Here is a 56,710-nt window from a genome sequence, read left to right on the forward strand (position 1 = left end):
ACCGGTAGATCGCACCGGCGCCCTTTTCGGCGTTTTTGCCCATCGTCCCGATCCAGAACCCGCCATAGGGGTCAGCGCGCCCATCATTGGAGCGGGTCACCGGATTGTCGGCTTCCAGCGGGCAAAGCAGTTGGGCTGCGCCGGTTTCGATATCAAAGAGAAACAGTTTGCTCTCGCTGGCAATCAGCAAAGCATGGGCGCTGATCCAGCCAGCAGCAGACACGTGCTCTTCAAACAGCCACGTTTTTTCGTCATTATTTATCCGGCTAAGTAATTTCTTGTTGAGGATATCGAACCAAAAAAGTTGCTGGCGCTCAGGATGCCACAGCGGGCCTTCACCCAAGAGACACTGCCGGTTGTCGAAAGTGCGTGTCATACGATTATCCGTTGGCTGCGACAGCAGCATCATAGGCCGCGACGATGGTATCGGCCCGTATTTTGACCTCTTCGACCGAGAAACCGGGTTGGTACAATGCCGTTCCGATGCCAAAGCCGGTCGCGCCGACACTCAGCCAATCGCCAAAGTTATTTGGACCCGCGCCACCGACAGCATAGGTTTTTGTTCCTTTGGGCAGGACGGCGCGCACAGCTTTTAGGCCATCCGGGCCGATGAGCGACGCCGGGAAAAACTTCAGGCCGTCTGCTCCACTGCGCAAAGCGCTGAAGCACTCAGTTGGTGTCATGACACCGGGAAACGACAACATGCCTTCAGCTTTTGTGATCCGGATTACGTCAGGATTGCAGTCCGGAGACACGATCAGAGAACCACCCGCGGCTTTGACCTGATGGACCTGTTCTGTTTCAAGAACCGTTCCAGCACCGATCTCCGCCTTGCCTTCATATGCCTTGGCCATTGCCGCAATGCTTGTCAGCGGATCCGGAGAGTTCAGCGGAACTTCGATTTTGTCGATCCCGGCATCCACAAGAACGTCCGTAATAGGCAGGGCTTCGTCTGGTGTCAGTCCGCGCAGGATCGCGATGATGTTGCGGCTCATGGTTGTTCTTTCAGGTGAGTTTTATAGGCCAAGGTTAGTCCCGTCAGCGTGAGTGTGTCCGCATCCAACGGGTCGCTCTTGTGTTCTAGGGTTCTGAGCGCCGTTGCATAGGCCTTGGCGATGGTATCGCTGCCAAGAATTGCTGTTTGTTTGAGATCGAATATGGGAGCCATGGCTGCCAGTTCCGCGCCGATCAGAAGGCCGGACAACCGACCGCTTGCGGCTTGCGGCGACAAATCATCTACCAGGCCGGACGCCCGAATTCCGAACAGTTCTCCGGTCAGCCGCTCAGGATGTTGCGCCATTTCAAGGACAGCTTCGGTAAAGGCGGTTTCGTCGAGAGCCTCGGCGGAAAGCCCATGTTGCAGAACCGACTGCTTGCGCAGCAAAGCATAAACCTCGCCGGTCATCGACGTACGGAAACGTGTAATAACACCACTTTCCAGAGCGGCCCATTTGGTATGAGTGCCCGGCAAGCACAAAAGCCCCTCAAAGTTCGGGCGGCTAGCTAAAAAACCGGCAATTTGGGTTTCTTCGCCTCGCATGACATCGGCCGGAGACATTTGTTTGATGCCGGGGAGGATCCGGACGTCAAGGCGCGGATCATCGGTTGCAACCGCTGTCGCATCGTGGATGCCTGGAGGGGGGCACGGCGCGGTTTTATAAGGCGCTTCGCTCCAGCCTTGCCGGGATCCGGCCATGCCGCAGACAATGACCGGTGTTGTTCGGCCAGCCGTCAGGCAGTCTTCGACTAACTCCAGCAATGCCGCTTCGAACTGATCCGGTGCAAGTGCGCCCATTCCTTTTTCAGACGACCGGTGCACGATCGGGCAATCGTCAGCGTCGAGCGCCCAAATGCGGAGATTGGTCGTTCCCCAATCCGCGGCTATCCAGGCGATGTCTGCGTTGGAGGTCATCCCGTTACCACCACTCCACCGTCAACAACGAGCGATTGGCCGGTCATGGCCTTGCTAGCCTTGGAGGCAAGGAACAACACCGGGTCGATCATGTCTTCCGGCGCCAACTCGTCCTTCAAGCACTGCCGGTCGATGTGGGCGCTCAAGGCTTCTGGTGTCACCCACATATCCTTTTGTTTTTGGGTCAGAACCCAGCCAGGGGCCACAGCATTGACGCGAATACGATCTGGTCCGAACTCGCGTGCAAGGCTGCGCGTCAGGCCGTTGATGCCGGAATTGGCCGTCGTGTAGGCAGGGTAGCCAGCATTGCCCATCATGTAGGAGATCGAGGTGAAGTTGATGATCGACCCGCCACCGGCAGAGCGCATTCCGGCAACAACGTGCTGGCAGGCAAAGAAATAGGCCTTCAGATTGATGGCTTGAGACCAGTCCCAGAAGTCCTCATCGACTTCTTCTGTTGAATGCCGTTTGTCATTGGCCGCGTTGTTGACCAGAACAGTGATTGCTCCGTGTGCATTTGCAGCTTCGTCCATAGTGGCTTTTAGTGCCGTCATATCGGTGATGTCACACGACAGAAACAAAGGCCGGTTGCCGTGTTTTGTCTCCATCTCGCTGCAAAAGGCAGAGGCGTCGGACCGTTGGACAAATGCAACTTTCGCGCCTTGTGCCAAGAACCCATCCGTTAAGGACGCACCAATGCCGGAACCGCCGCCGGTGATGAAGACCGACCTGTCCTTGAGGTCCGGAAAATTCGCGTACATAAGACGCTCCCTTGTCGAGTTTGCGGCTATCACAGCCGGAATTGTATTGGGTGTCAGGACGACACCTTTTGACCTTCAATGACCCAGATTGTTTCCGGGAACCGCCAAGGCAGCGTCAGGCCATGCGACATCAAATATTGGCCGCTGACCGAAATATCCTGGCTTTTGAGTAGAGGCGCGCCGCGCGAAAGGTGGTGTGCTTCATCGCGGTTTGCCAATGAGATTTTGTAAAACGCTTGTGGGTCAAGACCTGTCAGCCGCACAGGGTAGGGCAGGATCTGGTCTGACGGCCGTGTCAGGGCCGCGAAAGCAGCAAATTTTTGACCGTCCTCCGCGACCTGAATTTCGGCAATGACGGCTGGATCAACGGCATCCAGGCGCAGGATGTCTGCGCTCATCAGCCAGTCCCGATTGGCTTTCCACCACTGGGTGACAGCCATCAACGTTTCAGCTTCCTGGGGCGTCAGTTCGCGCGGATCCATCTCAAAACCCATGTGGCGCTGGGCCGCGGTCCAGGCGCGCAGGGACATGCCAATCACTCGGCCGGAGGTGTGGCAGTGGCGCGGGCCGACATGGGAGCCAGTAACAGATGCGGGCAGGAAGAGCGCTGCATCGTGCTGGATGCGTTGGCGCTCAAGGGCATCATTGCTGTCCGACAGCCAAACGCGTTGAGTGCGTTCCAGAATGCCGAAGTCGATCCGCCCGCCACCGGAAGAACAGCTCTCAAATTCGATATGCGGAAACGCCACTCGTAGCCGGTCAAACAGCTCATAAACGCCGTCCGTTTGGGCAGCATCTACGATCGGCAGGACGCGGTTATGATCCCACTTCACATATCCGATCTTGTGAGCGCCGAGGACCGCAGACATTTGTTCGAACAAATAGTCGCGAACATCCTGGCGCGCCATGTCGAGTACGAGCTGCTGGCGGCCGCGTGTCTGATCCTTTGATCCCAAAATCCATTCGGGATGCGTCCGGTAAAGGTCGCTGTCCTCATTGATCATTTCCGGCTCGTACCAGATGCCGAACTCCAGCCCCAAAGATGACACATGATCGATGAGCGGCGTGAGGCCGTTGGGGTACTTGCGCGGGTCTATTGTCCAGTCGCCAAGGGAGGTCGTGTCGTCGTCGCGTCTGCCGAACCAGCCGTCGTCCAGAACAAAGCGTTCGGCGCCAAGCTCTGCAGCGCGATCTGCAATGGATTTTAGATCGTCAAGTTTGTGATCGAAGTAGATCGCTTCCCAGCAATTGTAATGAACCGGCCGGGGCATACGGGCATCACGAACGATCTGCGTGCGCACATGACGCTGAAACCGGATTGCAGTTCCATTGAAGCCACTGTCGGAAAAGGTGGCGTAAAGCGGGGCTGTTTCAAAGGACTTGCCTTTGGCCATGCTGCTGGTGGCATGACCAAATTGAACCTGGCGGCGCCCATCAGCTAATTCCTCAGCAACCATCTTGTGACCGCCAGACCAGCCATAGTGAAAGGCGTAGGCTTCGCCGGCGGTGTTGGAGGTTGCTTTGCTGCAAACAATCAATCCCGGGAAATGTGCATGGTCGGTGCGGCCGGTCCGGTTGTCGCGGACCCTTGCTCCAGGCGCGAAGGGCAGGCGGCGCGTTTGAAACTCCGAACACCAACGGCCGGAGAATTCGATCATCTCATTGGTGTGCGCCGGAGCCGGCAGAACCGGCGCTGCCAGCCAATCGACGATGATGTCGTTTTTGCTTTGAAGCCGGGTTTGGAGTCTGAGGAGCGATGTTTCTGTTGTGAAACTCAGATCAAAGATGATTGTTAGACCGCACTCAACATCTGCATAGGTCAGGGTGATCTGGTTGCCTGACTGTTCTTCTGAGTGGAAAACGAAGTTTGGACGAAGGACCGCCCCCTCCGCGTCCCGCACTGTCAAACCTGTTTGACCTGGAAAGGTCCAAGAAGCTTCCGGGCTTAAGCTGATAGGCGCGTTTTCATCCACCATACCGCCGGTGACATCCATGATCGCGGCAGCGGCAAGGGGCTCCAGTGCTTCGCCGTCAGGCAGCGCAGGACCCCAGTAGATCACTTCCGGCAGTCTATTTTCTCGGCTTGCCAGGACCAGGCTCTGACGGTCATCGCCAAGGTGCCAGGTTTTCATCATTTGACGGCCCCGAGCGTCAGTCCGGCGATGAAGTGCCGCTGCATCATGAAGAACATGGCAACCGGGGGGAGTGCCGCAACAATCGAACCGGCGCTCATCAGGTGATAAGCCGCGCGGTACTGCGCATTGAAAGAGGTAATGCCAGCGGTCACTGGCTGGCTTTCGACGCCTTGGGTCAGGACAATCGCCCAGAAATAGTCGTTCCAGATGAAGGTGAAGATCAGGACCGACAGCGCCGCAATCGCCGGTTTCATCAAGGGCAGCACGATATACCAGAAGATCCGCCATTCCGCGACACCTTCCACGCGGGCAGCCTCGATCAGCTCAAAGGGCAGGGCGCGGATGAAATTGCGCATGAAGAGTGTGCAGAAACCAGTCTGAAAGGCGATGTGAAACAGCACCAGGCCAGTGATGGTGTTGTAGAGCCCCATTTGCAAGGTGAGATCGCGGACCGGGACCATTAGGATCTGGAAGGGCACGAAGTTACCGGCCACGAACATGAAGAAGATCCAGATGTTAGCCTTGAATTTATAAATGCCGAGGGCAAAACCGGTCATGCAGGAGAGAGCGACAGCACCGATGACAGTTGGGATGGTGATCTTGAACGAGTTCAAGAGATACTGCGGCATATCCGAGCCGGTGAAGACCAGCCCGTAGTTGGTGAACCCCTCAAACGACGACGGCCAGCCCCAATAGTTGGCGTTAGCAAAATCCAAATCCGGTTTCACCGAGAAAATCGCGACGGCGATCAGAGGCAAAAGCCACAAGATCAGTGCCAGCGGCAACAGCGTTTTATAGGTGATTTGCCAGGAGCGGGAGGTGCGTTCGATTGGTGTTGGAAACATGTTAGCTCTCCTCCCTTTGCGGAAGGCTTGCCTGGAGTTTTTTTGTCAAGCTGGCGCGAATGATGTCGTAGGACACCGCTATTCTGTGTCGGAGTTCATCTTCAGGCGCATCCCATTCTAGCCGGACCCAGCTTTTGTGGAAGTAGGGCGCTCGAACCGCGACACCGGCGTCGATCAATACATCGGCGGTTTCGATATCCGGGCACTTCACCGAGACACCGTCTCCTTTTGATCCGATACAAGCGAACATCTTGCCGTGGACTTTCCAGGCGTCATGCCCGCCGCCCCAGGGGTCTGATTTTTCAGCGCCAGGGAGTTTTGCGCAGATTTCATTGACGAGGGTCCGGCCGGTCATCGAGCCTTCTCCTCTTTGTACATGGACCAGAGGAAGTAGGCGATGAAGGCCAGCATGATCAGGAACAGGACAACGGCAATGGCCGCGCCATAGCCCATGCGGAAACCGTATTCGGAGAGCGCAACCTCGAACATATAAAAGCTGAGCACCCGGCTGGCGCCAAACGGGCCGCCGTTGGTCATGATCGAGATGAGGTCGAAAGAGCGCAATGCGCCGATGATGGTGACAACGAAAGCGATGAAGGTCGCGGGCCGCAGTTGCGGAATGATGATGTACCAGAGCATACGCCAGCCTTTGGCACCATCCAGGCGGCCGGCTTCGATTTGCTCCGGGTCGACGGCATTGAGACCGGTGAGATACAAAATCATGCAATAGGCTGTTTGCGGCCAGAGACCGGCCACGATGATGCCGATCGTAACGTAGTCCTCATCACCAAGCACGTTGATCGGTGGGATCCCGACAGATCCCAGAAGAACGTTCAGGATCCCAAACGTCGGATCATAAAACCAAGTGAACACCAGGCCGACAACCACTTGTGAAATCACGAACGGAAAGAAAAACAGCGATTTATAGAGCCGGATACCGGTGACAGTCTGGTTCAGGAAAAGCGCGATGAAGAGGCCGGCCGGAATGGCCGCAAGATAAAGAAGCAGCCAGATGACGTTGTTTTTGAGCGATGTGTAAAACGCGTCGTCCCAATAGAGTTCTTCGTAATTGTAAAGGCCGACAAATTCGGCCTGTCCAAGCCCATCCCATTCATACAGGGACAGGTTGAACGACTGGAAGATCGGAAAGATCACATAAAAAAGGAAAAATAGGATGCCCGGCGCCAGGAAAAGCCATGGTGTCAGCTGCTGCTGGTTTTTGTGCCACCAGGAACTCCGGCGGGTTTGGGCGTCAATCGTGTAGGCCATTTGAAAACTCACTTGGATGTGCCACTTGCAGCAATCCGGCTGGCAAACCGATCAGGAAAGACAGGGTGCCGTGGCACCCTGCCTGGACTTTCAAATCAGTGCGATCAGTTGTCGTAGATACGCTTTGCGGAGCGGTCCAAACGGGCCAGGATCTTGTCCAGGTTGTCCGGCTTGACCATGAATTCCTGCATGCCCTCCATAGCAACTTTCGCCATTTCGGCCGGGGCGTCGCGGTCAAAGAACTGGGCAACACCACCCGGGGAATTGGTCGACAGCATTTCAAAGCCCTGCTCGAGGAACTTGTCTTTGTCGACTGACGACTTGGCATTGACCGGCAGCTGGCCAAGATTTTTACCGTCGTTGATCCAGGTCTGAACGTCCGCCGATACCACGTACTTCAGGAATTCGCGGGCGTTTTCCTTGTTGGTGGCGTTTGCCGGAATGTGGAACGTATCCGTTGGTGCGTCTTCTGCCTTTTCAATTCCCGGGGTGATTTCGACGAACTGATAAAAGTCGAGCTGATCGTCGGTGAGACCGGCATCGCGCAGCGGCGCGACGGCAAAGTTCCCCATCAAGTACGCGGCTGCATCGCCCTTGACCATAAACGGCAGAGCTTCCTGCCAGGAATAGGTCTGGTGGTTGTCGATGAAGGCGCCCATGTCGATAAGCTCGCGCCAGTTGGCAAAGGTCGCGCGGACTTTTTCAGAATCCCACTTTTCCTTGCCAGTCAGCAGGTCCATGTGGAAGTCGAAGCCGTTGGTGCGCATGTTCAGGTAGTCGAACCAGCCGCCAGCAGTCCAAAGGAACTTGGTGCCGATGGTGTAACACTTCTTCCCGGCATCAATGATTTTTTGGCAGTTGGCTTTTTCTTCCGCCCATGTTGCCGGTTCCGTAAGCCCCAGCTCGTCAAAGATGTCTTTGCGGTAATAAACGCCCCACTGATAGTAGGTGTAAGGTACGCCCCACTGCTTGCCATCAATGGTCATCGCGCCTTTGGTGGACGCAAGGTTCTCGCCAATTTCTGTTCCCTCCCAGAGATCAGAAACGTCTTCGAACAGACCTGCCGCCACATAAGGCCGCATCCGGTTGGCTGCGTACCAGGTGTTCACATCCGGGGCATTCGCCGTCAGGAAGTTGCGGATCTGCGTTTTGTAGGCTTCTCGGTCAATCACCGTGGTTTCGATGTTGAGATCAGGGTTTTGAGCCTGAAAGTCCGCAATCATCTTCTCCATGGTTGCCCGTGGAGCTGGATTGGACGTGTCCAGGAATATTTTCAGATCGCCGGTCAGGCCATCAGCAAATGCGCCGCTGGTTGCCGTTGCCAAAATGGCAAGGGCTGCCGCGGACGTCTTCAACATGGAACGCATGGTTTCCTCCCTTAAGGTTCCATTATTTGAAACTTGGTTTTGTATATTGATACCTTGAGGTCAAGCGGTTAAGTTGTCAACAGGCCCGGCGCAAAGAAACGGGTTCGCGGAGGAGAAGAATGAACAAACAGGCCACCGGAGATGGAACGGTTGGGAAGGCGCTTGATGTGCTGGATATGGTGTCGGCCAAGGGCCGCCCTGTCCGGTTTTCCGAGCTTTTGAACGAGAGTTCCCATCCCAAGGCGACACTCTACCGGCTGCTGCAGACCCTGGTGAATCAGGGCATGCTGTCTTACGACGACATGCAGCAAACCTATTCTCTTGGCATTCGTCTGGTCCGGCTGGCTCATCAGGCTTGGCGGCAAAGTTCTATTGCACCGATTGCCCGGCCATTTGTCTCCGATTTGTCTGAGGCCGTTGGCGAAACGGTGCACCTGGCGCAGCTCGACAATGGCCAAGTGCTTTATGTCGACAAGCGCAATGCCAAAGACCCGATCGATATGTTTTCCCAAGCGGGCAAAGTTGGGCCGGGATACTGCACAGGCGTCGGCAAGGCCTTGATGGCGTATCTGGAGCCTGCGGAGCTGGACCGGGCGATCGCCAAACAATCTTTCTACAGATACACACCTGCAACATTGGCCGACGAAACGTCCTTGCGGGCGGACCTTGATAAAATCCGGGCAGAAGGTGTGGCCTATGACCGGGAAGAGCACGAACCGGAAATCATCTGCATAGCCGCTCCCGTTCTGTCACCAAAGGGGCGCCCGATCGGGGCCTTGTCCGTGACCACGTCGACCCGCAGAAAGAGCCTCGAAGAACTGGAAGAAGCGCGGCCAGCGCTTCTGGAGGCTGCCTCAAAAATCGCTGCTGCTGTCGCTGACTGGCAGTTCCCGGCTTAACCCCTTTCGTAAGGAAGAAGCGTTTTATGTCTGGTGTTACCCTAAGCAAAGCCGTGAAGCAGTATGGCGACGTCCAGGTTATTCACGGTGTGGATCTTCAGATCGATCACGGTGAGTTCTGTGTGTTTGTCGGACCGTCCGGCTGCGGCAAATCCACGTTGTTGCGCATGATTGCCGGTTTGGAAGAAACCACGGACGGCACCATCGAAATCGGCAAGCGGGACGTCACCAAAGTGGACCCGGCCGAGCGCGGTGTTGCCATGGTGTTTCAGACCTATGCGCTTTATCCGCATATGACAGTCGAAGAAAATATGGGTTTTGGCCTGAAGATGAACGGCCACCCGAAAGCCGAGATTTCAGAAAAAGTCGGTGAAGCGGCACGCATCCTGAAGCTTGATCCTTATCTGAAACGCAAGCCGAAAGCGCTGTCTGGTGGTCAGCGCCAGCGGGTTGCTATTGGCCGGGCGATCGTCCGTGGTCCGGAAGTTTTCCTGTTCGATGAGCCGCTGTCCAATCTGGATGCGGAGTTGCGTGTCGATATGCGGGTCGAGATCGCCCGACTGCATAAGGACATCGGCGCGACGATGATTTATGTGACCCACGATCAGGTCGAGGCCATGACCTTGGCCGACAAGATCGTGGTGTTGCGCGCGGGCAAGATCGAGCAGGTCGGCTCACCGATGCAGCTTTATTCCGATCCGGACAACAAGTTCGTTGCCGGGTTCATCGGCTCTCCGTCGATGAATTTCGTTGAAGGCATCGCGGAGGAGGGCGCAGTATCCGTTCCAGCTTTTGGCGGCACGAAAGTGTCCACGTCTGTTACTTTGCCGGCGGCTGGTCAGAAGGTCTTGGTTGGACTGCGTCCGCAACATCTTTTGATCGAACACGCATCCGAAGGTGCCAAAGTGGACCTGTCTGAGCAGCTTGGTGGTGTGGCTTATTCTTACCTGGTTTGTCCGACCGGTGAACGTGTAATTGTCGAAACCAAGGGTGAAGACGTTCCCGTTTCCGATGGAACGGTGTCTGTCACCTTCGATCCCGCTAATGCGTTCTTTTTTGATGCCAATACGGAACAGCGTTTGAGATGATCTGAAACGCGATTTAGATCAATTCGTTCCGCTATCAATAGGACCGGTCAGGTAGTCAAACTCACCGGTCTTTCTGACCGTTCGGTAGGCCGCAAAGAAACGGTCGATGATCCAATCAGGTGTGTTTCGATTAAACGCAAAACTCACGTGGGAACTGTCGGCAAGAAAGACCCGCTCGTAGTTTGACGGGTCAGCTCCAATGGTTCGGGCTTCGAGTTCAAAAGCGGTCCACCCCGTGACGACGAAATCAATTCGACCTGCTTCCAACATCTTTATGTTGATGTCAGCGCGACTATTTCGGGTCAAATGCTTCTGAGGAACCGCATGGCGTTTTGCGAACAACTCGCTGGCGTCATCTATTATCACGCCGATTTGGTATTTATGTAGGTCTTCAGACGTTTGGATCTTATAGTTCCGGCTCTTTTTACCAATGAAGTAGGTGCTGTTTTTCAAGATTGGTCCGACCCACTTGAAGAGATTTTCCCGCTCTGGGGTGCGCGTGGTTGAAAACAGAACCGTGTTTGGTTCGTTTTGCACCCTTAAATATGCACGTGCCCAGGGAAGGACTTGAACATCTTCACGGCCCTGTCTGGAACCTGCCGCCTTGAGGATCGCCAACAGAAAGTCGACCGTAGACCCCTTGAGTTGACCGTTTTCAGTGTACTGGTAGGGGGCCCATTCTTCTGTCACGATATTCAGGTTTGGAAAAAGGTCCTCGGCTTGAGTGGTTGGAGTAAAGAGCATTTGCACCAGAACCAAGCCGCACCAAACTGCAACCACAGAAGCAGCCTGATTTAGAAAGGCATTTGCTCTCCCCTTGGGGCACTCAGCAATGGTCACAGTAACTCTCTCCAGTCTTCCGTTAGGATACATAGAATTATGTGATCGTTAAAAAAGCCTGTCGATGACGTTAGGCCTCAACACAAAGAATTTGGGTATCAGGCGATCCATACATTGATAGAATATTCTGGCCGCGTAGTTTGGCGGCGGAGGCCTTGTAAATCATGGACGTACGCCATAGGCGCCTAGACAACGCTACATTGAATACCGTGTCCCTAATAATGCGACATTGCAGGCGATTTGTGCTTTTGTATTGTTAGTTTTATTTACATCGAAGGAATAAGCCGCATGGTGAAAATGGTGAGCTTGGGGCGTGTGCTCTCATTGATGGCTTTTGTATGTGTGCTCCCCGGAGGGGCGGGGCCGGTGTTGGCAGCCGATGTTACTGTTATCGAATTTCCGAGCGCATCTGCTCCACTAAGCAAGTTTAAAATCAAAAAGGCAAAGGCGAAGGGTGTCGATCTGAAGCCCAAACCCGGTTTTCCAGTTTCCGGCAAACTGCGCTTACCAGAGGGCGAAGGCCGCTTTCCGGCATTGGTCTTGCTGCACGACTGCCAAGGTATTCAAGACTATCAGGACGCATGGGCCGAAACCTTCCGCCTTGCAGGATTTGCGACACTTCAAGTTGACAGTTTTTCCCCGCGGGAAGTGCAGGAGACGTGTGAAAATGTCTTGGGTGAAGGCGTCAGCGGCCGGGGAGGTGAACGGATAATGGATGCGTTTGGCGCGTTGTTCTACCTCAAGCAACACCCGAAAATTGATCCAGACCGGATTGGCGCAGTGGGATGGTCCCGCAGTTCAACCACTGGAAGCGCACTCAGGGATGGGTCACGCCAATTCTTTGATCATGGCTTCAAGGCGGTCGTATCATTTTATCCGAACTGTAAGTCGGTCGCTTCAGCGGTGTTCGCAGACCCAATCCTGATCCTGAACGCGGGCAAGAACGATTGGACCCAGCCCAGCCTTTGTACAAGTTTGGCGAATTCGGATGAAAATGTTGAGATTGTCGAGTTTCCGGATGCGCTCCAAGGGTTCGATGACCCGAAATGGGGAACTGAAACTGTTATGCCTGGATATCAAAACACCCTGAAGAATCCAACCTTCGGTGTGACATTCGGGTTTGACGAAGTGTCCCGGCAAAAGGCGGAGGTCGCCGCCTTGGATTTTCTGAAAGACAATATGTAGTCGGTTCTGTCACGCTGCTCAGAGGACTAATATTTTGCAAGCTATCCGCGCGATCAGGTTGATCGCGCGGATATTCTCGTTTTTGATTAGAGACGTTCGAAGCTGCAGGTGAAGTGTCGCATCAGTTTAGGTTGCCGGGAGATCCGGAAACCCTTGAGACTGTCCTTGATATCGACAAGTTCCTCAAACACTTCAATGATGTAATCTGCGTGGCTTTGCGTGTAGGTGCGCCGGGGAATGGCGAGGCGCACCAAATCCATGGCTGCAGGTGCCTCGCTTCCGTCTGGGTGAGCGCCGAACATGACGGTTCCGATTTCACAGCCGCGAATGCCGCCAAGCTCATAGAGCGCAACCGCTAGCGCTTGCCCTGGATATTCCAGAGGCGGAATGTGCTCCAGCCATTTACGGGAATCAATAAAAACTGCGTGGCCGCCGGCAGGTTTGACGACCGGCACACCAAGCGCATCCAGGCGTTCGATAATGTATTCGTTGGTGCGGATGCGGTAGTGCAGATAGTTTTCGTCGACGATCTCGCTGAGGCCTTGCGCCAATGCATCAAGGTCCCGGCCAGCAAGGCCACCATAAGTTGGAAAGCCTTCTGTCCGGATCAAGTGGGTTCTGGCCTGTTCGGCAAGCTCATCATCATTGAGTGCCAGCCAGCCACCAATGTTGCCAAAGGCGTCTTTTTTGGCACTCATGGTCATACCGTCGGCGCAAGAAAAACAGTCCCGAACGATCTCCGGAATTGAGCGGTCCTGCTGGCCAGGTTCGCGCTGCTTGATGAACCAGGCGTTTTCGGCAAAGCGGCAGCCATCGATGAAAAATGGCTTGTTGTACTCTTTTGCCAGCGCGGACACTTCGCGGATGTTTTCAAGGCTGACCGGCTGGCCACCACCGGCATTGTTGGTGATGGTGAGCATCACACAAGGCACGCTGTCGCCGTGTTCCTCAAGGTAGGCTTCCAATCGGGCCAGATCCATGTTGCCCTTGAAGGGGTGCAGAGAGGCCGGGTCGTTGCCATCTGCAATCACAAGGTCGTGGCCCATCGCGCCGGAAGATTCAATGTTCCCGCGGGTGGTGTCGAAATGGGTGTTGCTTGGAATATTGCGTCCCAGGCCGCCAAAGATCGAAAACAGAATGTCTTCGGCCGCGCGCCCTTGGTGGGTCGGGATCACGTGTTTGAATGGGGCAAGATTTTTAACCGCCGCCTCAAATCGGTAGAAGGAGGGCGACCCGGCATAACTCTCATCGCCGCGCATCATGGCCGCCCATTGGGCCGAGCTCATGGCGCCGGTGCCGCTGTCGGTTAGAAGGTCGATCAGGACATCGTCGGAATGCAGGGCGAACAGGTTGAAATGTGCCTCTTCGAGCAATCTCTGCCGTTCCTCGCGTGTGGTCATGCGAATGGGTTCGACGGATTTGATGCGGAAGGGTTCGATGATGGTCTTCATCAAAGGGCTCCTGATGTCGACCCTTTGGAAATCGCGGCAACATGTAACACGAGAGGGCCGAAGCGCCGCGGTTGCCCTTTAGAGGACCGCGCTCAGCGCCCAATCTGTTGCAAGGGCAAACTATAAACTCCCGAGCCGGATAACAAGGCGCAAAATGGCGCAGCGGCAGCGGGCGATCAGGTTGTAAATTTTGACCTGCCCAGACCAAACGAATGACGCCTGGGCAGGTTCATGTCTGACTGTGGTCCGGCGGAACTCTTAAAAACCTTCAAGGACGAGTTTGCCTTTGGCCTTGCCGGTCTCCAGAAACTCATGCGCACTTTTCAGATTTGCTGCAGAGATGTTTCCGAGGGACTTCGTTGCCGTGGTTTTGATTTTACCCGCATCCGCGAGCTTCGACACCTCGTTTAGGATATCGCTTTGCCGGTCTATGTCTGCGGTTGCAAAGAGCGATCTGGAATACATGAACTCCCAATGGACCGAGATTGACTTGTGCTTGAACGGCATGATGTCAAAGCTTTGGGGATCGTCTATCAGCCCGAACCGTCCCTGAGGTGCCATGAACTCGGCAGCTTGAGCCGTGTAAGCATCGGAATGGTTGGTTGCGAAAACGAACGCTGGAGATCCAAGTCCAAGATCCGTGATTTGCCCAGTCAGATCTTTTGAATGATCCACCACATGGTGGGCGCCAAGATCCTTGACCCATTGCATGGTCTCGGTCCGAGAGGCCGTTGCGATAATCGTGATATCCGTTAATGCCTTCAGCAATTGGATAGCGATGGAGCCAACGCCGCCGGAGCCTCCAATAATCACGATTGCGTTCGCTGCGCCTGGAACCGGATCGGCCACGCGCAAACGGTCGAACAGCATTTCGTATGCGGTCAGGGTTGTCAGCGGGAGGGCAGCTGCCTCGGAAGCTGAAAGCGTTTCTGGCGAATGACCAACAATCCGTTCATCAACAAGGTGATATTCGGAGTTGGTTCCCGGGCGGTTTATGGCTCCTGCATACCAGACGCGGTCACCGGCTTTGAACTGCGTTGCATTGGCGCCAGATTCGACGATTGTCCCCACGGCATCCCAGCCCAGAACAGCCGGAGCGCTGCCCTCTGGTGCCCGGTTTTGCCGGATTTTATAGTCTACCGGGTTAACCGAAACAGCTTCGATTTTCACTAATAGGTCGTGTCCGGTTGGGACAGGTTTTTCAGCTTCAAAATCAATCAGTGCGTCTGCGCGGTCGATTGGACCGGCAGTTCTATACCCAACAGCTTTCATGGGTGGTTCCTTTTATCTTGGAGATGGCAATTTGCCTGTTTTGTTCCGGCTCTTTAGAGAAAATGTATCTGCCGATGCAGCGGAGAGATCCGTCGGGTCTCTTCAACCGATGTGCGTCATTTCATTTACGGTGAACTCGGCAACGGCGCCTTCGGTGGCCGCGAGATAGGCTGCCAGATGCGGGGCTTTCATATGGGCCTGCCACAACTCACGGGTTTCCCAGTTTTCGTAGAACAGAAAATGAGCTGGATTTTCATTGTCCTGATGAAGGTCGTAATTGATGCAGCCCGCTTCTTCGCGGGTGATGTCGATCAGTTTGAGCAGCTCCGTTTTCACAAGCTCTATTTTGTCTGGTTGAGCCGTGATGTTGGCGACGATGGTCAGTTTGGACATTGGGCGGTCTTTCCGGTTCAAAGTGCGTGCTGTGAAAATAGGAAATTGCTATTTCCGGATAAATGGCTGAGTATCGGATTATTAATCCGGAATATCCGCATAATGCTGTTGGACAACATTGCTCTCTTTTTGCTGATCGTCGAAAAAGGCAGTCTTGCAGCCGCAGGGCGTGAAAAAGGCCTGTCGCCGACAACCGTTTCTGAAAGGTTGGCCGCGCTTGAAGCGCACTACGGTGTTGGTCTGTTGAACCGCACGACCCGCTCAATAAGCTTGACTGAAGAAGGGCGTGTGCTTTTCGATGGGGCCAAAACGGTCTTGGCAGAGGTCGAAGATCTGGATACGCGCATTCGCCACGGCGCGGAAACCTTGTCAGGCCCGATCCGGATCAGTGCGCCGCTCGACACCGGACGGGTTGTCATTTCTGATGTCATTGCAGAATTTCTTGCTCGCCATCCGGCAATCACGATCGATCTGTCTTTGTCGGACGGGTATGTCGATATCGTCGGCCGTGGTTTTGATATCGCGGTCCGGTATGGAACCATTACGGACAGCACTTTGCGGATCCGGCCGCTTGGACCGGTTCGCCGAATTGTCTGTGCATCTTCTGCTTATCTTGAAAGAAACGGTGTGCCGGCGGAGCCAGAAGATCTTCTTGACCACAATTGTGTCTTGATGCGGTTTGGCTCAGGTGTCGATAATATCTGGCATTTAGGATCCGGCACCAACGAGCACGTGATTACAGTTCGCGGTGACCGGGTTTCCGATGATGGAGGTTTGGTGCGTCAGTGGGCGTTATCGGGATACGGTATCGCGATGAAGTCGGAAATTGATGTCGGTCCGGACATCAAATCAGGGAAGCTGGTCGAGATTTTGGAAGCGTACCGGCCTCCGCCCGCGCCGCTTCAGATCATGTATCCGCCTGGGCGAGCGCAGCCACGCCGGGTAAGGGCCCTTGCCAGGGAAATCCAAAGGGCGGTCACATCGCGATTGTCAGGTTAGCCGGTCAAGACTTCTGCGACCATTTTAGGCCATTCCGGGAATACCCTTCAGTTGCAAGACAGCCATCAAAGTGTCCAAACATCGATGGACGTTTTCCGGCCCCTCAGTTTTATTGCTTCTTTGGCCGAAAACTCCGCGGCGGGTTCCTCTGTATTGTCATTCATATACCCAGCGCGTTTCATCAGTTCTTCGCTGACCACACACTTACATCCCAATTCGCGCGTTGACGCCTCCAAACGGCTTGCGACGTTGACCGTGTCGCCAACCACCGCAAACTCCAGCCGCCTGGAAGGGCCTATATCGCCCAGGATGACAGGTCCGAAATGAACACCAATGGATATCTGAACTGGGGCCAGCCCTTTTGCCGCTTGTTCGATGTTGAAAGCTTCTGTTTCTTCCAATAGCTGCCTGGCAGCTTTTAATGCATTGGCGGCATCGCCCGGTCGGGTTTCCGGTGTGCCAAAGGTCGCCATCACGCCATCCCCGAGGTATTTGTCCAGCGTGCCGCCGTTTTGAAAAATGACCCGCTCGACCAAAGCGTGATAGTTGCGCAACAAATCCATGACCTGTTTTGGAGAGTGCTGTTCGGCAAATTCTGTGAAGCCAACAATGTCGGAAAACAGTACGGCCACATCTTGAGTGCGCACCGCGCCAATGTCGCGTTCAGTGGATGCCAGAACATCAACCAGGCTGGACGGGAAGTAGCGCGAAAGATTTGCGCGCTCTGCAGCAATATCTGCCTGACGTCTCAGGAGCTGATTTGACCTCCATCCTTTAAGCGCGAGAATGGCGGCGACCATCAGAAAGACGATGATTTCCTGTGCCCGGACACCTGGTTGGACGCTGTTGGGATCCAATTCTCCAGCAACGATCGGGTAGCCTTCGAGTGCGGTTGCGGCGGCGGTGCTGAGTTCCGGGACCGTGTGGCCAAGCCAGGAAACGCCGAGCACTCCGATCAGCCAAAGCACGGCCACCCAGACGCCAATTGCCCAAACTGTCCGCCACGAATAGGCAAGCGTTCCAACAGCAAGGATGATGAAGAAATAAATGAAATTGTCGAACCGGTAGACAATGGCACCTGGCAGGTCTTCGCTAACAAACGGATTAGTCGTTGAGAAAAGCGCTGTCAGAAGCACGAGATCCAAAAATATCAGCAAGAGTTCTGACTTTGAGTATCCGACGCTTGCCAGGCGGAGCTGCAACCAGCCAAGCGCAATGAAAAGCAGGACCCAGGCTTGATAATAAAGGGCGCTCCAGGTGGGGTTTAGAAATGGAATCAAGACGATAACCAGCCCCAACGCGATTGTTCTGGCAATCACCGCCAGCCGGTGCCCTTCCATTTTTTCCTTCTCAAGAGCTTGTGACAGGAATTGGTTTGCTTCTGCTTGTTGGTCTTCCTCTTCCCGTAATCGACGGAGTTTGGCGAAAAACCTAAAGGGTGAAGGTCTTTTGAGAGCTGGCATACTCAATCCATGACGCTGCGGTCTATGTCGCGACTATCATTCAATTTGGGTCGATATGAAACCGGTTCAATCGGGCTTTTGGGCAAATTTACGAATGAGCCTTTTGAGCTGAGGCAATGGAGGTTTTTCGAGGACGCGAGATTTTCCATTGAACGTTCCTTGACATGAATACTGATTCAGGTTTCATATATGGCAGTTGCGGGGAGGCGCTGGCAGCGGATGTCGGCTGCGTGAGGATGCGTCGATCGGAAGAGAGACCCTGCACCAACGGGAGGAACTTTTTATGACGATCCGCGTTTCACGCTGGGCCGTACCGCTTGCGGCTGGGCTCGGACTTCTGACTGCAACGTCCTATGCTGCAATGGCCGAGGACATCAAGATTGCCCATGTCTATGGCAAGACGGGTCCGTTTGAGGCCTATGCCAAGCAGTCACACACAGGCCTGATGATGGGCCTGGAATATGCCACCGACGGCACTATGGAAATTGATGGCCGAAAAATCGTCGTCATCGAAAAAGATACCCAGCTGAAGCCGGACATCGGCAAGGCTGCTCTCGCTGAAGCTTATGGTGATGACGAGGTTGATGTCGCTGTTGGGCCGGTGTCATCTGGTGTGGCGCTCGCGATGCTCCCGGTCGCTGAAGAATACGAAAAGCTGCTGATTGTTGAGCCGGCGGTGGCAGACAGCATCACCGGTGAGAACTGGAACCGCTATGTGTTCCGGACATCCCGGAACTCCTCGCAGGATGCGATCGCTAACGCAGTTGCGCTTGGCAAAGAAGGTGTATCTATCGCAACGCTTGCCCAAGACTATGCCTTTGGCCGCGACGGTGTGGCGGCGTTTAAAGAGGCTTTGGCCGGCACCGGCGCCAAGCTGGTCTTTGAAGAATATGCCCCGACAGACACAAAAGACTTCACTGCGAATGCGCAGCGGGTGTTTGACGCGCTGAAAGATGAACCAGGCCGCAAATTCCTGTTTGTCATTTGGGCCGGTGGTGGCAACCCGATCTCCAAAATCAAGGCCATGGAGCCGGAGCGGTTCGGTGTTGAGATTGCCACGGGCGGCAACATCCTGGCAGCCATGAAGGCCTACAAGGAACTTCCGGGCATGGAAGGCGCCACCTACTACTACCATGAGATCCCGCAGAACCCGGTCAATGACTGGCTTGTTTCTGAACACCAGAAGCGCTTCAACTCCCCGCCGGACTTCTTCACCGCCGGTGGCATGACAGCAGGCCTGGCCGTGGTGGAAGCCATCAAGAAGGCTGGTTCAACGGACACCGAAGAGCTGATTGCCACCATGGAAGGCATGGAATTTGAAACGCCGAAAGGCACTATGAAGTTCCGCGCCGACGACCATCAGGCTCTGCAGTCCATGTATCACTTCAAGATCAAGGTTGATCCGGATGTTGAGTGGGGCATTCCGGAGCTGGTCCGTGAGCTGAAGATCGAGGATATGAACATCCCGGTCCGCAACAAGTAAGCTGCCAGCGAACAAACTCGGGGTGGCGACAACTCACTGCGTCATCCCGGCCAAACGAAGTGCGAGCCGGGATCGGGGAGCCAAAAAGCATTTCAAGGAATGTTGTCTTGCAAAAGGCGCGGCTCACCGATCCCGGATCTTTGCTTCCGCTTCGTCCGGGATGCCGAAAACGCGGGGCCATTTGTTAGCATCCACGCTGCTGAACAATCCTTCTAAACTTGTTTTTCTAACAATTCCGGACCAGTTCCCGTGACCAAAGAACATCCAATTCTGGAAACGAAAGAGCTCACCATCCGTTTTGGCGGGCATGTTGCGGTGGATCATGTGTCCTGTGCTTTTGAGCGCGGCACGTTGACTGCCATTGTCGGACCAAATGGTGCCGGCAAGACCACTTATTTTAACTTGATGTCCGGACAGTTGCCCGCAACCAGCGGCACGGTGCTTTTAAACGGTGAAAACATCACCCGAATGTCTGTGCCGGAGCGGACTGACAAGGGCATTGGCCGCGCATTCCAGCTGACAAACCTGTTCCCAACTCTGACGGTCAGAGAAAACGTCCGCCTGGTGGCGCAGGCCAAGGCCCGCAAGGGGTTCGACATGCTGTCGATCGCGGAAAGCCATATTGAGCTGCTTGAGCGCGCTGACCATGTCTTGAACGAAGTTCGCTTGATCGATCAAGCCGATCAGGTGGTGTCCGCATTACCGCATGGGGATCAGCGCAAGCTGGAAGTCGCCATGCTGATCGCACTCGGTCCGCAGGTGTTGATGTTCGACGAACCCACAGCCGGCATGAGTGTCGATGAAGTGCCGGTGATCCTGGAACTGATCCAGAAGCTGAAAGCCGACATGGACCGCACGATCCTGCTTGTAGAGCACAAGATGGATGTCATCCGCTCGCTGGCCGACCGGATCATTGTTCTGCACAACGGAGCATTGGTGGCCGACGGCGATCCGGCTGAAGTGATTGCGTTGCCTGTTGTTCAGGAAGCTTATCTCGGCAAGACACCGGAGGCCGCGTAATGACCAACACGCTTTTGTCTCTTGCTGGTGTTCACACCCACATCGGCCCCTACCACATTCTTCAAGGTGTGGATTTGAAGGTGCCGGAGGGCGGTGTCACGGTGCTACTCGGCCGCAATGGTGCGGGCAAAACAACGACCTTGCGCACCATCATGGGCCTTTGGACCGCGAGCCAGGGCGAGATCCATTTCGCCGACCACGATATCACCAAACTCGACACCCCCTCCGTTTCCAGGCGCGGCATTGCCTTCGTGCCGGAAGACATGGGGATCTTCACCGATCTGACGGTGGAGGAAAACATGATCCTGGCCGCCGCCAGCGGTGCGCTGGACGAAAAGCGCCTCTCCTGGATCAAAGAGTTGTTTCCACCAATTGGCAGCTTCTGGAATTCGTCGGCCGGAACGCTCTCCGGCGGCCAGAAGCAGATGCTGTCGGTTGCCCGGGCCATCATCGAACCGCGCCGCCTGATCCTGATCGATGAGCCGACCAAGGGCCTCGCTCCGGCGATCATCAACGCGATGACCGATGCGCTCCGGGAGTTGAAAGAAACCGACACCACGATCTTGCTGGTGGAACAGAATTTTTCCATGGCCTCCAGCATCGGCGACACGGTCGCCGTGATGGATGACGGCCGGATCATCCATTCCGGCGACATGGCGGAGCTGGCTGCCAATGCCGCCTTGCAGGAGAAGCTGATGGGACTGAGTCTGGAGGCGCATCAATGAGTGACACAACGATCAAACCGCGCATCGAAAAGGTGCCGCTCAGCGAACAACTCACCCAAAAACTTCCGGTCTTCCTGGTTCCAATTCTCGCACTTGCCGGGTTGATCGCGATTGGCAATCCAGCCTCATGGCTCACATTGACCGTGGCTGGTCTCGCCATGGGCATGATGATCTTCATCATGGCCTCTGGTCTGACTGTCGTCTTTGGGTTGATGGATGTCATCAACTTCGGCCACGGAGCGTTTGTGGCCGTCGGAGCCTTTGTTGGGTTTTCAGTTCTGGCATGGCTTGCCGGCTGGACGGAATCGCCTAGCGTGATGCTGAACCTGACCGCTGTTTTGATTGCCATTCTGGCGGCGATGCTCGTCACGGGCCTTCTTGGTTATGCCTTTGAACGGGTCATTGTCATGCCGGTTTATGGCGAGCACCTGAAACAGATCCTGGTGACCATGGGCGGCCTGATTGTGGCCCAGCAGATGATCCACGTGGTCTGGGGCCCGGATGAACTTCACATCTCCCGGCCTGAGGCGCTGCAAGGGGCGATTGTTCTGGGCGAAGCGGCCATTGAGAAATACCGGCTTGTGGCCGTCGGCATCGGCCTCGCGCTGTTTGTCGGCATGCGCCACATCCTGAAGAACACCAAGATTGGTCTTCTGGTTCGTGCCGGTGTTGAAAACGGTGAAATGGTCGAAGCGCTTGGCTACAAAATCCGCCGCCTGTTTCTGATTGTCTTCATGACAGGCTCGGCGCTTGCGGGTCTCGGTGGAGTGATGTGGGGGCTTTATCAGGAGACAATCACCGCGCATATGGGCTCCGAAATCATGGTGCTGGTGTTCATCGTCGTCATCATCGGTGGTCTCGGATCCGTCGAGGGCTGTTTTATCGGCGCGCTGCTGGTCGGCCTGCTCGCCAATTACACCGCCTTCCTGGCGCCCAAAGTCGCATTGGTCTCCACCATCGCGCTGATGGTGGTGGTTCTGATGTGGCGTCCGCAAGGGCTCTATCCGGTCGTCAAGGCGAAGTAGGGACAAGAACATGCTCACCAAACTTCTTTCTGGCGACACACCGCGCAGCGGTCTCCTCACGGTCCTCCTGTTGATCGTTCTGGTCTCGCTCGCCTTTGCACCGTTCCTGTTTCCGGGCACCAAATCCTTGGAAACAGCGGCCAAGATCTGCATCTTCATCGTTCTGGTTGCGAGCTATGATCTGCTGCTCGGCTATGCTGGGATCGTCTCTTTTGCCCACACTATGTTCTTCGGCATCGGGGCGTACGGAACCGCACTGGCGTTGTCTTCGACCGGCCCGAGTTATTGGTCGATGATCTGGGGGACGTCTGCGGGTGCGGGTATCGCAGCGCTGTTTGCACTTGCCATCGGGCTCTTCTCGCTGCGCGTGAAAGCCATTTTCTTTGCCATGGTCACGCTCGCGGTCGCCAGTGCCTTTGCCGTTCTCGTCAGCCAGATGTCCTGGCTAACCGGCGGCGAAGATGGGCTGAACTACAAGATCCCGCGCGATCTGACACCGGCGTTCAAGTTGGTGAAGGAGAAGGTGTTTGGGGTTCGGATCAACGGCAAGCTGCTCGCCTATTATTTGATTTTCTTTGCGTCCCTCATCCTGTTCCTGGTGATGCTGCGGGTTGTAAACTCGCCCTTCGGACGGACCCTGAAAGCTGTGCGGGATAATGCTTTTCGGGCGGAAGCCATCGGCTACCGGGTGGTCTGGTACCGCACGACCGCAACGGTGCTTTCTGCGGTCATGGCAGCACTTGCCGGGTCGCTTCTGGCTATCTGGTTGCGCTACACGGGGCCGGCAACAACGCTCTCCATGGAGATCATGATCGACATTCTGCTGATGGTGGTGATCGGCGGCATGGGAACACTCTATGGCGCTGTCCTCGGAGCAACGCTATTCATCCTTGCCCAGACATATCTGCAAAACCTGATGGGCGTTGCAGAAGAAGCAACAAGTATGGTGCCGCTGGTGTCGACACTGGTCGCGCCGGAGCGTTGGCTGCTGTGGCTCGGCGTCTTGTTCATCCTGTCCGTCTATTTCTTCCCGACCGGCATTGTCGGGCGCTTGAGGGCAGGACGCGCGTGACACTCAAACACTTGCATATTCGTGATGAAGGCGACGGCCGCCCATTGGTCTTCCTTCATGGCTGGACGTGTCCCGGCGTGTTTTTTGATCCGCAAGTGTCGGCCTTGAAAGGTCACGCCCGCTGCATTGTTCCAGATCTACCGGGACATGGCAGATCGGAGGATTGCCGGCCGCTCACGATTGAGGCGACGGCTGATGCGGTCCAGGCCTATTTGGAAGAGAAGGACCTGACGGACGTCGTTTTGTGTGGCTGGTCCATGGGCGCGCTGGTTGCTTATTCGGTGATCGAACGGCACGGTGCGGACAGGATTTCCTCCGTGATTGCCGTTGATATGTCACCGAAGGTCCTGAACGACCCAGGCTGGTCAAACGGCACCTTGAGCGGTTTGACGGTAGGCGAAAACGATCATTTCATCACAACAATTGCAAAGGACTGGCACCGCCTGCCGGACCGGATCGCCCGCCGCTTGTTTGCTCGCGGGCAGGAGCCAGAGCCGAAAAGTTTTGCGATGGCCAAAAGCGAAATCGCGTTGGCTGATCCGGTTCTTTTGACCGATATGTGGATGTCGCTAACTGCGCTCGACTTTCGCAAGCTACTCCAGAGATTTCCGGTCCCCTTGCACCTCGCGGCCGGTGGCAAAAGCCAGCTTTATGGCCCCGGTGTGCATGCGTGGTATCAAGAGAACGTGCCGGATTTCCACCTGACGATATTTGAAAACTCCGGACATGCGCCGCATCTGGAAGAACCGGAAAAGTTCAATGGGCTTTTGCAGCAATTGATCGGCGCTGAAGCTGTTGCGTAAACTGTTTACATAAACTCTAGATTTCAAATTTTATTTCAACAGCTTGACAGCAAATACAGTGGTCATCCCCGACTCGATCGGGGATCCAGCTCACTTTTGTGCAACAGCCAGAGCTTGGTGAGTTTGGAGGGGAGAGGGAAGTCATAAGTCCAAGGTCTATCCGTAGTGCGGAAATCGGCAATGGATCCCGCATCAAGTGCGGGATGACGTCTGAGGACGTTGTGAGGGTATACTCTTTGCCGTCCCGGCCCCCGAGCCGGGACCCAGTGCTAGGATTGCTGTTCTCGATGCTGTGCTTTTTTAGTCCTGGATCAGGCCCGGGACAGCGTCAGAGCAAGCATAAAAAAGGTCAACCTTTCCCAACATCCTCAACATAGACCAGTGCACGCCCCTGGCAGATGCGGGTGCCGTCTGACGTCTCGCAAATGGTTTCCAGATCGACCAGATGCTTTTCCGGGCGCAGGCGGGTAATGGTGACGGAAGCGGTCAGTTCTTCGCCGACGGGCGCTGGCTGCAAAAACTCCAGGCTTTGTTTCAGATAGTTCGTGCCGCGCCCCGGCAGTTTTACGCCCAGAAGATAAGAAAACAGACCGCCAATAAGCGGACCGGGCACGGCATCAGGTGTGCTGGCATTTGGACCGGCAAGTGCCGCGAAACCCTGCATGTCACTCAGCGTGTAGGAGCGTTTGATCTCGTCGCGTTGTCCAACTTCAAACATCAGGCAGCTCCTTTGAGTGTGCAGTTTCCAGACAAAGTGACCGCGCCATCTTCTGCCCGGGCGACTTCAATCAGGGTCTGGTCCGGTTGATCGGCGTTTTGAGTGAAGGTCAGGGTCAGTTCCTCATCGGCATAGGACGGATTCGGAAACATCAGGTTTTGCATCGCGTGGACCTGACCCGGATAAAGCTCCTGCAAGTGGCCGAACACCCGGGTGTAGAGCAGCATGCCGTGCGAGACTGTCCGGCCGAAGCGCGTGCGCGCGGAAAATTCCGGATCGACATGGATCGGATTGTCGTCACCCGACAATTTGGCAAAGGCATCGAAGTCGGCCTGCGTTGGTGTCCAGGTGAATGTTTGTGTCGTTGGCGCGTCTGCGGTCAGGCTCATGGGTCAGGCCTCCTCCGGGAGTTTTTCTAAAAAGGTGTCTTTCAAAATGTTCTTGCGGACCTTGCCGGCGGCAGTGCGCGGCAGATCATCTGAAACGGTGAAGGTTTTTGGGATTTTGTAAGGTGCCAGCTGTTCGCGGCACCAAGCGGGCAGTGTTGAGGTGTCGATCTGTTCTCCTGGACGCGGGATCAGGAAGGCTGCGCCAACCTCGCCCCATTTGTCGTCGGGAACTCCAATCACCACAGCCTCTAGAACAGTCGGATGGCTGACCAGGACCTTTTCGACTTCCGCCGGATACACATTTTCGCCGCCGGAGATGTACATGTCCTTGATCCGGTCGACGATGTAAAAATATCCGTCTTCGTCGCGCCGGGCGACATCGCCGGACTTCAACCAGCCGTCAACGGTGAATGTGGCGACAGTGGCCTCTTTGTTGTCCATGTAGCCGGGCGTGATGTTGGGGCCGCGAAACTGGACTTCGCCCTCTCCAGAACCTTCGATGGTCGCGCCATTCGCATCTTGAAGGCGAACGTCAGTCAGGATCTGCGCCTTGCCCACGGAGCCGATTTTTTCAGCAGCATGATCGGGGTCCATCAGGAACACGGTCGGGCCGGTTTCGGTCATGCCCATGCCATTGCAGATGGTCACGCCGCGCTTCTGGAAATCGAGAAGCAGATGTTTGGGCACCGGAGCGCCGCCGCAGCCGAGAGAGCGCACTTTTGAAAAATCCGTTTCCGCAATCCGGTCTGACAAGGCGAGCGCCTGATAGATTGCGGGAACACCGAAAAAGCAGGTGACTTTGCCGGTATCGATCAGGCTCAGCGCGACCTCCGGATCAAACTTTCGCAGGACAGTCGACGAACCACCATTCAGGAAGATCGGCAGGGTCGGCAGGTTGATGCCCGCCGTATGAAACAGCGGCAAGAAGTTGATGCCCAGTTCGCCCGTGCTGAGGCCTGTCGCCTGGCTGTAGTTGATCATGTTGGCGTAGGCCATTCCGGCGGTCTGGATGACGGCCTTTGGAAGACCAGTGGTGCCGGAGGTGTAAAGCAGATACCAGGGGGCGCTCGCTTTTACGGCTGAGGTGGCCGGAGATGCCGATGTTACCGTTTCAAGCAGGGGATCAAGGGCGCTAGTGCCATTTGCTGCCTGCCCAAGTGGCAGTAAGTCCAAAACATCACCCGCCGCCAGTTCATTTGCCGCCTCAGAAAAAGCCTCGTCGTGAAACAGCAGCTTGGCTCCGGAAGCCTTAAGAATGGGTTTGAGTTCCGCAACTGGCTGGCGCCAGTTCAAAGGGACTAATAGGACACCCGATTTCTGCGCTGCGAACAGCAGCACAAAAAAATCCGGGTGATTGTGGCAAAGGACTGCCATCCGGTCGCCCTGAGATAACCCTTTGTCCAGCAGCAGATTGGCAAGCCGGTTTGCACGGACGTTGACGTCACTAAAAGTATAGCTCACGCCCGTGTCGTGGTCGGAGAACGCCACAGCATTGGGTGTCAGCTCCGCCCGTTTGGCGGCCATATCGGTTAAAAACTCCATGTGTCCTCCCAACACCTGGGGTCCAGGTCAGTTATCACGCTGAAGGTTTATGCGCTTTGTTTTGTAAAGGTGGTCATGCCCGCAAATGTCTCAGGTCTGGCGATCAGCTCCAGGAATTTGGATTTCTCCTGATCCAGGCGCTGCTGGACTAGGTTTCGCCGGGCTGCGTCCCAAATGTTTTGCCGGGTCGCGGAATGAGTTTGTGAAAACCGTTTGGAAATTTCAGAAACCCAACTATCGATTATTATGTCGAGTTCAGAGGCTGGGCATAGTTCGGTCACAAGCCCCAAGTCTCTGGCGTTAGCGGCCTTGATCCGGGTGTTCAGATACTGCACTTCCAGGGTTTTGGATGTTCCGATTTTTTCCGGGAGCAAGGCAGTCCAGCCACCGTCAGGACCAAAGCCAACTTCTGAATAATAAGGCTGAACGAAGGCGTGGTCGGCCATGGCAACCATATCCGCGGCCAAAAGAAATCCTGTCGAGCCGCCGGTCACTGGGCCATTGACGGCGGCCAGAACAGGCGCTGGGAAAGTCAATAACGCCATGAGGACGTCGTGCAGCGAACCAACGAGCTTGTCGGCGTATGACAATAGCTGGTCTTCTGACGTGGCATTTTCTAGAAAACCGCCGACATCGCCCCCGGTTGAAAAGCTGCGTCCGCGTGCGGACAACACTATTGCAGTGGGCTTGCGGGCTTCCGCTTTCTCGATTGCGGCCAGCATCTCGTCGAGCAACGGTTGGACAAGGGCGTTGTGGCGCGCCGGTCTGTTTAGATAGAGCCAAATGGCGCCATCTCTGTCTTCCGTTTCAATGAGGTTCATGGTTTCAAACCATTGACGATCAAATGGTGAGCACTGTCGACCAGTTCGGGAATGGTTTTTTTCGTATGAAAAACGACAAGCTGCTCACCGAGGGCGCGGCCGATCCCCATAAGAGCCCAAGCACGAATTTCTGCATCGCCTTCCGAAATCTGACCCTTCTTGACGGCCGCAAGCAGACCAACCCGGTATCCGGTGACAAACTTGGAGTAATACTCCTGATATGCCGCTGGATCGACAAAGAGGGCTTCTTGAACAATTTTGTAGAGATTGGGATGAGCTCTAACAAAGCGCAAAAAGGCGGTGAGGCCAGCCTTCTCGACGTCAAGCCGGTCTGTCAGTGATACGGACGATTCGGAAATCGTGTGGCGGACAAGGCGGCCCATTTCCAGAACCAGCTCTGAAAACACCTGCTCTTTTGTCTTGAAGTAAATATAGAAAGTGCCTTGTGCGACTCCGGCCTCGCTGGTGATATGGCCAATGGAGGCGTCGTTATAACCTTTTTCGCCAATGACCCGTTCGGCGGCCGCCAGAATTGCCCGCCGGGTTGCCTCTCCGCGGGCCGTTTTTGGCTGCGGAATCGCTGATTTTCCGGTCGATTTGTTTTGTTTTTGCGAGTTCGGCGCGGAGGTGGTCACCATCGCATCCTTCCAAATTCCTGAAACATGAACCAGTATTCATGTTTTGCGGCCGCGCGCAAGCGGTATTCTGTTTTTAAGGTTTGGCGATCGCTTGAAGACGGAACAGAAAACGGCCTATGTCGTATCGTCGCAGCGCCATAATTGATTTTTGTCATGGCCGTACATTTGATATTCAGTTTTGAATGAATATAAGGTGAGCTGCAGGCCAGTGATGGTTTGATTGCTTGCGAATCGATATATGCGGAGCACGGACGCGGTGCTGCGCGCGGGTTTTAAGGAAAGCTGGGCTGGCCTGGCGGATTGAGGGGAGCCGCATCATGGACGTGACTGCGTACCTGGAAGAGCGCTTAAGTAAACTGCACGACAACGGTAACTACCGTGTATTTGCCGACTTGGAACGGCATTCCGGCGATTTTCCGAAAGCGACGCGCTACCGTGAAGATGGCTCTACGCAGGATGTGACTGTCTGGTGTTCCAATGACTATTTGGGCATGGGGCAGCATGAAAAAGTGACCGGCGCGATGCAGGATGTGCTGGCCAAATGTGGTGCCGGCGCTGGCGGAACCCGTAACATTTCCGGCACGAATCACTACCATGTCCTACTTGAGCGCGAATTGGCCGATCTCCACGCCAAAGATGCTGCTCTGATCTTTACATCTGGATATGTTTCCAACTGGGCGGCCCTGGGCACACTTGCTTCCCAAGTGCCGGGCATGATCGTTTATTCTGATTCCCTCAATCACGCGTCCATGATTGAAGGTATCCGCCATGCGCGTTGCGAAAAGCGGATTTTTAAACACAACGATGTTGCTGATCTCGAGCGCCTGATGGCTGCTGATGATCCCAATGCCCCGAAGATGGTGGCTTTCGAGAGCGTCTATTCCATGGACGGCGATATCGCGCCGATCGAGGAAATCTGTGATGTCGCCGACAAGTTCGGTGCGATCACCTATCTCGATGAAGTGCATGCGGTTGGCATGTACGGCCCGCGTGGCGGCGGTGTTGCTGAGCGCGAAGGACTGATGGACCGGCTGACCATCATTGAGGGCACTCTTGGCAAGGCCTTTGGTGTGATGGGCGGCTACATCACCGGTTCCAAGACTGTAATCGACTTTGTCCGCTCCTTTGCATCTGGCTTTATCTTTACAACGGCTCTACCGCCGGCACTAGCAGCTGGTGCTGCAGCGTCCATCCGTCATCTGAAGGACAGTCAGGAAGAGCGCGCAGCCCATAAACAGCGGGTGGCGCAGGTGCGCGCGGCATTGGACAAACGCGGTATCCCGCATATGGAAAACCCAAGCCACATTGTTCCGGTGATGGTGGGAGATGCGAAGAAGTGCAAGTGGATCTCTGACATCCTGCTGGATACCTATGGGATCTACGTTCAGCCGATCAACTATCCGACTGTTCCGGTCGGAACCGAGCGGTTGCGCTTCACACCGACACCATTGCACAGCGATGCCGATATCGAGCATTTGGCAAATGCGATCAGCGATCTGTGGTCTCAATGTGCGCTGGCACGAGCTGTCGCCTGATCAGAAAACCGGCTTTCTAACAAGAAACCCCGCGCTTCTTTTGAAGCGCGGGGTTTTCTTTATTGAGCTTGGTGTGGAAGCGGCGGCGCACATCGACTGCCGGATAGGTGCCCGTAATGATGGGGGGAGCGATCTTTTAAAGTCCCATTGAGCTGATCAGCTCATCAAATTGGCGGGCGAGAAGATCAAGGTTCACCTCGGTGCTTGCCGTAAATGCGCGGCCACGCGGGTTTTCAGTGATTGCCGAGTGATACTCAAACTCCAGCAGCTGGGCCATCATGGCGTAATGCGGGGTTCCCATGGCCGGACTGAAGAGCTCCAGAACACCGGTCTTGGCTCCGGCTCTGAAAATCAAATTGGTCAAGGCTGCGCCATGAGCACCCGCAATGATTGGGGCTTGAGAAAACCTATCAGCCTGTTCCCTGACAGTGAGAGTTGCCGGATCAATCAGTTCAAAGCCAGCGTTTTCTGCGAGGCGGCTGACATCGTCTTGATTGCGGAACATCCGGCCGTTCGCAGCATTGCCTGCGCGCAATGTAAAGACTGGTTTTCCTGTGTTTTGCGGTGCTTTTTTCCGGAAGACATCGGCAATCCACGTCATTGTATTTCCGCGGCAGAAATAGGGCAGGGACAAGTAAGCTTCTTCGACCTGAACGACTTCATTGCGTTTTTGAACCAGAATATCCCGGCCGAAAAAGGCGCCCATCTCCTGGGCTTGCTGGAAAAACGGTCTGTTGGCTGAAATCTCGTTGATGAGAAATGGGATCGATTTTGGCAACCCGTGTTGTTCCACGAGCCAGACCTTATTCATGATGTACATGAAGAAATGGAAGTAGTTATCGCCGTAAACATGATGCAGCAGAATCGCGTTAGGTAACTTGCGTTCCGGTAGTTTGCGATGCGGCAAAAACAGGGGGCTGCGCTCGCGTTCTGGGAGATCGCTCGTGCCCCAGAGTACGCGTCCATTGTGAAACAAAACGCCAATTCGCGGGTCGACTGTGCAGGGCGCAAGGGCTTGGTAGAGGCCCTCGGTTTCGCAAATCCCTTTGCGTTCCGCAGCCCATTCCAGCGCTTGGTCCGGCATAGGTGCATCTATTTCAAAACAAAAAGGTGCACTTTTGCGTTCAATGAGGGGGGTCAGGATTTCAGAAGGCGCATGTGTGGGTATGAAGGAATCCCGTGCGCGCAGTAATGATTTTCTAACGCGGTGATACTGGTCACGTAACGGATAGTTCATTCTGCCAGGGTCTTTTGTTGCGTGTCTGTGTTCTCGCATTTCTACTCGGAAACTTCAGAGAAATGCAGGCAAATTTGCAGAAACTCGAGGCGGGTTTTCGGTACCACACTGCGTTGTTTAAGACAATTCTCTGGTCCTTGATCGGTCACTCGTGCCTTTTTTGAAGAGCTCAAAACAGAGCTTTGTCGAAGTTCTCTAAGCAGTTCCTGACTGTGGTAAGATCCTGCTTGAGTGCTTTTTCAATTAACGCTACGTCAATAGCGTTCGCTTTAACTTTGGGCGAAAGGGTATTCGAAAATGCTCCGTGGCCTGGCCATAATTGTTTTGAGTTTTTCTTGGGCACACTCTGCCATGTCGGCCGACTGTCCGCCCATTATTGCCGCCATATCGGATGCAGAACTGAACGCTGTCATTGTTCCAAAAACAGAAGCATTGTACAGGCAACTCGGTTGTGAACTCAAACTAACCAAGGTGCCCGGGCGCCGGGGCATTGTTGAATTCAATTCTGGACGCGTTGATGGAGAGCTGTTCCGGATCCCGATCATTGAGAAACTCTACCAAGTGCCATTTGTCCGGTCACAGTTTCCGCTCCTTGAAGTGCAACAAGGTGTTTGGATAAAGGCGGGGCGGACACTCAAGCATCGCTCGTTGATCGGATATGTAATTGGCCGACGATGGCAGGAAGAATTTGCTGAAGATCATCACGATAAATACCGTTTCGTGAAGTACTCCGGTACAGCTGAAATGAGAAAAGACTACCGGGCTGGCCGTCTCGATGGGTTCTTGTCATCTTCGCCAACAATCGAAGCCCTCATGGAAAGCAATAAACTCTCGGAGCTTCCTGAACTGGCGTTAAAGACTAAAGTCGTTTCCCTTTATCACTATGTTCATCAAGCCTATGCGCCGTTTATGGCGAAGTTCAATAAGTTGCTCGAATTATGCGCAACGGATTGCCAAAAAAGCGGAAACTGTCAGAACAGCACTTGCCCAACCAATTGATGGACGGGCGGTTCTGCCAAATCTTCTGAGATCGATTTAGATAGAAGGAGATAGGCTTCGAAATTTCAAAAAAGAGCAGCTTTTACCGCACTAATTTGCAACGCTTATTCGCGGATGAGTGTATCTATCATATCAACGATTTGATCAAAAATCGGATCAACAATGTCCGTTCCCTCTTCATTTTTATGTTCAGTGTGTAGGACGCTGTCGGAGGTATTGTAGATGTATTTCCGCCCTTTTTTCGTTCTTTTTATGTAATCCAATTCGACAAGCTTGTTCAGCTTTCTGTTTATGGAGGTTTTGTTCAGATCTATGAAGCTCGGAAAACTATTTGTATCTGTTTCGATATTCTTTGCGTCATGAATGTATACGATTTGCCTGATCATGACTTCGTCCAAGGTAAGTTTTGGCGAGATGTCTACAAGCATTTCTGTGATTTTTGCGTGGAGTTCCAACAGCATTGCGGCTTTCCGCTGCTGGCGTAACTCACGCGAGCTGGCAATGGCATATTGCGGTTCCATGGCCGGGTCCTAGCGCTTTTTATTGATGCAAATTGCCCAGGTCGCATTGTGGGTCTATGCGGCGCGGGTTGCAAACACAGATTTTGCCAACAAAATTAGAAGAATAATAAATGGCCGAAAGAGAAAAAAGCACGGCCAAAAAACTGAAAACTCAATTTCAGTGGCCCCATCATAACCTCAAGATCCTGTCCGAAAGGGCGGGTTCACTTGGCCCGCAACAGACGTTGATCGTCGGTTGCGGGGCTTATTTTTGTCACCTGAGAGCCGGCTAAAGTTACGTTCCTTCGATAAGTCTGACTTTGTTGGGCCAGAAGGCGTAGTGGTTTGCTAACTTTTGACTTGTCTCTATCGGGGATGTGTAAACCCAGCCCAGTTCCTCGCCTTCGAGTGTGATGTAAGTCGCATCGCCTTTGATTGGACAATGTGTGGACTTTTCCAAACTGTCGAAGTCGCACATGAGATCTGCCTCAGGCACGTAGATCACTGGATCATAGACGCTGCGGCCAACTTCAAGGACACGCAGGGCATTTTTCGTATCAGCGAGCAGTACATCTCCGGCGAATATCCGGATACGGCGGGTGACTGGTTTGATCACCATAAGATGGGCTGGGTTCGCCGGATTGCGGATTGCATCTTCGAATGCCGCGGACTGAAACACGCTGTCTATGGTCATCATCTACTCCCATGCAGTTTCTCTATACGTGGCACCGGGATTTCGATTTGCAATGCGAGTTTGAGCACGGGCGGTATGCTTCGTTTGGAATGGTTTTGATAAGAAATGGTCAGATGCAATGGTGAGTCGGCTTGCAAAATGTCGAAATTTGCCGATCAAGGTGACGCGCGAAGTGACCTAGCTAGGAGAACACAATGGCCGACCGTCCCGATATCATGCTGCGATCCCTCTTTGAAAAGGCAGTTGATGTCGCCGATCCGATGAAAAGCCTCGCGCGGTTTTTGCCGGAAAAGCCTGCGGGCCGGGTTGTTGTCATTGGGGCCGGTAAAGCGTCTGCCAGAATGGCAGAAGCTGTAGAAGCCGAATGGGGCCCTTGCGAAGGTTTGGTGATCACTCGCTATGGCTATGGCCGGCCGACACAAGGGATCGAGATTGTTGAGGCCGCGCATCCCGTACCGGATGCTGCCGGGCAAGCAGCGACTGAGCGCTTGCTTGATCTGCTGAAAGGCCTTGGCGGCGATGTGTTTGTCCTGGCGTTGATCTCAGGCGGAGCATCGGCTCTTCTAACGGCACCGGCCGGAGATATCAACCTGAGCGATAAGCAAGCGGTCAATCAGGCACTGCTCGCGTCTGGCGCCCCGATCGGGCAAATGAACGTGGTGCGCAAGCACCTCAGTAATGTGAAGGGCGGTCAACTGGCAGCAGCAGCCTATCCGGCAAAGATGCTGTCACTGCTCTTGTCTGATGTGCCTGGAGATGATCCGGCGGAGATCGGGTCCGGTCCGACGGTGGGTGATGAAAGCACGTCAGCTGACGTCAAAGCGATCCTGGATCAATGGAAAATCGAAGTTCCTGCCTCCGTGTCAGCGGTTTTGGCTGAACCAACCGGGGTACTTTCCGCGCAAGACACAAAACTATCGGAAGTCACAAACACGATATTTGCAGCGCCCTCTCAGTCATTAGAGGCAGCAAAAACACTTGCCGAGAAATTCGGCTGCGATGTTGAGCTATTGGGGGATGCGTTGGAAGGTGAGGCGCGCGACATTGCCGTAGAACATGCGCAGCTGGCACTTCAGCGGCAAAAAGAACGCGGGCACATGGAAAGGCCTTTGGTGCTCTTGTCCGGTGGCGAGCTCACGGTGACGCGGCGCGGCGATGGTATCGGAGGGCCCAACGCGGAATATGCGCTTGCATTGGCGAACGCGTTGAACGGTGCTGCCGGGATCTATGCGATTGCTTGTGATACGGATGGCGTCGATGGGGCCGCGGAGGTGGCTGGGGCTGTCATTGGGCCCGATACACCTGCGAAAATCGCAGGTTTAGGCGAAACAATGGCGGGCTCTCTGGAGCGCAATGACGCCCATACGTTTTTTAACAAGATCGGCGATCAGGTTGTCACAGGCCCGACGCTGACAAACGTGAATGATTTCCGAGCGATTTATATCTCCAGTGTGTGAGCTGATGTGCCGCTGGTTGAACCCGCATGGTCGATGCTGTTGCCATGTGTTCTGCTTGCGCGAAAGACAGAGGACGATACGGCGTTCGGTCTAAGTTAAAGGCCCGTCACAGCTTTTTGCCATCACCCGGTTTGGGTGCTAGGACAGGTTAGCGAGTTTCGGCCGAAGGAAGCCACGTGTCAGAAGTCACCATAACCCGGGCGGTGCGGATGCCGGATCAGTTCCGCATAGAGCGGTTTCTGTCCAATCCAAAACTTGGTCCGCGTCTGTTGTTCTTCAGTGGTGGAACGGCGCTGAATGACGTTGCTCGTTGTTTAAAACGATATACGCACAACTCCATCCATTTGGTGACGCCGTTCGATTCAGGCGGCAGTTCCCAAGGGCTCCGGCTTGCGTTCAACATGCCGGCGATCGGCGATTTGCGCAGCCGGTTGATGGCCTTGGCGGATGAGACGGTTCTTGGCCAGCCGGATGTCTTTCGCCTGTTTACACACCGGTTTTCTAAAGCTGCTGAGTATGAAAGCTTGAATGCTGATCTTGAAGCGATGATCGCGGGAATTCATCCGCTGGTCGGCGTGATTGAGCAGCCGATGCGCACACTCATTCAAAATCAGCTCGGGACCTTTCAAGATGCGTGTCCTGCTGACTTTAATTTGCGCGGGGCAAGTGTCGGCAATCTCATTTTGGCTGGCGGTTATCTCAATCAAAATCAGCAGCTCGAGCCGATCATCTTTCTTGTCGCCAAGCTTGTTGGTGTGCTTGGAACCGTAAAGGCCGTGTCTGATGACAATCTGCACTTGGCCGCAGAACTGGAAGATGGCGAGGTTGTGATTGGCCAGCACCTTCTTACGGGCAAGGAACATGCGCCGCTTGCTTCGCCAATCCGGGACATCTTCCTCAATCACAGCTTGGCTGCGCGGGAACCGGCCATATCCGTTTTTCCTGACCGCAACAGTGCATTGGTGCAGTCAGCGGATTTGATCTGTTATTCTCCAGGAAGCTTATACACGAGCCTTATCGCGAGCCTTCTTCCACGCGGAGTTGGCCGGGCGATCGCCAGCCGGACCGTACCTAAGGTCTATGTGCCGAGCCTTGGAGAGGATCCAGAAACCAATGGCATGTCGATTGCGGACAATGTTGGCAGGTTGCTGTTTTATTTGCGCAAAGATGCCGGGAGCGACTGTCCAGTTGAGCAGCTTCTGAATGTCGTCATCGCCGATCGAAGCACGCCGGACAGTGATGTTGCCGCTATCGAGAAACTTGGTATTACCGTTTTGAGGCTGGATCTGATATCCAGCAAAACAGCCCCTTATTATGATCCGGTGCCTTTGTGTGAGGCGTTGGTATCTCTGACATGATTGGCAGCAATAAGCTGAGGAGACGGATATGAAACGGACACCAATGTTGAACCGTCATATGAGCAAACTGATTGCCTCTCTCGGGCACATGGACGAGATCGTCGTTGCTGACGCCGGTTTGCCGATTCCACAGAACGTTGCTGTGCTCGATCTTGCGGTGTCTCCAGGTGTTCCCAGTTTTTTTGATGTTTTGGATGTTCTGACAAAGGAACTCATTGTCGAGCAGGCGGTATTCGCCGAAGAAGCCAGTCCGGAACTTGCAACGGAGATTGAAGTGCGTTTGGCTCATTGGGCTGCGGAAACCGGCAAGCCGATCGAGCACTCCCGGGTTTCTCACGACGATTTCAAAACCCGCACCAAACAAGCGCGGGCGGTTATCCGTACGGGTGAATGTACGCCCTACGCCAATGTCATTCTTGTATCGGGCGTACCGTTTTGATTTGTCTTTATTAGGGGTTTCCGTTTGGGTTTGAGCAGCTATTAAGTAGCCCAAACGCTAATATTTGCGGCGTATACAAGAGCTGACGAAATCAGCTGGTGTTTCGAGCTCAAGCCGTTGGAGAATGGCATTCGCTTATAAAATCCATTGACAGCGAAGCCGAACGTTTCAAAGGAAGATCTTCAGCCTGAGCTTGTCCAGTGTGGTCATCCCCGACTTGATCGGGGATCTACTCGCGATGCCACTTGCCGCAGGTCATGAGTGATTTTGTTGAAGCTCTGCAAGCGAGTGGTTCCCCGGTCTCCGCTGCGCTGCACCGAGGATGGCAGACGTGGGTGAGTTTGGAGCTATTTTTCAACATCCGAGTTTGCTTCTAAATGTGAAGGCCCTGTCTTTGCGGGAGTGAGTTTGGGGGTGCGTTTTACGAAAATGCAATCCCCAGGCGTGGCGAGGCCGCGGAACAACAATTTTCCGAAACAAGAATCCAGATAAGTTTTGCTGTTGCGTCAATATCTTCCCGCTTTGCAAAATCGGTTTTGTGAATTCACAAAACCGATTTTGTTGACTTCCGAAATCGGTTTTGGAAGCATTGTTGAAACAAGTGCCACGCCTCATTGGTGCGCGGCAAAGAACAATGATAGGGCCGGACTGGCCCACGGGAGGACAAATGCCGGGTCACCGCGGTTCCGTGACAATCGATGATGTTGCGCGCCATGTCGGCGTTGCAAAGGGAACCGTGTCGCGCGTCCTGAACAACTACACCGACATTTCTGAGGCGACCCGCAAACGGATTTTGAAGGCTGTTCAGGATCTTGGATATCAGCCGTCTGCCACGGCGCGGAACCTGAAGCGCGGCCGGCAGGACACCCTCGGCATTGTCATTCCGGTCGGCCATGGCAGTGGCGCGGACCCGTTTTTGGCAGAATTCATCGATGGGATCGCTCGCGCGCTCGACGAACTCGGTTTGGATCTTCTGGTCACGACAGCCCACTCGCGGGACCACATGATCGAAACTATTCAACGGCTGATCGCCCGCCGGAAAGTTGATGGATTTATCCTGACCCGGACCGAAGTTGAAGATCCGCGCATTGCCTTCCTCAGTGAGCAGGGGTTTCCCTTTGTCACCCATGGCAGGTCGAGTTTTCCAGATTCCCATGCCTGGTTCGATATCGACAATGAGAAGGCCTTTGCTGACGGTGTGCGCCATATCTACAGCCTTGGCCACAGCCGAATTGGGTTTCTTGGCGGATCTTTGGAACTGAATTTTGCCCGGCAGCGCCGCGACGGCTACCGCGCTGGCCTGGAGGCCCTTGGGGTGCCGCATGATCCGGCGTTGGAGACCTTGCAAGATCTCGATGAAAAAGGCGGATTTGCCGGCGCTGAAGCGCTCTTAGCTAAGCTTGAGACGCCGCCGACCGCGCTACTCTGCGTCACCGACGCTCTGGCGATCGGCGCTATTCAGTTTTGCCGCAAGTACGGTCTTGAGGTCGGCAAGGATGTGACCGTCATTGGATATGACGGGTTGCCTTTTGGCGAATATCTCGATCCGCCGCTGACCACCTTTTCGCAGAGCGCGCTCGATGCGGGCAGCCGTGTTGCTCGCATGCTGGTCGACGTTCTGGATGGCAAGGACCCGACAAGCCTGAAAGCGCTTGCCGAAGCAACTTTGATCCGGCGTGCCTCGGATGGCGCACCGCAAAGAACACCGGAGGCACTGGCTGACGTGCTCCGGCCCCGGCTGAACCAACAGCCATGACTTGGCAGTAAGGGAGACTGATATGATTGGGAGGAGTACTTTCCTGACCTCGACCATTGCGGGTGTGCTCGCACTGGGATTGACCGCGGCTCAGGCAGAAACCTTGCGTTTCTGGACAACCGAAGAACAGCCGGAGCGCTTGGCCAAACAGGAAGAGATGGCGGCAGCGTTCAAAGAAAAAACCGGCATTGAGATTGATGTTATTCCGGTCACTGAATCGGATCTTGGAACCCGCGCGACCGCAGCCTTTGCGGCCGGTGATCTTCCGGATGTGATTTACCATCCGCTGCAATATGCGCTGCCTTGGGCAGAAGCGGGTATCTTGGATACAGATGCTGCAACTGAGGTTCTGGAAAACCTGGGAACCGGCACCTTTGCACCCGGCGCGGTGGCCATGGCATCGGTGGAAGGCGGCATTGCGTCTGTCCCGGTCGATGGCTGGACCCAAATGGTCGTCTACCGCAAGGACCTGTTCGAAGCGAACGGTCTTGCTGCACCGGACAGCTACGAAAGCGTCTTGGCAGCCGTTGAAAAACTGCACAATCCGCCGGAAATGTTTGCTTTTGTCGCCGCGACCAAGGTCGACGAAAACTTCATGAGCCAGGTTCTGGAGCATGTGCTTCTGGCAAACGGTGTCAGCCCGGTCGACAGCAAGGGCTTCAAGGCTCTGGATGAGAAGAAGACTGTCGAGGCGCTCGAATTCTACAAGGCCATCGCAAAAGCATCGCCTCCGGGTGATCTTTTCTGGAAGCAGTCTCGTGAGCTGTATTTTGCTGGCAAAGCCGCGATGATCATCTGGTCTCCGTTCATTCTTGATGAGCTGGCTGGTCTGCGTGACAGTGCACCGCCAACCATTACGGATGACCCGACTTCCAAGGAGCTCGCTTCCAAAACTGGGATCGTGACCACTTTGAAAGGTCCATCCAACCCGGCTGGCGCAGCATGGGGTGACGTCCGCTACTTCGGCATCACCAACGATGCGGATACGGATGCCGCCATGCAGTTTGTCGAGTTCTCCATGGACGATGGCTACATGTCGACCTTGTCAATTGCTCCGGAAGGCAAGTTCCCGATCCGGCGCGGCACCAAGGACAATGCAACCGCCTTTGTTGAAGGCTGGTCCAAGTTGCCGGTTGGTGTGGACCGCAAGGCGCCGCTCACAGAGCTTTATGATCCTGAAACCATCAGCACGATCGTATCCGGTCTCGACACCGCTGCACGTTGGGGTGTGAAGGAAGGCCAGCTGTCATTGGCGTCCAAGATCATCAACAGCCAAGTGATCAACCGTCTGGTGCGCGAGTACATCGACGGCGAACGGGATGCGGCTCAGACTGTAGCTCAGCTGAACGAAGAACTGGCCAAGATCCAGTAACCTCTCCGGTGGCCCGCGTTTTATAAGAATGCGGGCCTGCCAATCACTTCTTTGCTTTATCCGTCGGCGCCCGTTTCCGCGTCCGCAGGATGAAACGGGGATGAAGCGAAACGAATTGGTTCGGCGGATTGTCCGGCGAAGCCTAGTGACCGACACACCCATTTTCCTGTCCGCATCGAAACTTGAAGCAGAAAAATGACCGCTCAAGAGCAGACCATTGCACAGCCACGGCCGCCGAAAGGCATTGGGCCGATGCAACGCCGGGAAATGCGGCTTGCCTATTTGATGCTGGCGCCGACTTTCCTGATCATTTTGGCGATTGTCGCCGGGCCGTTACTGGCCAATTTCTGGATCAGCTTCAAGCCGGTGCAATTGGCCGACCTTAGGCCGCCGAGTGTCCTTGTGAACGAGCGAATGCGCAGCAAACCGGCAGCGCCGGGCGATGCGGCAACTCTTGAATACCGGCTGCGCAATTCTTCGCAGGACAAGGAAATCCGCGACGTTGTCTTACGTGACGTGCTTCCGGTGGGCTTTGATGTCACCACCGTACCAGAAACATGTACGGTGCAAGGCTTAGCCATCACATGTGATATTGGCACTGTGCCGCCGAAGTGGCGTGAACGTCTACGCTTTGAAGGCACGGTGTCAGAAAGCTATCTGTCCGCCGACCGGCCGGAACGGGCAAGTGTTCCGGAGGTGTCAGGGGATGCCGATAACGTCCTGACGAACTTTGAATTCACCTTTGAAAACTTTAGCCGGATCTTTGATGCGCACGAGTTCTGGTCGGTTCTCCGGGTGACGTTTTACTATACGATATTCGGCACAGCCGGAGCTTTGGTGCTCGGTCTGTTTGCAGCCCAGCTTTTGAACACGTCTTTCAAAGGCCGGGGTTTTCTGCGGGGGCTGTTTCTCTTTCCCTATGTATCGCCGGTGATCGCGGTCGCGTTTACCTGGGTTGTATTGTTCGATCCCTTCTCCGGGACACTCAATGCGCTTTTGACCAAGATGGGCGTGGTTGCAGATCCGGTTAATTTCTTCGGCCAACGCGCTGTCGAGTTCTCGTTCTTTGGCATTCCGATGGAATTTCCGTTGGCGCTCTCTACCGTGATTGCCTTTGAGGCTTGGCGGTATTTTCCGCTGTCTTTCCTGTTCATTCTGGCGCGGATGCAGTCTCTCAACACAGATATCTATGAGGCGGCCGAGATGGATGGTGCCACGCCGTTGCAGCAGTTCTGGTATCTGTCGTTGCCGCAGTTAATGGGCATCCTGTCGGTGCTGTTCCTGCTGCGTTTCATTTGGACGTTCAACAAGTTCGACGACATCTTCCTGCTGACGGGCGGCAATGCTGGAACGCGGACACTGACCGTCGATGTTTATGAGCAAGGTTTTGCACTCTCCAACCTAGGCGCGGGTGCCGCCGTTGCCGTGGTGGTCTTTGTGGTTCTGGTGACCTTTGCAACGCTCTTCCTGCACTTCTCACCCAAGGAGGAAGGCCTATGAGACCCGGCAGCATTGTTCTTACGGCCATCACTGGCCTGATTTGGGGGGTGACCGCCATGGTGGTCATCGGTGTGACGCTAACGCTGGTCACGGGTGAGGTTGCCCTCCCGCAAGCCACTGCCGCTGGGCTGGCCGGGATGCTCGGTGCGTTGGTTTTTGTCTGGCGCCAGAGGTCGGATGCTGTAGGACTTCCGGCCTGGGCGCTGTCGGCGCTGGTTACAACGCTGGTCCTGTTGGCGGGCACCTTTGCAGCCCCCTTCACCTTGCCGCTCTCAAGCGTTCCGCTCTGGCAAATGGCGGGATTGATCGCCTTTGTTGGCTGTGTAACAGCTGCAAACAGGGTCAGCCTCGACGGGGCAAGCCTAGGAGCCATGTCGCGTTACCACCGGGAAGTCATTTACATCCGGATCTTCAAGGGCATCGGCTTTGTGGTGTTCACCATCATCGTGGCGCTGCCGTTTTATGTGATGGTGATGACGTCCCTGAAAAGCCAGCAGACCTTGCTCGCCAATCCGCTAGACCTTTCCATCGACCTTTCCCAAGGGTTTGACGGTCTGTTCCGCTCCTATGTGGAGCTGTTCACGAAATTCAATTTTGGCCGTTATCTGATGGTGTCGGCCTTTGTCTCCGTCGCGACCGTGATCCTGACGCTGCTGTTTTCTGTCCCCGGGGCTTATGCGGTGTCCCGCCTACGTTTTCCGGGCCAAGCGTTTCTGTCTAGATCCGTACTCCTGATCTACATGGTTCCAGCGATCGTTCTGGTGATCCCGCTTTATGCAGTGTTCTCGCAGCTTGGATTGCGTAACACGCTGACCGGTCTTCTGATCGTTTATCCGGCAACGACCATTCCCGTCGCGCTCTACATGTTACAGGGCTATTTCCGCGGACTGCCATCGGAACTGGAAGAGGCGGGACTGATGGACGGCCTGTCGCGGCTGGGTGTCATTTTGAAAATCACCTTGCCGCTGTCGCTTCCAGCGTTAGCGTCCGTATCGCTTTATGTCTTCATGATTGCCTGGAACGAATTCCTGTTTGCCTTCATGTTCCTGGACGATCCGGACATCTTCACGCTGTCACGCGGCGTTGTTTCGCTGAATTCCTCCGAGGTGCCACGCCAGCATTTGATGGCCGGTGCGGTGATCGCGACGGTTCCTGTCCTTTTCATATTCCTTTGGTTCGAACGCTTCCTTGTCCAGGGCCTAACGGCCGGCAGCGTGAAGGGCTGATCATCTTCATCAAAGAGCTCCCAAGAAGCTCAAGGAGACTTGTGTGTCACAGAACGATCTAGACCAAACCGCCCGCGACATCCTGATCGGCAATGATCAAGGCGGTTATACGGTTCCCACAAAAGGGCTTTATCCTTACCAGTGGAACTGGGATTCCGTTTTTGTCGCCCGCGGGTTCGCGACTTTCAACCCGGATCGCGCCTGGCGGGAAATCGAACTGTTGTTCGAAGGCCAATGGCGGGACGGCATGGTGCCGCACATCCTGTTCCGCAAAGACGATCCAAGCTATTTCCCAGGACCGTCCGTCTGGGGAACCGATGGCGGACCGATCCCAAGCTCTGGACACTCCCAGCCGCCGGTGGCCGCGACCATTGTGCGTGATCTGCTTGAGCTGGACGGCAGTGATGCCGCAACAGGTAGAGCAAAGGGGCTCTTTCCAAAGATCCTGCATTGGCATCGCTGGTACATGGAGTACCGGGATCCGGACGGCCTGGGCGTGGTTGCTGTCATTCATCCTTGGGAATCTGGCCGGGATAACTTGCCGGATTGGGATGACGCTTTGCGGGCTGTCGAGGTCAAGGATGTTGAGCCTTATGTGCGCAAGGACACGTCGCACGTTGACCCGGAAATGCGCCCGCACAAAGAAGACTATGACCGGTATCTCTCCATCGTTGCCGCGTGCCGGAAAGTTGGCTGGGATCCGGAGAAGGTCGCCCGGACATGCCCGTTCTTCGTAGCCGATCCCGGCATCACCTTTATCCTCTTAAGGGCCTGCCGGGACCTTCTGGCGCTTGCCGGTAAGCTGGGTTTGAAACAACATATGGCAGAGATCGAAGGTTGGGTTTCCCGTTTGGAAAGCGGTGCGGCCCGGCTTTGGAACCCGGACCTGAAAGCCCATGTTGCGCTCGATTTGCGGACGGGCAAGCTGACGGATGGTGTGTCGAGCGCGTCCTTCCTGGCGCCTTACGCAGGCCTTGCCGGTCCTGATGTTCTTCCCGCGGTGCAGGATCACTTCGACCGGATTGGTTCCAAGGTTCGCTATCTGATGCCGTCCTATGACCCGGATCACCCGAAGTTTGAGCATCTGCGGTATTGGCGGGGGCCTGTCTGGGCGATGGTCAATTTCATGATTTCCAGAGGCCTTTCGGAAGCTGGGGACGCCGCCCGCGCCGAGCGCTTGCGCGCCGATACGGCAGCGCTCATTCAATCAGGCGGTTTTGCCGAATACTTCAGTCCGGAAACCGCAGTCGCCGCGGGAGGCGGATCCTTTTCCTGGACCGCAGCAATCTGGCTTGCTTGGGCAACGCCATCGCACGCAGAACAGGCAGCTTAAGAGGGCGGGGAGAAAGACATGGGAGCGATCCAGCTCAAACGCGTCGAAAAATGGTTTGGTGACTTGCAGGTCATCAAGGGGATCGATCTCGATATTCAAGACGGCGAGTTCGTGATTTTTGTAGGCCCGTCCGGCTGCGGGAAATCGACCTTATTGCGGTTGATCTCCGGTCTGGAAGAATCCAGCCGCGGCGAAATTGAGATTGACGGCAAGGATGTCACCGCTTTGCCGCCGTCCGGACGTGGCCTGTCGATGGTGTTTCAGTCCTATGCGCTGTACCCGCATATGTCTGTGCGTGAAAACGTCGGATTTGGATTGAAGACCGCCGGCGTGCCAAAGGCGGAAATTGATCGAAAGGTCAATGGTGCGGCTGAGATCCTGAAGCTCAATGATTATCTCGATCGGCGCCCTAAGGCGCTCTCCGGCGGCCAGCGCCAGCGGGTGGCCATCGGCCGGGCAATCGTGCGTGAACCAAGTGCGTTTTTGTTCGATGAACCCTTGTCGAACCTTGATGCTGCTCTTCGGGTAGAAATGCGTTTTGAAGTGGCCCGGCTGCACAAGAGCCTCGGCACGACGATGATATATGTGACACACGATCAGGTCGAAGCCATGACTTTGGCCGACAAGATCGTTGTGCTGCAATCCGGAGAGATCGAGCAGGTCGGTTCGCCACGCGAGCTCTATGAACGGCCGGACAATCTGTTTGTCGCCCAGTTCATCGGTTCGCCGAAAATGAATGTTCTACCGTGTTCTGTCGAAGGCGATGCATTTTCGCTGGATGGCCATGGCGGCGGCCACTATCCGCATTCCAATGCAGCCCGATCCCCGGTCAAGCTCGGAATCCGCCCGGAGCATATGCATGTAGTTGCACCAGAAGAGGGGCATTGCACGGGTACGGTTGAAGTGGCCGAGTATCTTGGGGCGGATACGTTCCTTTATGTGGCGTTGGACGGTCTGGACACCATTTTGGTGCGCATCAGCGGCAGCGAAACCATTGAAGAAGGCGCGCGCATCGGTCTGAAATTCGATGAAAGCCGAATGCATTTCTTTGATAAGGATGACCGGGCGATCAGGACATAACACATCCAACTCAGATAAGCGCAAGGTGCGAAATTCAAAGAGAAAATTTCAAGAAAAAGACCCATCCGGAGGGGCTGATCCATAATGGGAAGCCTAGGCCGTGTGGACGAATTGGAGATGTCTTTCGCTGGGATTTGCAGCGTTCAAGGTCACGCAGATCTGGCGCAGGTGATGCTGGTACATCATCAAGGCGGATTTGTGCAGAGGATTGAACGCTGCAGGCCCGGCCCTTCGGGTGAGGCAAAGGGCAGCAATCTGACGCGGACTGCCCTTTGACCGTATCACCGATACGTTCTGCAGGACTTTCCACGCCATCTTTCGCCCTTTGTCTCACGAAATGCGTCTCCAATTCGTCCACACGTCTAAGGATATTGAAAAAAGTACCTACTTTTCCTTTGGTTGCAGTGTTCATAAAATGGAGTGGCTGCTGGAAAGGAGACGCTTTCTTTTATGACTGCAGGTCGATTTTTTATATTTGTACTAGTCCTCGCAATAGCGGGTTTTGGTTCGCCTGCTTTCTCGTCCGGTTTCAAAATTACGTTTATCAATCCAGGCGGTGACGGCAGCTTTTGGGGGGAAGTCTCCAAAACCATGGCAGCGGCAGCCGGGGATCTCGATATTGATCTGGAGATCCTCAACGCAAACCGGCGCCCTTACGCGATGGAGAAACTTCTACAAGAGCGATTGGATAGAGGGGATTTGCCAGACTATTTTGTTCTTGTGAACGAACTCCAAGAAGGCACACGCCTTGCGAAGATGTTGCGCCAAAAGCCGGTTAAAATATTGTTCCTGCTCAACACGTTGTCAGCATATCAAATGCAGGTTGTCCTGCAGGAGCCTGGCATAGAGAACCAGCTTGTTGCATCGATAATTCCAGACAATGAAACTGCCGGCTATGAGATGGCCAAGTCTCTCATCTCTACAGCCAGATCGTTACATTCGGCGTCGCCCGTGCTGCGTGTTTTGGCTTTGACAGGAGATGAAAGCACACCTGCTGCCTTGGATCGGGAGCAAGGCATGCTTCGTAGTTTGGCGGAGGAGGACAATCTCAAACTGTTGAGTGCGATCCCGGTAGAATGGAATAGCGCACTCGCGTACGCCAGGGCGAAAAGCTATTTGGCGCGGACAACAGTGGACGCCATATGGGCGGCCAACGATGATATCGCTATAGCAGCTGGGAAAGCGGCGGCAGAACTTGGACTAGTTCCAGGAAAAGACATTGCTCTGGTTGGACTGAATTGGTCCCGCCCCGGCATGGATGCTGTATCCACCGGCGCGTTGGCGATGTCTCATGGCGGACTTTTTTTTGCTGGAGCTTGGGCTGCAGTGATGTTGTAGGACTTTCATCACAGCAGTTCACAGAACTCTGCCATCGCTCCAGGAAAAGCAGGCTCGGCTGTGGTCAATTTCAAGATGTCTGCGATTACTCAAGAAAACGTCGGTAGATACCTAGAAAAATTGGGCGACGGCGACTGGTCGAAAATCGACTTCACCCAGTTTAGCAAAGTCATAACAGGACATACCGGTTATGATTTTTCAGCCCAAGCCATTCTGAATGCTGCAGGAAACTGACACTCTGGCTTTCAATGCTGGATGACAGGTCCCGTTTTGAACCGTCTTCAATACGGTTTTAGGTGGAATTTCGTCCGACCGAGCCGATTGGTCTTGCGTCTCTCCTTCAGAGCTGAAACGTTTCAGGCAGATTTGGGCGGGAGAAAACATGAGCAAAAAGAGTGATACCCAGTCAGGAGCCTACAATCCGGAAGCCGAAGGCGCGGAAATGGCGTTTTCCGGCAAGATGTCTTACGGCGACTACCTGGGTCTTGAAAGGATCTTGAGTTCGCAAGCGCCGCTGTCGGACGCACCAGATGAATTGCTGTTTATCATCCAGCACCAAACATCCGAACTCTGGATGAAGCTGATGCTGCATGAATTGGAAGGGGCGCGAACCGCGATTTCCGAAGACCATATGCCGGAAGCCATGAAATTGCTGGCGCGGGTCAGCCGGATCATGGAGCAACTGAACTCGGCCTGGGATGTTCTGCGAACTATGACGCCGAGCGATTACACCCAGTTTCGCGATTCCTTAGGCCTGTCGTCCGGTTTCCAATCCCTGCAATACCGCTTGATCGAATATGCGCTGGGCAACCGCAACACAGCGATGATCCGCCCGCATGAGCATGTGCCGGAGAGCTTGGATTTGTTGAAAGAAGAGCTGGCCAAACCGAGTATTTATCAGGTGGTATTGGAGTTTGCCCGCAGGCAGGGATTGGATGTGCCGGAAGCGGTAACTGCCACACCGGCGGACCGCCCACACACGGAAGTGCCGGAAATCATGGCGCTTTGGCAGAAGGTCTATCAAGATCCAGGCAAACACTGGGCGCTCTATGAAGTTGGCGAGAAGCTGGTCGATCTGGAGGATTACTTCCGGCGCTGGCGGTTCAACCATGTCACCACGGTGGAACGGGTGATCGGTTTCAAGCGTGGGACCGGTGGAACTGGTGGGGTGGCCTATCTGAAGCGGATGCTGGAAGTGGAGCTCTTCCCCGAACTCTGGCACGTGCGCACGGAACTCTAACGTATTCTTCGACTGTCGAAAGAAATCTGACCAGCCGGACCAAAAATCAAGTTTCCCTCTTCTGCTCCTCTGGGTAAGCTGCGGTCCAAGGGCCAGCATAAAAAGGCCCGTATTGGTTCTTGAAGAGGGGAATTTCATATGTTGAAGAGACTTGCGGCAACAGCAAGCGTTTTGGCGATGCTGACCGGAGCAGCCGTGGCAGACCCGGTTAAGGTCGGCATGATCACGACATTGTCTGGCGGCGGTGCCGGGCTCGGTATTGATGTGCGCGATGGCTTCAATCTGGCGGTCAAACAGTCCGGCAATGAAAACATCGAAGTGATCATCGAAGATGACCAGCGCAAGCCGGACATCGCAGTCCAGTTGGCTGACAAGCTGGTTCAATCTGAAAACGTTGACGTCCTGACCGGCATCATCTGGTCCAACCTTGCCATGGCAGTGGTGCCGTCGGTGACAGCTCAGGGCAAATTCTATCTGTCCCCGAACGCAGGCCCGTCGGCTCTTGCGGGCAAGGGGTGCCATCCGAATTACTTCAATGTGGCTTGGCAGAACGACAACCTTCATGAGGCTGCCGGGGCTTATGCCAAGGATCAGGGATACAAAAACAGTTTCATCCTGGCGCCGAATTATCCGGCAGGCAAAGACGCTCTGACAGGCTATAAGCGCTTTTACGGCGGCGATCTCGCGGGTGAACTCTACACCAAACTCGGCCAGACAGATTATGCAGCTGAGCTGGCGCAAATCCGGTCTTCCGGTGCTGACAGCATCTTCTTCTTCCTGCCTGGCGGTATGGGAATTTCGTTTCTCAAGCAGCTTGCCGGTAGCGGCATTGATCTTCCCGTTGTTGGCCCGGCCTTCTCCTTTGATCAGGGGATCTTGCAGGCTGTTGGTGATGCGGCAATGGGCGTGAAGAACACCAGTCAGTGGTCCAAAGACATCGATAACCCGGCCAACAAGGCCTTTGTCGAAAGCTTCCAGGCTGAGTACGGCCGCCTGCCGTCGCTTTATGCGTCCCAAGGATTTGATACGGCCAATCTTCTGTTGTCTGCGATGGGAAAGGCTGACGTGAAAGATGCCGATGCCTTCCGCGCCGCGCTGAAAGAAGCCGATTTTGCCTCCACGCGGGGCGATTTCAAGTTTGGTGATAATCATCATCCGATCCAGGACATCTATGTCCGCGAAGTGATCAAGGAAGGCGATGTCTTCACCAACAAGATCATCGCCACTGGCTTGAGCGATCACTCAGATGCTTATGCGGCTGACTGCAAGATGTGATCATCTCATAAGTTGATCAATGAAACCCGGGCAGCAATGTCCGGGTTTTTTGTTTCTCCGTATGCGTTGCAGTCCGACGCATCAGGACTGCCCTCGAAAGTTTGAGTGGTCTTCAGTTCGAAAGGTTGATCTTGCTCAAAGACGTTTTCTCGGAACTCTGGGACCGTAGAGCCACCAGCAAATTGATACGTGACGCGGCGGTTTCTCATGCTTGGAAGCTCTTTCTGTCTAATCGATTTAGATAAATTTGTTTCGCCGGCTAGTAAAATGCCAGGAGGCCGCCATGGATAACGGTGAGCACAATGGCAACGGTGTGGCTGCACCAGCTTGCGGAACTACACCGGTTCCTGAAGGTGCCATTCAAGAAATCTGCGAAAAATATGGCAGTGACAAACATCGGATGCTGGATATCTTGCGCGAAGTGCAAGACCGTTACCGGTGCATCGCGCCCACAACAATGGACCGGATCGCTTCCCACACCGGTCTGACAAGGATCGAGGTTGAGGGCGTTGCGAGTTTCTATTCCTTTTTGTCCCTCGCTCCGAAAGGCCGGATTACCATTCGGCTCTGTGATGACATTGTCGACCGCTATTGCGGGCTGGAGGACGTAACCAAAGCCTTTGAGGAGGTTCTCGGGATCCAAGTTGGACAGACGTCCGGCGACGGCGCTTTTTCCCTCGAACATACGCCCTGCATCGGCATGTGTGATCAGGCGCCGGCTGCCATGATCAACGATGTTGTCCTGACCAGCCTGACGCCGGAGAGCGCGCGATCCGCCGCCGAAGCACTGAAAGCTGGGCAAATTCCCGAACACTTGATTAGCGAGCGGTTTTCCAGCCTCTCTCATCATGAACGGGCAACGCGGATGGTTGACAACAACGTTCGCCATGCTGGTGAGGTCCTGCTTGGCCCAGTGCCGGAGGAGGCGGGGCTTTCCAAGGCGGCCAGCATCACCGCCGCTCAAATCATCTCGGCGGTGGAAGAGAGCGGCCTACGCGGCTGTGGTGGAGCCGGATTTACGACAGGCAGGAAATGGCGTTTCGCCGCGGCAGAACGATCTGAGAAATCGTTTGTCATTTGCAATGCGGATGAAGGCGAACCCGGGACATTTAAAGACCGGGTTCTATTGACTGAGCGGCCGCATCTTCTGTTCGAAGGCATGACCATTGCCGCACGGGCGGTCGGGGCACGTGAAGGGATCCTGTATCTCCGCGGCGAATATGTTTACCTGCGCGAGCACCTAGAACAGGTTCTGGAAGAGCGCCGAAGACGCGGGCTGCTCGGCAGGGAAATCCTTGGAACCAGGCGGTTCGATTTTGATATCCGCATCCAGATGGGGGCAGGGGCCTACATCTGCGGTGAAGAAGGCGCGTTGATCAGCTCTTGCGAAGGCCTGCCGGGCGAACCGAAAACCCGCCCGCCGTTCCCCGTCAACAGGGGCTATCTCGGCTATCCGACGGTGGTCAACAATGTTGAGACCTTCTGTCATGCGGCCCGCATTTTGGACAAGGGTGCCAAGTGGTTCCACGACATGGGGACAGAAGGCAGCCATGGCACCAAGCTTTTCTCGGTGTGCGGCGATTGCCTCAATCCCGGCATCTATGAACTGCCCTATGGCCATTCGGTCTGGGAGCTTCTGGAAATGGTTGGCGGTCAGGATGCTGCCGCGGTTCAGGTGGGCGGTCCAAGCGGTACGATGATTGCCCGCGATAGTTTTCACCGCAACCTTACCTTCGATGATCTGGCAACCGGCGGTGCAATCATCGTCTTCAACGGCCAGCGCAATATCCTGGAGATTGTCGACTACTACATGTCATTTTTTGTGCATGAGAGCTGCGGCTATTGCACACCTTGCCGGGTCGGAAATGTCTTCCTGCAAAAGGCGATCCAGAAATTCCGAAAAGGGCAAGCCAATCCGGAGGACATTGATTACCTCAAGGATCTGTCCGGCACGATCATCGAAACCAGCCGCTGCGGCCTCGGCATGACGTCGCCTAACCCGGTTCTGTCGACCTTGCAGAACTTCCCGCTAGTCTATTCGGCGATGACCAAACCCAGCAAGGATGGCATCCGGGACACCTTCGACATTCAGTCGGCCATTGATGGCGCGCGCAAAATCGCCAAACGCCGCTCGTACATCTTCGACAAGGACTTCACACAATGAGTGGCACGAAGAAGGAAACCGGCTTCAGTTTTACCATCGATGGGGTCGAAGTGACCGCTTATGCCGGTCAAACCATCATGGAAGCCGCTGATGAAGCAGGCGTTTATATCCCGCGTCTGTGCGATCACGAGGGCCTTCGCCACCAAGGCAGTTGCCGGGTGTGCACGGTGAAGGCCGGGGGGCGCAGCGTGTCGGCTTGCACCCAGCCTGCTGCCCCAGGACAGGCGGTTGAAAACGAGACGCCGCATCTCAACAAAATGCGCCGGGATCTGGTGGAGATGCTGTTTCACGAGGGCAATCATCTGTGCCCGATCTGCGAAGCGAGCGGGAACTGTGAGCTGCAGGCGATGGCCTACCGGCTCGACATGACAGAGGCGACCAAGTTCCCCTATCTGGAACCCTGCCGGGCATTGGATGCTTCGCATCCGGATATCGCGCTGGATACCAACCGCTGCATCAGCTGCGGACGCTGCATCCGGGCGTCTCAGGATGTCGATGGCAAGGGCATCTTTGGCTATGTCGGCCGTGGCATTCACCGGCGCGTCGCGGTTAATGGTGCGAACCTGGCGGACACAGATGCGGAGGTGACAGACCATGCAATTTCCAAGGAGGTCTGTCCGGTCGGCTGTATCATCCGCAAACGGGTCGGCTTCGTAACGCCGATCGGCGAACGGGAATTCGATAAGGGGCTCATCGGTCATGACATTGAGGAGAAACGCAAATGAGTGTTGCTCCTCAAACAGAGCTTCCCAAGGCCCGGATTGCGACGGCCTCTCTCGCCGGTTGTTTTGGCTGCCATATGGCGATCCTCGACATCGATGAACGGCTGATTGAACTCATGAAACTGGTCGCCGTTGACCGCTCGCCGTTGACCGATAAAAAACGGTTCACCCAGCGCTGTGACATCGGCATCATCGAAGGTGGATGTTGCAATGAAGAAAACGTGCATGTGCTGCAGGATTTCCGGCGCAATTGCGATGTGCTGATCGCGCTTGGGCAATGTGCGATCATGGGTGGGCTGCCAGCTATGCGCAACGCCATCATGCATTCTGATGCGCCTTTGCTGGAATGTCTGGACGAGGCCTATATCACCGGCCGGTACATCCGCAACAAAACCCACAATGTCCCGAATGACCCGGCTTTGCCGTTGCTGCTGGATGAGGTCTATCCGTGCAATCAAGTGGTGAAGATCGACTATCAGATCCCGGGCTGCGCGCCGGGAGGAGACATCATATTCGATACGCTGGCAAAGCTGCTCACCGGAAAATTCCGGGGCTTTGAACGCGACATGATTAAATTCGACTGACGAGAGGCGAAGATATGGGCGAACCCAGATTGATTGAAATCTCGCCGGTCACCCGCGTCGAGGGGCACGGCAAGGTCACCATTCACTTGAATGGGGACAATGAGGTCGATGAAGCCCGGCTGCATATCGTTGAATTCAGGGGTTTTGAACGGTTTATTCGCGGCCGGTTGATGTGGGAAGTGCCAGTGATCGTACAGCGGCTTTGCGGTATCTGTCCAGTCAGCCACCATCTGGCTGCGGCAAAGGCGATGGACATGATTGCCGGGGTCGATCAACTGACACCAACTGCCGAAAAAATGCGCCGACTGATGCACTACGGTCAGGTGATGCAGAGCCATGTGCTGCATTTCTTCCATCTGGCCGCGCCTGACCTTTTGTTCGGCTTTGGCGCACCGGCCGAAAAACGCAATATTTTTGAGGTGATCAAAGAACAGCCGGAATTGGGCAAACGTGCCGTGCTTATGCGCAAATACGGTCAGGAGATCATTGAAGCAACGGCAGGCAAGAAGATCCATGGCACCGGTGCCGTCCCGGGCGGCATCAACCGCAATCTGACCATCACTCAGCGGGATCACTTCCTCAGCAGCATTGATGACATGCTTGAGTGGGCGCTCGATGCCGTGAAACTCGCCAAGAATTACACCCTGGAGCACGAGGACCTTGTCGCTGAGTTTGGGTCTTTTCCATCGAACTACATGTCGCTGGTTCGTGAAAACGACGGGGCGCTTGATCTTTATCACGGCAACCTGCGGGCTTTGAGTTCGAGCGGCGATGTGATCTTCGATCAGTTGCCTTACAGCCAGTATCATGAGCGGTTGATTGAGGATGTGCGCTCCTGGTCCTACATGAAGTTTCCGTTCATCAAGGAGCTTGGACCGGAAGCTGGCTGGTACCGGGTCGGGCCGCTTGCACGCATGAACACAGCGAGCTTCATCGATACCCCGCTAGCCGATGCCGCGCATAAGGAACTCAAAGCGGTCACTAGCGGTCACCCCAACAATTCCACACTTGCCAACCACTGGGCGCGGATGATTGAGGTCGTGCATTGTGTTGAAAAGATCCGCGAGCTTCTGAACGATCCGGATCTGCAAGGTGAAGATCTGATTGTCAAAGGTGAGCGGCGCGGTGAGGGGATCGGTGTCATTGAGGCCCCGCGCGGCAATCTCATCCACCATTACCAGGTCGATGAAAACGATCAGGTGACCTACTGCAATCTGATTGTTTCTACGACGCACAACAACGAGGGTATGAACCGGGCGGTGAAAGATGTCGCGGTGAAACACTTGAGCGGACATGACCAGATCACCGAAGGCATGCTGAACCATGTCGAGGTTGCAATCCGGGCCTATGATCCATGCCTGTCATGCGCCACACACGCTCTTGGCCAGATGCCTTTGCAGGTTGAGCTGTTTGACGCCGATGGTTCCCTGGTCGACAGCAAAGCGCAGTCACTTTGAATAGTAAAAAAATGCTTCTAATTGGATATGGCAATCCTGGGCGCGGAGACGATGGACTGGGGCCAGCGTTTTCCGAAACGATGGCGGCAAAAGGCCTGCCGTCTTGGGAGATCGATACCGACTACCAGCTCGTGGCCGAACATGCGTTCGATGTTTCCCAGCACGATCTTGTGGTTTTCGCGGATGCGGAAATCGGCGCCTCTTTTCCTTATTCCTTCCGCGAAATCAAGCCCGGCGCTCCAGAGGTTCTCGGGAGCCATAGCCTGGTGCCCGAAACTGTCCTCGCTCTGTGCCAGACGCTTTATGGCGCTGAGCCGCGGGCTTATCTGCTGGGCATTTCTGGGAAAGATTTTGGTGAGATCAAAGAAGGTTTGTCGGCAGAGGCACAGGCAAATTTGGTCAAGGCCGAGGGCTTCTTCCTGGATTGGGCCGGTAAACTCAGTGCAGGTATGACTTAGTTATCCGGACCGTTAGACGTCGGGCGTGTCGGTTCGGCTGTCGGTCGTCGGATCGTGAGAATTGCGCAAGGATTCCAGCGTGCGCATGCGTTCTTCGGCCCGGTCCTGATTTTCCCGGGTCACTCCGGCGATCAATACCTCCGCAATTGCCATCAACGCTAGGGACGAATCCCAAGGTGAGGGCACGGCCACTCTGGCAGGCAGCACATGTGCTGCGATCCGGCCGATGGGCGACATCCAGCTGTCGGTAACCAGCGCGACGGTTGCCCCTTGTTTCGCAGCCGCCTCGGCAAATTGGATTATTTCGGCCTGATAGCGCCGGATATCGAAGACCAGGATCACATCCTTGGGGCCAATACCAATCAGCTGATCAAGCCAATTGCCATGCTGACCAGCAACGTGCAGCACGTTTGGCCGGACAATTCGCAGATGTGCGGCGATGTATCGGGCAAGGCTGTCGGTGAACCGGCCACCAATTATATGAATGGTCTTGCGTTCGTCAGCCAAGAGTTTGATTAGGCCGTCCAACTCTCCCTTCGGCAAATGATCAAATGTCTCGCGGATGTTGTCGATGAGCTGGCCGACATGCGGATCACCGGCAGTGTCCTGCGCCAGACTTGTGCTCCGGGCGAGCGGTGAATTCAGTTGGCTTTCGAGCTCGCCGCGCAGTTTTTTCTGGAATTCTGCAAAACCTGGAAAGCCGAGCCTTGAGACGAATCTCAGGATCGTCGGCGAGCTGACACCGGCGGCTTTGGCGAACTCTGCAACGGTTCCCAAACCTTGAACCGGATAATTGGCCATCAAGGCATGTGCGGCCTTTTTTTCCATTGCTGTGAATTCATCCAGCCGGTCGCGTATGTCTTCCAGAAGCGGTCGGTCCATGGGCAGTTGCCTTAATTTTTGGCGAGTTGGTCAAAACTGTTTGACAGAACCCTATTCTGTGTATCAGATATTACAGAGATTGGATTAGCCGGCAAGCCTGTAACAAACATTACAAAAATATGCTGGCGCTTTCCCGGGGGTGATGAATGGGATCAAGCCACCAAAACGGCGGAATGACCCGTGCTGTAGAAGTTTTAAATGCGGAGGGCGCAGGGGAGCTGGTGCTTCTGTGCGACCACGCGTCAAACCATTTTCCTCCCCCATATGATCAGTGCCTTGGCGTATCCGAAGAAGATAAATCCGCGCATATCTCCTGGGATCCGGGCGCGCTGGGTGTCGCAAAAGCTTTGTCGGAGGCGCTCGATTCGCCGCTGGTTTACACAACGGTGTCGCGTCTGGTCATCGACTGTAACCGCGAAGAGGACCGGGAAGATCTGACACCGTCCTTGAGCGAACTCACAGAGATTTCCGGGAACCGGGACCTCAGCGAAGAAGAACGTGCGTTTCGTTTGGATCTGGTCCATCGGCCGTTTCACAACGCGATCGACAAACTCTTGTCTTTACGCAAAGAACGCGGTTTGCCGTCTGCTGTTGTTTCCGTTCACACCTATACGCCGGTCTATAAAGGCAAGCAGCGGCCGTGGGAAATTGGCTTGATCTCGGAAAGTGACCGCAGCCTGGCCAATCCCGTTTTGGCTGGCCTTAATGCGCGCGGTGACCTGACCGTTGGAGACAACGAGCCATACGCTCCGTCAGATGGGGTGTATTACACCGTTCGCCGCCATGGTGAGGATCGCTCTTTGCCTTGCTTGATGATTGAAATCCGCAATGATGAAGTGACGACACCGGACGAAGAACAGCGCTGGGCAGATCTGCTCGGTCCACTGCTAAAATCCGCGGCGCAGAGCGCATTGCAAACAAGCGGGGAAGAGCATGCTTAAGGTTGCCCGCTGTTATGTCCATGTGGTTGATGGTTTCAATCGCGGTCTCGGCAAGATCATCATGTGGGGCGTATTTGTCATGGCTGGGATCCTGTTGTGGTCCTCCATCTCAAAGACGTTTTTTAATCCGTCACTTTGGACCCTGGAAATCGCGCAGTTCGCCATGGTGGCCTACTACGTTTTGGGCGGTCCTTTCTCGATCCAGATGGGCTCCAATGTGCGCATGGATCTGTTCTATGCCGAGTGGAGCATAAAGAAAAAGGCCTGGTTCGACGCTTTCACGGTCCTGCTTCTCGTCTTTTATCTCTGTGTCCTTCTTTACGGCGCTTTGGGATCGACCGCTTATTCTCTTGGATATTTTGGCAAGGAATTCCCGGAGTTCTATTGGAAGCTGATCACGGCCTTTTTCACGGGCGGCCCAAGCGCAGCCGGCGAGGTGATGGGCTATATCGAACGCAGTCCAACCGCGTGGCGGCCGGTGCTCTGGCCCATCAAATTGACCATGATAATCGGCTTCTTCCTGATGCTTTTGCAGACAATTTCTGAGCTCATCAAAGATATCGCGACCATCCGGGGAGAGACCATCTGATGTCTTACGAGATGATCGCTCTTTTGATGTTCTCGTCGATGATGCTGATGCTGCTCACAGGGCAGCGGGTGTTCGGCGCGATCGGGGGTATTGCAGCTATTGCGGCCATCAGCCTGTGGGGTGTAGGCGGGCAGGATATTCCGTTCTCCGCGGCGATGAAGCTGATGAAGTGGTATCCGCTTCTGACCCTGCCGATGTTTATCTTCATGGGCTACGTGCTGTCGGAAACCAAAATCGCCGACGACCTTTACAAGATGTTCCACGTCTGGATGGGGCCGCTCAATGGCGGGCTGGCCATCGGCACGATTCTTTTGATGGTCCTGATTTCGGCGATGAATGGCCTGTCCGTCGCGGGCATGGCCATTGGCGCGACCATTGCGCTACCGGAACTCCTAAAGCGCGGTTATGACAAGCGAATGGTCACCGGTGTCATTCAGGCCGGATCTTCGCTCGGCATTC

Annotated in this window: 55 protein-coding genes (2 of these 55 running past the window's edge); 32 read left to right on the plus strand and 23 right to left on the minus strand. The window is 54.9% G+C overall.

Going from position 1 to position 56,710, the window contains the following annotated elements; all coding sequences use genetic code 11:
* The 9 genes from ACOOFE_RS02685 to ACOOFE_RS02725 all read right to left on the minus strand — a co-directional run.
* Window positions 1-376, minus strand: partial view of an SMP-30/gluconolactonase/LRE family protein gene (locus tag ACOOFE_RS02685; RefSeq protein WP_420413532.1) — the beginning only. It extends 464 nt beyond the left edge of the window; only the first 376 of its 840 coding nucleotides appear in the window; the start codon lies at window positions 374-376; the stop codon falls past the left edge of the window.
* A 4-nt stretch (window positions 377-380) separates the two neighbouring features.
* Window positions 381-995 (minus strand): 2-dehydro-3-deoxy-6-phosphogalactonate aldolase, encoded by a 615-nt coding sequence (locus tag ACOOFE_RS02690; protein WP_420413533.1) that lies wholly within the window; start codon window positions 993-995, stop codon window positions 381-383.
* Entirely contained in the window at window positions 992-1,912 is a 921-nt protein-coding gene (locus ACOOFE_RS02695) for a 2-dehydro-3-deoxygalactonokinase (RefSeq protein WP_420413534.1), read from the minus strand. The genes ACOOFE_RS02690 and ACOOFE_RS02695 overlap by 4 nt, the downstream gene beginning before the upstream one ends.
* A complete protein-coding gene (locus tag ACOOFE_RS02700; protein ID WP_420413535.1) occupies window positions 1,909-2,673 on the minus strand; it encodes an SDR family NAD(P)-dependent oxidoreductase in 765 nt (254 codons plus the stop codon). The genes ACOOFE_RS02695 and ACOOFE_RS02700 overlap by 4 nt, the downstream gene beginning before the upstream one ends.
* Before the next feature lie 53 nt (window positions 2,674-2,726).
* Window positions 2,727-4,808 carry an alpha-galactosidase gene (locus tag ACOOFE_RS02705; RefSeq protein ID WP_420413536.1) on the minus strand — a complete coding sequence of 694 codons (2,082 nt, stop codon included), beginning with the start codon at window positions 4,806-4,808 and terminating at the stop codon, window positions 2,727-2,729.
* Window positions 4,805-5,653, minus strand: a complete 849-nt coding sequence (locus ACOOFE_RS02710) for a carbohydrate ABC transporter permease (protein ID WP_420413537.1) — start codon at window positions 5,651-5,653, stop codon at window positions 4,805-4,807. Before ACOOFE_RS02710 ends, ACOOFE_RS02705 begins: the two co-directional genes overlap by 4 nt.
* 1 nt (window position 5,654) lies before the next feature.
* A complete protein-coding gene (locus ACOOFE_RS02715; protein WP_420413538.1) occupies window positions 5,655-6,008 on the minus strand; it encodes an MmcQ/YjbR family DNA-binding protein in 354 nt (117 codons plus the stop codon).
* Window positions 6,005-6,922: a carbohydrate ABC transporter permease gene (locus ACOOFE_RS02720; protein WP_420413539.1), complete on the minus strand. Its 918-nt coding sequence runs from the start codon at window positions 6,920-6,922 to the stop codon at window positions 6,005-6,007. Before ACOOFE_RS02720 ends, ACOOFE_RS02715 begins: the two co-directional genes overlap by 4 nt.
* A 104-nt stretch (window positions 6,923-7,026) precedes the next feature.
* Window positions 7,027-8,289 carry an ABC transporter substrate-binding protein gene (locus tag ACOOFE_RS02725; protein ID WP_420413540.1) on the minus strand — a complete coding sequence of 421 codons (1,263 nt, stop codon included), beginning with the start codon at window positions 8,287-8,289 and terminating at the stop codon, window positions 7,027-7,029.
* 119 nt (window positions 8,290-8,408) lie between these two features.
* On the opposite strand from ACOOFE_RS02725, the gene ACOOFE_RS02730 reads away from it, so the two are divergent.
* Both ACOOFE_RS02730 and ACOOFE_RS02735 read left to right on the plus strand, forming a co-directional pair.
* Window positions 8,409-9,188, plus strand: coding sequence for an IclR family transcriptional regulator (locus ACOOFE_RS02730; protein WP_141185001.1), 780 nt, complete (start codon window positions 8,409-8,411; stop codon window positions 9,186-9,188).
* Window positions 9,189-9,214: 26 nt separating this feature from the next.
* A complete protein-coding gene (locus ACOOFE_RS02735; protein WP_420413541.1) occupies window positions 9,215-10,276 on the plus strand; it encodes an ABC transporter ATP-binding protein in 1,062 nt (353 codons plus the stop codon).
* Between the two features lie 18 nt (window positions 10,277-10,294).
* Here ACOOFE_RS02735 and ACOOFE_RS02740 read toward each other — a convergent pair whose 3' ends face one another.
* Entirely contained in the window at window positions 10,295-11,116 is an 822-nt protein-coding gene (locus ACOOFE_RS02740) for a substrate-binding periplasmic protein (protein ID WP_420413542.1), read from the minus strand.
* Window positions 11,117-11,404: 288 nt separating this feature from the next.
* Here ACOOFE_RS02740 and ACOOFE_RS02745 point away from each other — a divergent pair, with 288 nt between their 5' ends.
* Window positions 11,405-12,301: a dienelactone hydrolase family protein gene (locus ACOOFE_RS02745; RefSeq protein ID WP_420413543.1), complete on the plus strand. Its 897-nt coding sequence runs from the start codon at window positions 11,405-11,407 to the stop codon at window positions 12,299-12,301.
* An 86-nt stretch (window positions 12,302-12,387) separates the two neighbouring features.
* Here ACOOFE_RS02745 and ACOOFE_RS02750 read toward each other — a convergent pair whose 3' ends face one another.
* From ACOOFE_RS02750 to ACOOFE_RS02760, 3 genes are all read right to left on the minus strand, one after another.
* Window positions 12,388-13,752, minus strand: a complete 1,365-nt coding sequence (locus ACOOFE_RS02750) for a tryptophanase (protein WP_420413544.1) — start codon at window positions 13,750-13,752, stop codon at window positions 12,388-12,390.
* A gap of 258 nt (window positions 13,753-14,010) precedes the next feature.
* Window positions 14,011-15,024, minus strand: coding sequence for a zinc-binding alcohol dehydrogenase family protein (locus tag ACOOFE_RS02755; protein ID WP_420413545.1), 1,014 nt, complete (start codon window positions 15,022-15,024; stop codon window positions 14,011-14,013).
* Window positions 15,025-15,126: 102 nt separating this feature from the next.
* A complete protein-coding gene (locus ACOOFE_RS02760) occupies window positions 15,127-15,417 on the minus strand; it encodes a putative quinol monooxygenase (RefSeq protein WP_420413546.1) in 291 nt (96 codons plus the stop codon).
* 102 nt (window positions 15,418-15,519) lie between these two features.
* On the opposite strand from ACOOFE_RS02760, the gene ACOOFE_RS02765 reads away from it, so the two are divergent.
* Window positions 15,520-16,416 (plus strand): LysR family transcriptional regulator, encoded by an 897-nt coding sequence (locus tag ACOOFE_RS02765; protein WP_420413547.1) that lies wholly within the window; start codon window positions 15,520-15,522, stop codon window positions 16,414-16,416.
* A 65-nt stretch (window positions 16,417-16,481) separates the two neighbouring features.
* Here ACOOFE_RS02765 and ACOOFE_RS02770 read toward each other — a convergent pair whose 3' ends face one another.
* On the minus strand, window positions 16,482-17,756 hold the full coding sequence (locus ACOOFE_RS02770) for an adenylate/guanylate cyclase domain-containing protein (RefSeq protein ID WP_420413548.1): 1,275 nt from the start codon (window positions 17,754-17,756) through the stop codon (window positions 16,482-16,484).
* 406 nt (window positions 17,757-18,162) lie between these two features.
* Here ACOOFE_RS02770 and ACOOFE_RS02775 point away from each other — a divergent pair, with 406 nt between their 5' ends.
* From ACOOFE_RS02775 to ACOOFE_RS02800, 6 genes are all read left to right on the plus strand, one after another.
* On the plus strand, window positions 18,163-19,362 hold the full coding sequence (locus ACOOFE_RS02775) for a substrate-binding domain-containing protein (protein WP_420413549.1): 1,200 nt from the start codon (window positions 18,163-18,165) through the stop codon (window positions 19,360-19,362).
* Window positions 19,363-19,611: 249 nt separating this feature from the next.
* The gene (locus ACOOFE_RS02780; protein WP_141185011.1) at window positions 19,612-20,382 is read left to right on the plus strand and encodes an ABC transporter ATP-binding protein; all 771 of its coding nucleotides are present in this window, start codon (window positions 19,612-19,614) and stop codon (window positions 20,380-20,382) included.
* Window positions 20,382-21,107: an ABC transporter ATP-binding protein gene (locus ACOOFE_RS02785; protein ID WP_141185012.1), complete on the plus strand. Its 726-nt coding sequence runs from the start codon at window positions 20,382-20,384 to the stop codon at window positions 21,105-21,107. Before ACOOFE_RS02780 ends, ACOOFE_RS02785 begins: the two co-directional genes overlap by 1 nt.
* Window positions 21,104-22,132: a branched-chain amino acid ABC transporter permease gene (locus ACOOFE_RS02790; RefSeq protein ID WP_420413550.1), complete on the plus strand. Its 1,029-nt coding sequence runs from the start codon at window positions 21,104-21,106 to the stop codon at window positions 22,130-22,132. The genes ACOOFE_RS02785 and ACOOFE_RS02790 overlap by 4 nt, the downstream gene beginning before the upstream one ends.
* A 10-nt stretch (window positions 22,133-22,142) precedes the next feature.
* Window positions 22,143-23,204 carry a branched-chain amino acid ABC transporter permease gene (locus ACOOFE_RS02795; RefSeq protein ID WP_420413551.1) on the plus strand — a complete coding sequence of 354 codons (1,062 nt, stop codon included), beginning with the start codon at window positions 22,143-22,145 and terminating at the stop codon, window positions 23,202-23,204.
* Window positions 23,201-24,007, plus strand: coding sequence for an alpha/beta fold hydrolase (locus ACOOFE_RS02800; RefSeq protein ID WP_420413552.1), 807 nt, complete (start codon window positions 23,201-23,203; stop codon window positions 24,005-24,007). The genes ACOOFE_RS02795 and ACOOFE_RS02800 overlap by 4 nt, the downstream gene beginning before the upstream one ends.
* 349 nt (window positions 24,008-24,356) lie before the next feature.
* On the opposite strand, the gene ACOOFE_RS02805 is transcribed toward ACOOFE_RS02800, so the two are convergent.
* Genes ACOOFE_RS02805 through ACOOFE_RS02825 form a run of 5 tightly spaced genes read right to left on the minus strand, consistent with a single transcriptional unit; the run spans window position 24,357 to window position 28,115 of the window.
* On the minus strand, window positions 24,357-24,725 hold the full coding sequence (locus tag ACOOFE_RS02805) for a phosphate acetyltransferase (protein ID WP_420413553.1): 369 nt from the start codon (window positions 24,723-24,725) through the stop codon (window positions 24,357-24,359).
* Window positions 24,725-25,114: a MaoC/PaaZ C-terminal domain-containing protein gene (locus tag ACOOFE_RS02810; protein WP_420413554.1), complete on the minus strand. Its 390-nt coding sequence runs from the start codon at window positions 25,112-25,114 to the stop codon at window positions 24,725-24,727. The genes ACOOFE_RS02805 and ACOOFE_RS02810 overlap by 1 nt, the downstream gene beginning before the upstream one ends.
* 3 nt (window positions 25,115-25,117) lie before the next feature.
* The gene (locus ACOOFE_RS02815) at window positions 25,118-26,656 is read right to left on the minus strand and encodes an acyl-CoA synthetase (RefSeq protein ID WP_420413555.1); all 1,539 of its coding nucleotides are present in this window, start codon (window positions 26,654-26,656) and stop codon (window positions 25,118-25,120) included.
* Between the two features lie 47 nt (window positions 26,657-26,703).
* Entirely contained in the window at window positions 26,704-27,477 is a 774-nt protein-coding gene (locus tag ACOOFE_RS02820) for an enoyl-CoA hydratase/isomerase family protein (RefSeq protein WP_420413556.1), read from the minus strand.
* Window positions 27,474-28,115, minus strand: a complete 642-nt coding sequence (locus ACOOFE_RS02825) for a TetR/AcrR family transcriptional regulator (RefSeq protein WP_420413557.1) — start codon at window positions 28,113-28,115, stop codon at window positions 27,474-27,476. Before ACOOFE_RS02825 ends, ACOOFE_RS02820 begins: the two co-directional genes overlap by 4 nt.
* A 317-nt stretch (window positions 28,116-28,432) precedes the next feature.
* Between ACOOFE_RS02825 and hemA the strand changes: the two genes are divergently transcribed.
* Window positions 28,433-29,650 (plus strand): 5-aminolevulinate synthase, encoded by a 1,218-nt coding sequence (gene hemA / locus ACOOFE_RS02830; RefSeq protein ID WP_141185021.1) that lies wholly within the window; start codon window positions 28,433-28,435, stop codon window positions 29,648-29,650.
* A 136-nt stretch (window positions 29,651-29,786) separates the two neighbouring features.
* On the opposite strand, the gene ACOOFE_RS02835 is transcribed toward hemA, so the two are convergent.
* A complete protein-coding gene (locus ACOOFE_RS02835) occupies window positions 29,787-30,734 on the minus strand; it encodes a glycosyltransferase family 61 protein (protein WP_420413558.1) in 948 nt (315 codons plus the stop codon).
* Between the two features lie 504 nt (window positions 30,735-31,238).
* Here ACOOFE_RS02835 and ACOOFE_RS02840 point away from each other — a divergent pair.
* Entirely contained in the window at window positions 31,239-31,886 is a 648-nt protein-coding gene (locus ACOOFE_RS02840; protein WP_420413559.1) for a hypothetical protein, read from the plus strand.
* 104 nt (window positions 31,887-31,990) lie between these two features.
* Here ACOOFE_RS02840 and ACOOFE_RS02845 read toward each other — a convergent pair whose 3' ends face one another.
* Together ACOOFE_RS02845 and ACOOFE_RS02850 are read right to left on the minus strand one after the other, a co-directional pair.
* Complete coding sequence (locus ACOOFE_RS02845; protein ID WP_420413560.1) at window positions 31,991-32,407, minus strand: hypothetical protein; 417 nt, start codon at window positions 32,405-32,407, stop codon at window positions 31,991-31,993.
* Window positions 32,408-32,681: 274 nt separating this feature from the next.
* Window positions 32,682-33,080: a DUF427 domain-containing protein gene (locus ACOOFE_RS02850; protein ID WP_420413561.1), complete on the minus strand. Its 399-nt coding sequence runs from the start codon at window positions 33,078-33,080 to the stop codon at window positions 32,682-32,684.
* A gap of 194 nt (window positions 33,081-33,274) precedes the next feature.
* Between ACOOFE_RS02850 and ACOOFE_RS02855 the strand changes: the two genes are divergently transcribed.
* The 17 genes from ACOOFE_RS02855 to ACOOFE_RS02935 all read left to right on the plus strand — a co-directional run bounded on the left by ACOOFE_RS02855 (window position 33,275) and on the right by ACOOFE_RS02935 (window position 53,839).
* Window positions 33,275-34,537 (plus strand): glycerate kinase type-2 family protein, encoded by a 1,263-nt coding sequence (locus ACOOFE_RS02855; protein WP_420413562.1) that lies wholly within the window; start codon window positions 33,275-33,277, stop codon window positions 34,535-34,537.
* A gap of 176 nt (window positions 34,538-34,713) precedes the next feature.
* Window positions 34,714-35,895 (plus strand): GAK system CofD-like protein, encoded by a 1,182-nt coding sequence (locus ACOOFE_RS02860; RefSeq protein WP_420413563.1) that lies wholly within the window; start codon window positions 34,714-34,716, stop codon window positions 35,893-35,895.
* A gap of 28 nt (window positions 35,896-35,923) precedes the next feature.
* Window positions 35,924-36,334 (plus strand): D-ribose pyranase, encoded by a 411-nt coding sequence (gene rbsD, locus ACOOFE_RS02865; protein ID WP_141185028.1) that lies wholly within the window; start codon window positions 35,924-35,926, stop codon window positions 36,332-36,334.
* Between the two features lie 667 nt (window positions 36,335-37,001).
* The gene (locus ACOOFE_RS02870; protein WP_420413564.1) at window positions 37,002-38,090 is read left to right on the plus strand and encodes a LacI family DNA-binding transcriptional regulator; all 1,089 of its coding nucleotides are present in this window, start codon (window positions 37,002-37,004) and stop codon (window positions 38,088-38,090) included.
* A 22-nt stretch (window positions 38,091-38,112) separates the two neighbouring features.
* Window positions 38,113-39,462 (plus strand): ABC transporter substrate-binding protein, encoded by a 1,350-nt coding sequence (locus ACOOFE_RS02875; protein ID WP_141185030.1) that lies wholly within the window; start codon window positions 38,113-38,115, stop codon window positions 39,460-39,462.
* Between the two features lie 195 nt (window positions 39,463-39,657).
* Window positions 39,658-40,962: a carbohydrate ABC transporter permease gene (locus tag ACOOFE_RS02880; RefSeq protein ID WP_420413565.1), complete on the plus strand. Its 1,305-nt coding sequence runs from the start codon at window positions 39,658-39,660 to the stop codon at window positions 40,960-40,962.
* Entirely contained in the window at window positions 40,959-42,188 is a 1,230-nt protein-coding gene (locus tag ACOOFE_RS02885) for a carbohydrate ABC transporter permease (protein ID WP_420413566.1), read from the plus strand. The genes ACOOFE_RS02880 and ACOOFE_RS02885 overlap by 4 nt, the downstream gene beginning before the upstream one ends.
* A 43-nt stretch (window positions 42,189-42,231) precedes the next feature.
* Entirely contained in the window at window positions 42,232-43,521 is a 1,290-nt protein-coding gene (locus ACOOFE_RS02890) for an MGH1-like glycoside hydrolase domain-containing protein (RefSeq protein WP_420413567.1), read from the plus strand.
* A gap of 18 nt (window positions 43,522-43,539) precedes the next feature.
* Window positions 43,540-44,601 carry an ABC transporter ATP-binding protein gene (locus tag ACOOFE_RS02895; RefSeq protein ID WP_420413568.1) on the plus strand — a complete coding sequence of 354 codons (1,062 nt, stop codon included), beginning with the start codon at window positions 43,540-43,542 and terminating at the stop codon, window positions 44,599-44,601.
* Window positions 44,602-45,021: 420 nt separating this feature from the next.
* Window positions 45,022-45,939, plus strand: coding sequence for an ABC transporter substrate-binding protein (locus ACOOFE_RS02900; RefSeq protein ID WP_420413569.1), 918 nt, complete (start codon window positions 45,022-45,024; stop codon window positions 45,937-45,939).
* Between the two features lie 382 nt (window positions 45,940-46,321).
* A complete protein-coding gene (kynA, locus tag ACOOFE_RS02905) occupies window positions 46,322-47,179 on the plus strand; it encodes a tryptophan 2,3-dioxygenase (RefSeq protein WP_420413570.1) in 858 nt (285 codons plus the stop codon).
* A 138-nt stretch (window positions 47,180-47,317) separates the two neighbouring features.
* Window positions 47,318-48,454 (plus strand): ABC transporter substrate-binding protein, encoded by a 1,137-nt coding sequence (locus ACOOFE_RS02910; RefSeq protein ID WP_209010975.1) that lies wholly within the window; start codon window positions 47,318-47,320, stop codon window positions 48,452-48,454.
* A gap of 283 nt (window positions 48,455-48,737) precedes the next feature.
* Window positions 48,738-50,618, plus strand: coding sequence for an NAD(P)H-dependent oxidoreductase subunit E (locus tag ACOOFE_RS02915; RefSeq protein ID WP_420413571.1), 1,881 nt, complete (start codon window positions 48,738-48,740; stop codon window positions 50,616-50,618).
* Complete coding sequence (locus ACOOFE_RS02920; RefSeq protein ID WP_420413572.1) at window positions 50,615-51,343, plus strand: 2Fe-2S iron-sulfur cluster-binding protein; 729 nt, start codon at window positions 50,615-50,617, stop codon at window positions 51,341-51,343. Before ACOOFE_RS02915 ends, ACOOFE_RS02920 begins: the two co-directional genes overlap by 4 nt.
* Window positions 51,340-51,924 (plus strand): NADP oxidoreductase, encoded by a 585-nt coding sequence (locus ACOOFE_RS02925; protein ID WP_420413573.1) that lies wholly within the window; start codon window positions 51,340-51,342, stop codon window positions 51,922-51,924. The genes ACOOFE_RS02920 and ACOOFE_RS02925 overlap by 4 nt, the downstream gene beginning before the upstream one ends.
* Before the next feature lie 14 nt (window positions 51,925-51,938).
* Window positions 51,939-53,381, plus strand: coding sequence for a Ni/Fe hydrogenase subunit alpha (locus ACOOFE_RS02930; protein WP_420413574.1), 1,443 nt, complete (start codon window positions 51,939-51,941; stop codon window positions 53,379-53,381).
* Between the two features lie 11 nt (window positions 53,382-53,392).
* Window positions 53,393-53,839 carry a hydrogenase maturation protease gene (locus ACOOFE_RS02935; protein ID WP_420413575.1) on the plus strand — a complete coding sequence of 149 codons (447 nt, stop codon included), beginning with the start codon at window positions 53,393-53,395 and terminating at the stop codon, window positions 53,837-53,839.
* A 12-nt stretch (window positions 53,840-53,851) separates the two neighbouring features.
* Here the strand turns inward: ACOOFE_RS02935 and ACOOFE_RS02940 are convergent, their stop codons facing one another.
* Window positions 53,852-54,721 (minus strand): MurR/RpiR family transcriptional regulator, encoded by an 870-nt coding sequence (locus ACOOFE_RS02940; protein ID WP_141185041.1) that lies wholly within the window; start codon window positions 54,719-54,721, stop codon window positions 53,852-53,854.
* Between the two features lie 146 nt (window positions 54,722-54,867).
* On the opposite strand from ACOOFE_RS02940, the gene ACOOFE_RS02945 reads away from it, so the two are divergent.
* The 3 genes in view from ACOOFE_RS02945 to ACOOFE_RS02955 are tightly spaced (each overlapping or abutting the next) and all read left to right on the plus strand, a layout consistent with a single transcriptional unit that may run on beyond the window.
* Complete coding sequence (locus ACOOFE_RS02945) at window positions 54,868-55,662, plus strand: N-formylglutamate amidohydrolase (RefSeq protein WP_420413576.1); 795 nt, start codon at window positions 54,868-54,870, stop codon at window positions 55,660-55,662.
* Entirely contained in the window at window positions 55,655-56,251 is a 597-nt protein-coding gene (locus ACOOFE_RS02950) for a TRAP transporter small permease subunit (RefSeq protein WP_141185042.1), read from the plus strand. The genes ACOOFE_RS02945 and ACOOFE_RS02950 overlap by 8 nt, the downstream gene beginning before the upstream one ends.
* Window positions 56,251-56,710: the start of a TRAP transporter large permease gene (locus ACOOFE_RS02955; protein WP_420413577.1), read on the plus strand. The gene runs 881 nt beyond the window's last position; the window shows 460 of its 1,341 coding nt (coding positions 1-460); the start codon lies at window positions 56,251-56,253; its stop codon lies off the right edge, out of view. Before ACOOFE_RS02950 ends, ACOOFE_RS02955 begins: the two co-directional genes overlap by 1 nt.

Source organism: Roseibium sp., assembly GCF_965216085.1.
Lineage (GTDB): Bacteria > Pseudomonadota > Alphaproteobacteria > Rhizobiales > Stappiaceae > Roseibium.

Bases quoted from the DNA above. Each gene is read 5' to 3' on its own strand.
- ACOOFE_RS02690 (WP_420413533.1), bottom strand. From the start codon at position 995: ATGAGCCGCAACATCATCGCGATCCTGCGCGGACTGACACCAGACGAA.
- ACOOFE_RS02695 (WP_420413534.1), bottom strand. From the start codon at position 1,912: ATGACCTCCAACGCAGACATCGCCTGGATAGCCGCGGATTGGGGAACG.
- ACOOFE_RS02700 (WP_420413535.1), bottom strand. From the start codon at position 2,673: ATGTACGCGAATTTTCCGGACCTCAAGGACAGGTCGGTCTTCATCACC.
- ACOOFE_RS02705 (WP_420413536.1), bottom strand. From the start codon at position 4,808: ATGATGAAAACCTGGCACCTTGGCGATGACCGTCAGAGCCTGGTCCTG.
- ACOOFE_RS02710 (WP_420413537.1), bottom strand. From the start codon at position 5,653: ATGTTTCCAACACCAATCGAACGCACCTCCCGCTCCTGGCAAATCACC.
- ACOOFE_RS02715 (WP_420413538.1), bottom strand. From the start codon at position 6,008: ATGACCGGCCGGACCCTCGTCAATGAAATCTGCGCAAAACTCCCTGGC.
- ACOOFE_RS02720 (WP_420413539.1), bottom strand. From the start codon at position 6,922: ATGGCCTACACGATTGACGCCCAAACCCGCCGGAGTTCCTGGTGGCAC.
- ACOOFE_RS02725 (WP_420413540.1), bottom strand. From the start codon at position 8,289: ATGCGTTCCATGTTGAAGACGTCCGCGGCAGCCCTTGCCATTTTGGCA.
- ACOOFE_RS02730 (WP_141185001.1), top strand. From the start codon at position 8,409: ATGAACAAACAGGCCACCGGAGATGGAACGGTTGGGAAGGCGCTTGAT.
- ACOOFE_RS02735 (WP_420413541.1), top strand. From the start codon at position 9,215: ATGTCTGGTGTTACCCTAAGCAAAGCCGTGAAGCAGTATGGCGACGTC.
- ACOOFE_RS02745 (WP_420413543.1), top strand. From the start codon at position 11,405: ATGGTGAAAATGGTGAGCTTGGGGCGTGTGCTCTCATTGATGGCTTTT.
- ACOOFE_RS02750 (WP_420413544.1), bottom strand. From the start codon at position 13,752: ATGAAGACCATCATCGAACCCTTCCGCATCAAATCCGTCGAACCCATT.
- ACOOFE_RS02755 (WP_420413545.1), bottom strand. From the start codon at position 15,024: ATGAAAGCTGTTGGGTATAGAACTGCCGGTCCAATCGACCGCGCAGAC.
- ACOOFE_RS02760 (WP_420413546.1), bottom strand. From the start codon at position 15,417: ATGTCCAAACTGACCATCGTCGCCAACATCACGGCTCAACCAGACAAA.
- ACOOFE_RS02765 (WP_420413547.1), top strand. From the start codon at position 15,520: ATGCTGTTGGACAACATTGCTCTCTTTTTGCTGATCGTCGAAAAAGGC.
- ACOOFE_RS02770 (WP_420413548.1), bottom strand. From the start codon at position 17,756: ATGGAAGGGCACCGGCTGGCGGTGATTGCCAGAACAATCGCGTTGGGG.
- ACOOFE_RS02775 (WP_420413549.1), top strand. From the start codon at position 18,163: ATGACGATCCGCGTTTCACGCTGGGCCGTACCGCTTGCGGCTGGGCTC.
- ACOOFE_RS02785 (WP_141185012.1), top strand. From the start codon at position 20,382: ATGACCAACACGCTTTTGTCTCTTGCTGGTGTTCACACCCACATCGGC.
- ACOOFE_RS02790 (WP_420413550.1), top strand. From the start codon at position 21,104: ATGAGTGACACAACGATCAAACCGCGCATCGAAAAGGTGCCGCTCAGC.
- ACOOFE_RS02795 (WP_420413551.1), top strand. From the start codon at position 22,143: ATGCTCACCAAACTTCTTTCTGGCGACACACCGCGCAGCGGTCTCCTC.
- ACOOFE_RS02805 (WP_420413553.1), bottom strand. From the start codon at position 24,725: ATGTTTGAAGTTGGACAACGCGACGAGATCAAACGCTCCTACACGCTG.
- ACOOFE_RS02810 (WP_420413554.1), bottom strand. From the start codon at position 25,114: ATGAGCCTGACCGCAGACGCGCCAACGACACAAACATTCACCTGGACA.
- ACOOFE_RS02815 (WP_420413555.1), bottom strand. From the start codon at position 26,656: ATGGAGTTTTTAACCGATATGGCCGCCAAACGGGCGGAGCTGACACCC.
- ACOOFE_RS02820 (WP_420413556.1), bottom strand. From the start codon at position 27,477: ATGAACCTCATTGAAACGGAAGACAGAGATGGCGCCATTTGGCTCTAT.
- ACOOFE_RS02825 (WP_420413557.1), bottom strand. From the start codon at position 28,115: ATGGTGACCACCTCCGCGCCGAACTCGCAAAAACAAAACAAATCGACC.
- hemA (WP_141185021.1), top strand. From the start codon at position 28,433: ATGGACGTGACTGCGTACCTGGAAGAGCGCTTAAGTAAACTGCACGAC.
- ACOOFE_RS02835 (WP_420413558.1), bottom strand. From the start codon at position 30,734: ATGCCGGACCAAGCGCTGGAATGGGCTGCGGAACGCAAAGGGATTTGC.
- ACOOFE_RS02840 (WP_420413559.1), top strand. From the start codon at position 31,239: ATGTCGGCCGACTGTCCGCCCATTATTGCCGCCATATCGGATGCAGAA.
- ACOOFE_RS02845 (WP_420413560.1), bottom strand. From the start codon at position 32,407: ATGGAACCGCAATATGCCATTGCCAGCTCGCGTGAGTTACGCCAGCAG.
- ACOOFE_RS02850 (WP_420413561.1), bottom strand. From the start codon at position 33,080: ATGACCATAGACAGCGTGTTTCAGTCCGCGGCATTCGAAGATGCAATC.
- ACOOFE_RS02855 (WP_420413562.1), top strand. From the start codon at position 33,275: ATGGCCGACCGTCCCGATATCATGCTGCGATCCCTCTTTGAAAAGGCA.
- rbsD (WP_141185028.1), top strand. From the start codon at position 35,924: ATGAAACGGACACCAATGTTGAACCGTCATATGAGCAAACTGATTGCC.
- ACOOFE_RS02870 (WP_420413564.1), top strand. From the start codon at position 37,002: ATGCCGGGTCACCGCGGTTCCGTGACAATCGATGATGTTGCGCGCCAT.
- ACOOFE_RS02875 (WP_141185030.1), top strand. From the start codon at position 38,113: ATGATTGGGAGGAGTACTTTCCTGACCTCGACCATTGCGGGTGTGCTC.
- ACOOFE_RS02880 (WP_420413565.1), top strand. From the start codon at position 39,658: ATGACCGCTCAAGAGCAGACCATTGCACAGCCACGGCCGCCGAAAGGC.
- ACOOFE_RS02885 (WP_420413566.1), top strand. From the start codon at position 40,959: ATGAGACCCGGCAGCATTGTTCTTACGGCCATCACTGGCCTGATTTGG.
- ACOOFE_RS02895 (WP_420413568.1), top strand. From the start codon at position 43,540: ATGGGAGCGATCCAGCTCAAACGCGTCGAAAAATGGTTTGGTGACTTG.
- kynA (WP_420413570.1), top strand. From the start codon at position 46,322: ATGAGCAAAAAGAGTGATACCCAGTCAGGAGCCTACAATCCGGAAGCC.
- ACOOFE_RS02910 (WP_209010975.1), top strand. From the start codon at position 47,318: ATGTTGAAGAGACTTGCGGCAACAGCAAGCGTTTTGGCGATGCTGACC.
- ACOOFE_RS02915 (WP_420413571.1), top strand. From the start codon at position 48,738: ATGGATAACGGTGAGCACAATGGCAACGGTGTGGCTGCACCAGCTTGC.
- ACOOFE_RS02920 (WP_420413572.1), top strand. From the start codon at position 50,615: ATGAGTGGCACGAAGAAGGAAACCGGCTTCAGTTTTACCATCGATGGG.
- ACOOFE_RS02925 (WP_420413573.1), top strand. From the start codon at position 51,340: ATGAGTGTTGCTCCTCAAACAGAGCTTCCCAAGGCCCGGATTGCGACG.
- ACOOFE_RS02930 (WP_420413574.1), top strand. From the start codon at position 51,939: ATGGGCGAACCCAGATTGATTGAAATCTCGCCGGTCACCCGCGTCGAG.
- ACOOFE_RS02935 (WP_420413575.1), top strand. From the start codon at position 53,393: ATGCTTCTAATTGGATATGGCAATCCTGGGCGCGGAGACGATGGACTG.
- ACOOFE_RS02940 (WP_141185041.1), bottom strand. From the start codon at position 54,721: ATGGACCGACCGCTTCTGGAAGACATACGCGACCGGCTGGATGAATTC.
- ACOOFE_RS02945 (WP_420413576.1), top strand. From the start codon at position 54,868: ATGGGATCAAGCCACCAAAACGGCGGAATGACCCGTGCTGTAGAAGTT.
- ACOOFE_RS02950 (WP_141185042.1), top strand. From the start codon at position 55,655: ATGCTTAAGGTTGCCCGCTGTTATGTCCATGTGGTTGATGGTTTCAAT.